At 69.2% G+C, this 56,049-nt stretch carries 56 protein-coding genes, 2 tRNA genes and 1 other RNA gene (2 of these 59 cut by a window edge); 20 read left to right on the forward strand and 39 right to left on the reverse strand.

From position 1 onward, the window contains the following. A protein-coding gene (gene bagA / locus ACFP2T_RS04805) for an ATPase BagA (protein ID WP_377417602.1) crosses the window boundary here: on the forward strand, positions 1-710 show its 3' portion. The gene continues 283 nt to the left of window position 1, outside the view; only the last 710 of its 993 coding nucleotides appear in the window; its start codon lies beyond the left edge, outside the window; its stop codon occupies positions 708-710. 128 nt (positions 711-838) lie between these two features. Beyond that, entirely contained in the window at positions 839-1,987 is a 1,149-nt protein-coding gene (gene bagB / locus ACFP2T_RS04810) for an ArsA family ATPase (protein WP_377417604.1), read from the forward strand. On the opposite strand, the gene ACFP2T_RS04815 is transcribed toward bagB, so the two are convergent. Next, positions 1,974-2,270: a WhiB family transcriptional regulator gene (locus ACFP2T_RS04815; RefSeq protein WP_192766482.1), complete on the reverse strand. Its 297-nt coding sequence runs from the start codon at positions 2,268-2,270 to the stop codon at positions 1,974-1,976. The genes bagB and ACFP2T_RS04815 overlap by 14 nt on opposite strands. Positions 2,271-2,677: 407 nt before the next feature. On the opposite strand from ACFP2T_RS04815, the gene ACFP2T_RS04820 reads away from it, so the two are divergent. Beyond that, positions 2,678-5,080, forward strand: coding sequence for a transglycosylase domain-containing protein (locus ACFP2T_RS04820; protein ID WP_377417606.1), 2,403 nt, complete (start codon positions 2,678-2,680; stop codon positions 5,078-5,080). A gap of 175 nt (positions 5,081-5,255) precedes the next feature. On the opposite strand, the gene ACFP2T_RS04825 is transcribed toward ACFP2T_RS04820, so the two are convergent. Next, on the reverse strand, positions 5,256-5,714 hold the full coding sequence (locus tag ACFP2T_RS04825) for a GatB/YqeY domain-containing protein (protein WP_377417608.1): 459 nt from the start codon (positions 5,712-5,714) through the stop codon (positions 5,256-5,258). Between the two features lie 25 nt (positions 5,715-5,739). Between ACFP2T_RS04825 and ACFP2T_RS04830 the strand changes: the two genes are divergently transcribed. Further along, positions 5,740-6,633, forward strand: a complete 894-nt coding sequence (locus ACFP2T_RS04830) for a metallophosphoesterase (RefSeq protein WP_377417610.1) — start codon at positions 5,740-5,742, stop codon at positions 6,631-6,633. A 134-nt stretch (positions 6,634-6,767) separates the two neighbouring features. Continuing rightward, a tRNA-Pro gene (locus ACFP2T_RS04835) sits at positions 6,768-6,844 on the forward strand. Between the two features lie 1,005 nt (positions 6,845-7,849). Here ACFP2T_RS04835 and ACFP2T_RS04840 read toward each other — a convergent pair. The 10 genes from ACFP2T_RS04840 to ACFP2T_RS04885 form a co-directional block, all read right to left on the reverse strand. After that, positions 7,850-9,004 (reverse strand): site-specific integrase, encoded by a 1,155-nt coding sequence (locus ACFP2T_RS04840; protein WP_377417612.1) that lies wholly within the window; start codon positions 9,002-9,004, stop codon positions 7,850-7,852. Then, entirely contained in the window at positions 9,004-9,201 is a 198-nt protein-coding gene (locus ACFP2T_RS04845; protein ID WP_377417614.1) for a helix-turn-helix domain-containing protein, read from the reverse strand. The genes ACFP2T_RS04840 and ACFP2T_RS04845 overlap by 1 nt, the downstream gene beginning before the upstream one ends. 182 nt (positions 9,202-9,383) lie before the next feature. Continuing rightward, positions 9,384-10,736, reverse strand: coding sequence for a DUF3631 domain-containing protein (locus ACFP2T_RS04850; protein WP_377417616.1), 1,353 nt, complete (start codon positions 10,734-10,736; stop codon positions 9,384-9,386). Continuing rightward, positions 10,733-11,608, reverse strand: a complete 876-nt coding sequence (locus ACFP2T_RS04855; protein WP_377417930.1) for a bifunctional DNA primase/polymerase — start codon at positions 11,606-11,608, stop codon at positions 10,733-10,735. The genes ACFP2T_RS04850 and ACFP2T_RS04855 overlap by 4 nt, the downstream gene beginning before the upstream one ends. A gap of 182 nt (positions 11,609-11,790) precedes the next feature. Then, positions 11,791-12,087, reverse strand: a complete 297-nt coding sequence (locus ACFP2T_RS04860; RefSeq protein WP_377417618.1) for a hypothetical protein — start codon at positions 12,085-12,087, stop codon at positions 11,791-11,793. Continuing rightward, complete coding sequence (locus tag ACFP2T_RS04865; RefSeq protein ID WP_377417620.1) at positions 12,084-12,332, reverse strand: hypothetical protein; 249 nt, start codon at positions 12,330-12,332, stop codon at positions 12,084-12,086. The genes ACFP2T_RS04860 and ACFP2T_RS04865 overlap by 4 nt, the downstream gene beginning before the upstream one ends. A gap of 141 nt (positions 12,333-12,473) precedes the next feature. Continuing rightward, the gene (locus tag ACFP2T_RS04870; RefSeq protein WP_377417622.1) at positions 12,474-14,684 is read right to left on the reverse strand and encodes a P-loop NTPase family protein; all 2,211 of its coding nucleotides are present in this window, start codon (positions 14,682-14,684) and stop codon (positions 12,474-12,476) included. 96 nt (positions 14,685-14,780) lie between these two features. Then, positions 14,781-15,614: an ABC transporter permease gene (locus tag ACFP2T_RS04875; protein WP_377417624.1), complete on the reverse strand. Its 834-nt coding sequence runs from the start codon at positions 15,612-15,614 to the stop codon at positions 14,781-14,783. Next, on the reverse strand, positions 15,611-15,979 hold the full coding sequence (locus tag ACFP2T_RS04880; RefSeq protein WP_377417626.1) for an RRQRL motif-containing zinc-binding protein: 369 nt from the start codon (positions 15,977-15,979) through the stop codon (positions 15,611-15,613). The genes ACFP2T_RS04875 and ACFP2T_RS04880 overlap by 4 nt, the downstream gene beginning before the upstream one ends. Before the next feature lie 9 nt (positions 15,980-15,988). Further along, positions 15,989-16,234, reverse strand: a complete 246-nt coding sequence (locus tag ACFP2T_RS04885) for a DUF6284 family protein (RefSeq protein WP_377417628.1) — start codon at positions 16,232-16,234, stop codon at positions 15,989-15,991. 194 nt (positions 16,235-16,428) lie between these two features. Here ACFP2T_RS04885 and ACFP2T_RS04890 point away from each other — a divergent pair, with 194 nt between their 5' ends. Both ACFP2T_RS04890 and cutA read left to right on the forward strand, forming a co-directional pair. Continuing rightward, complete coding sequence (locus tag ACFP2T_RS04890) at positions 16,429-17,043, forward strand: helix-turn-helix transcriptional regulator (RefSeq protein WP_377417630.1); 615 nt, start codon at positions 16,429-16,431, stop codon at positions 17,041-17,043. Beyond that, the gene (cutA, locus tag ACFP2T_RS04895) at positions 17,040-17,372 is read left to right on the forward strand and encodes a divalent-cation tolerance protein CutA (RefSeq protein ID WP_377417632.1); all 333 of its coding nucleotides are present in this window, start codon (positions 17,040-17,042) and stop codon (positions 17,370-17,372) included. The genes ACFP2T_RS04890 and cutA overlap by 4 nt, the downstream gene beginning before the upstream one ends. A 3-nt stretch (positions 17,373-17,375) precedes the next feature. On the opposite strand, the gene ACFP2T_RS04900 is transcribed toward cutA, so the two are convergent. The 6 genes from ACFP2T_RS04900 to ACFP2T_RS04925 form a co-directional block, all read right to left on the reverse strand. Continuing rightward, on the reverse strand, positions 17,376-17,552 hold the full coding sequence (locus ACFP2T_RS04900) for a hypothetical protein (protein ID WP_377417634.1): 177 nt from the start codon (positions 17,550-17,552) through the stop codon (positions 17,376-17,378). A gap of 552 nt (positions 17,553-18,104) precedes the next feature. Next, complete coding sequence (locus ACFP2T_RS04905) at positions 18,105-19,220, reverse strand: helix-turn-helix domain-containing protein (protein ID WP_377417636.1); 1,116 nt, start codon at positions 19,218-19,220, stop codon at positions 18,105-18,107. Beyond that, complete coding sequence (locus ACFP2T_RS04910; protein WP_377417638.1) at positions 19,210-19,803, reverse strand: hypothetical protein; 594 nt, start codon at positions 19,801-19,803, stop codon at positions 19,210-19,212. Before ACFP2T_RS04910 ends, ACFP2T_RS04905 begins: the two co-directional genes overlap by 11 nt. A 791-nt stretch (positions 19,804-20,594) precedes the next feature. Next, positions 20,595-20,891: a DUF6204 family protein gene (locus ACFP2T_RS04915; RefSeq protein WP_377417640.1), complete on the reverse strand. Its 297-nt coding sequence runs from the start codon at positions 20,889-20,891 to the stop codon at positions 20,595-20,597. Position 20,892: 1 nt separating this feature from the next. Continuing rightward, positions 20,893-21,531: a TetR/AcrR family transcriptional regulator gene (locus ACFP2T_RS04920; protein WP_377417642.1), complete on the reverse strand. Its 639-nt coding sequence runs from the start codon at positions 21,529-21,531 to the stop codon at positions 20,893-20,895. A 69-nt stretch (positions 21,532-21,600) separates the two neighbouring features. Next, positions 21,601-22,101 (reverse strand): GNAT family N-acetyltransferase, encoded by a 501-nt coding sequence (locus ACFP2T_RS04925; RefSeq protein WP_377417644.1) that lies wholly within the window; start codon positions 22,099-22,101, stop codon positions 21,601-21,603. Between the two features lie 129 nt (positions 22,102-22,230). On the opposite strand from ACFP2T_RS04925, the gene ACFP2T_RS04930 reads away from it, so the two are divergent. After that, the gene (locus ACFP2T_RS04930; protein ID WP_377417646.1) at positions 22,231-22,437 is read left to right on the forward strand and encodes a hypothetical protein; all 207 of its coding nucleotides are present in this window, start codon (positions 22,231-22,233) and stop codon (positions 22,435-22,437) included. Positions 22,438-22,487: 50 nt separating this feature from the next. Here the strand turns inward: ACFP2T_RS04930 and ACFP2T_RS04935 are convergent, their stop codons facing one another. Then, positions 22,488-22,937 (reverse strand): hypothetical protein, encoded by a 450-nt coding sequence (locus ACFP2T_RS04935; protein ID WP_377417648.1) that lies wholly within the window; start codon positions 22,935-22,937, stop codon positions 22,488-22,490. 256 nt (positions 22,938-23,193) lie between these two features. Between ACFP2T_RS04935 and ACFP2T_RS04940 the strand changes: the two genes are divergently transcribed. The 3 genes from ACFP2T_RS04940 to ACFP2T_RS04950 all read left to right on the forward strand — a co-directional run bounded on the left by ACFP2T_RS04940 (position 23,194) and on the right by ACFP2T_RS04950 (position 26,541). Next, a complete protein-coding gene (locus tag ACFP2T_RS04940; RefSeq protein ID WP_377417650.1) occupies positions 23,194-24,162 on the forward strand; it encodes a GlxA family transcriptional regulator in 969 nt (322 codons plus the stop codon). 165 nt (positions 24,163-24,327) lie between these two features. Beyond that, positions 24,328-24,951, forward strand: a complete 624-nt coding sequence (locus tag ACFP2T_RS04945; RefSeq protein WP_377417652.1) for a DJ-1/PfpI family protein — start codon at positions 24,328-24,330, stop codon at positions 24,949-24,951. A gap of 156 nt (positions 24,952-25,107) precedes the next feature. Then, entirely contained in the window at positions 25,108-26,541 is a 1,434-nt protein-coding gene (locus tag ACFP2T_RS04950; RefSeq protein WP_377417654.1) for a sensor domain-containing diguanylate cyclase, read from the forward strand. A gap of 66 nt (positions 26,542-26,607) precedes the next feature. On the opposite strand, the gene ACFP2T_RS04955 is transcribed toward ACFP2T_RS04950, so the two are convergent. Together ACFP2T_RS04955 and ACFP2T_RS04960 are read right to left on the reverse strand one after the other, a co-directional pair. Continuing rightward, the gene (locus tag ACFP2T_RS04955) at positions 26,608-27,672 is read right to left on the reverse strand and encodes an aspartate-semialdehyde dehydrogenase (protein ID WP_377417656.1); all 1,065 of its coding nucleotides are present in this window, start codon (positions 27,670-27,672) and stop codon (positions 26,608-26,610) included. A 6-nt stretch (positions 27,673-27,678) separates the two neighbouring features. Further along, complete coding sequence (locus ACFP2T_RS04960; RefSeq protein ID WP_377417658.1) at positions 27,679-28,944, reverse strand: aspartate kinase; 1,266 nt, start codon at positions 28,942-28,944, stop codon at positions 27,679-27,681. A 215-nt stretch (positions 28,945-29,159) separates the two neighbouring features. On the opposite strand from ACFP2T_RS04960, the gene ACFP2T_RS04965 reads away from it, so the two are divergent. From ACFP2T_RS04965 to leuA, 3 genes are all read left to right on the forward strand, one after another. Next, positions 29,160-30,047 (forward strand): hypothetical protein, encoded by an 888-nt coding sequence (locus ACFP2T_RS04965; protein ID WP_377417660.1) that lies wholly within the window; start codon positions 29,160-29,162, stop codon positions 30,045-30,047. Between the two features lie 85 nt (positions 30,048-30,132). Beyond that, positions 30,133-30,678 (forward strand): nitroreductase family protein, encoded by a 546-nt coding sequence (locus ACFP2T_RS04970; protein WP_377417662.1) that lies wholly within the window; start codon positions 30,133-30,135, stop codon positions 30,676-30,678. Positions 30,679-31,004: 326 nt separating this feature from the next. After that, positions 31,005-32,756 carry a 2-isopropylmalate synthase gene (gene leuA / locus ACFP2T_RS04975; protein WP_377417664.1) on the forward strand — a complete coding sequence of 584 codons (1,752 nt, stop codon included), beginning with the start codon at positions 31,005-31,007 and terminating at the stop codon, positions 32,754-32,756. A 108-nt stretch (positions 32,757-32,864) separates the two neighbouring features. Here the strand turns inward: leuA and ACFP2T_RS04980 are convergent, their stop codons facing one another. Then, on the reverse strand, positions 32,865-34,352 hold the full coding sequence (locus tag ACFP2T_RS04980; RefSeq protein WP_377417932.1) for an MFS transporter: 1,488 nt from the start codon (positions 34,350-34,352) through the stop codon (positions 32,865-32,867). A 167-nt stretch (positions 34,353-34,519) separates the two neighbouring features. On the opposite strand from ACFP2T_RS04980, the gene ACFP2T_RS04985 reads away from it, so the two are divergent. The 5 genes from ACFP2T_RS04985 to ACFP2T_RS05005 all read left to right on the forward strand — a co-directional run bounded on the left by ACFP2T_RS04985 (position 34,520) and on the right by ACFP2T_RS05005 (position 38,353). Further along, complete coding sequence (locus ACFP2T_RS04985; RefSeq protein WP_377417934.1) at positions 34,520-35,128, forward strand: HNH endonuclease family protein; 609 nt, start codon at positions 34,520-34,522, stop codon at positions 35,126-35,128. Beyond that, the gene (locus ACFP2T_RS04990) at positions 35,023-35,415 is read left to right on the forward strand and encodes a hypothetical protein (protein WP_377417936.1); all 393 of its coding nucleotides are present in this window, start codon (positions 35,023-35,025) and stop codon (positions 35,413-35,415) included. Before ACFP2T_RS04985 ends, ACFP2T_RS04990 begins: the two co-directional genes overlap by 106 nt. 104 nt (positions 35,416-35,519) lie before the next feature. Continuing rightward, the gene (locus ACFP2T_RS04995) at positions 35,520-36,074 is read left to right on the forward strand and encodes a helix-turn-helix domain-containing protein (RefSeq protein WP_377417666.1); all 555 of its coding nucleotides are present in this window, start codon (positions 35,520-35,522) and stop codon (positions 36,072-36,074) included. Beyond that, a complete protein-coding gene (locus tag ACFP2T_RS05000) occupies positions 36,071-36,949 on the forward strand; it encodes an SRPBCC domain-containing protein (protein WP_377417668.1) in 879 nt (292 codons plus the stop codon). The genes ACFP2T_RS04995 and ACFP2T_RS05000 overlap by 4 nt, the downstream gene beginning before the upstream one ends. Before the next feature lie 105 nt (positions 36,950-37,054). Beyond that, on the forward strand, positions 37,055-38,353 hold the full coding sequence (locus ACFP2T_RS05005; RefSeq protein WP_377417670.1) for a GDSL-type esterase/lipase family protein: 1,299 nt from the start codon (positions 37,055-37,057) through the stop codon (positions 38,351-38,353). A 62-nt stretch (positions 38,354-38,415) separates the two neighbouring features. On the opposite strand, the gene ACFP2T_RS05010 is transcribed toward ACFP2T_RS05005, so the two are convergent. The 11 genes from ACFP2T_RS05010 to ffs form a co-directional block, all read right to left on the reverse strand. Beyond that, on the reverse strand, positions 38,416-39,546 hold the full coding sequence (locus tag ACFP2T_RS05010) for an ABC transporter ATP-binding protein (RefSeq protein ID WP_377417672.1): 1,131 nt from the start codon (positions 39,544-39,546) through the stop codon (positions 38,416-38,418). After that, entirely contained in the window at positions 39,543-40,637 is a 1,095-nt protein-coding gene (locus tag ACFP2T_RS05015; RefSeq protein ID WP_377417674.1) for an ABC transporter ATP-binding protein, read from the reverse strand. Before ACFP2T_RS05015 ends, ACFP2T_RS05010 begins: the two co-directional genes overlap by 4 nt. A 6-nt stretch (positions 40,638-40,643) precedes the next feature. Next, the gene (locus ACFP2T_RS05020; protein ID WP_377417676.1) at positions 40,644-41,621 is read right to left on the reverse strand and encodes an ABC transporter permease; all 978 of its coding nucleotides are present in this window, start codon (positions 41,619-41,621) and stop codon (positions 40,644-40,646) included. Continuing rightward, complete coding sequence (locus tag ACFP2T_RS05025) at positions 41,618-42,622, reverse strand: ABC transporter permease (RefSeq protein WP_377417678.1); 1,005 nt, start codon at positions 42,620-42,622, stop codon at positions 41,618-41,620. Before ACFP2T_RS05025 ends, ACFP2T_RS05020 begins: the two co-directional genes overlap by 4 nt. A gap of 117 nt (positions 42,623-42,739) precedes the next feature. Beyond that, a complete protein-coding gene (locus ACFP2T_RS05030; RefSeq protein ID WP_377417680.1) occupies positions 42,740-44,404 on the reverse strand; it encodes an ABC transporter substrate-binding protein in 1,665 nt (554 codons plus the stop codon). A 428-nt stretch (positions 44,405-44,832) separates the two neighbouring features. Continuing rightward, the gene (recR, locus tag ACFP2T_RS05035) at positions 44,833-45,426 is read right to left on the reverse strand and encodes a recombination mediator RecR (RefSeq protein WP_377417682.1); all 594 of its coding nucleotides are present in this window, start codon (positions 45,424-45,426) and stop codon (positions 44,833-44,835) included. 8 nt (positions 45,427-45,434) lie between these two features. Then, positions 45,435-45,743 carry a YbaB/EbfC family nucleoid-associated protein gene (locus tag ACFP2T_RS05040; RefSeq protein WP_377417938.1) on the reverse strand — a complete coding sequence of 103 codons (309 nt, stop codon included), beginning with the start codon at positions 45,741-45,743 and terminating at the stop codon, positions 45,435-45,437. 116 nt (positions 45,744-45,859) lie between these two features. Further along, positions 45,860-46,282: an RDD family protein gene (locus tag ACFP2T_RS05045; protein ID WP_377417684.1), complete on the reverse strand. Its 423-nt coding sequence runs from the start codon at positions 46,280-46,282 to the stop codon at positions 45,860-45,862. Positions 46,283-46,292: 10 nt separating this feature from the next. After that, complete coding sequence (locus ACFP2T_RS05050) at positions 46,293-46,724, reverse strand: DUF2752 domain-containing protein (RefSeq protein ID WP_377417686.1); 432 nt, start codon at positions 46,722-46,724, stop codon at positions 46,293-46,295. Positions 46,725-47,057: 333 nt separating this feature from the next. Then, entirely contained in the window at positions 47,058-49,616 is a 2,559-nt protein-coding gene (locus tag ACFP2T_RS05055; protein ID WP_377417688.1) for a DNA polymerase III subunit gamma and tau, read from the reverse strand. A 236-nt stretch (positions 49,617-49,852) separates the two neighbouring features. After that, positions 49,853-49,947, reverse strand: an RNA gene (ffs, locus tag ACFP2T_RS05060) — signal recognition particle sRNA small type. A gap of 83 nt (positions 49,948-50,030) precedes the next feature. On the opposite strand from ffs, the gene ACFP2T_RS05065 reads away from it, so the two are divergent. Next, positions 50,031-50,115, forward strand: a tRNA-Ser gene (locus ACFP2T_RS05065). Between the two features lie 262 nt (positions 50,116-50,377). Here ACFP2T_RS05065 and ACFP2T_RS05070 read toward each other — a convergent pair. The 6 genes from ACFP2T_RS05070 to ACFP2T_RS05095 form a co-directional block, all read right to left on the reverse strand. After that, the gene (locus ACFP2T_RS05070) at positions 50,378-51,373 is read right to left on the reverse strand and encodes a hypothetical protein (RefSeq protein ID WP_377417690.1); all 996 of its coding nucleotides are present in this window, start codon (positions 51,371-51,373) and stop codon (positions 50,378-50,380) included. 2 nt (positions 51,374-51,375) lie between these two features. After that, positions 51,376-51,906, reverse strand: a complete 531-nt coding sequence (locus ACFP2T_RS05075) for a SigE family RNA polymerase sigma factor (RefSeq protein WP_377417692.1) — start codon at positions 51,904-51,906, stop codon at positions 51,376-51,378. A gap of 233 nt (positions 51,907-52,139) precedes the next feature. Beyond that, a complete protein-coding gene (locus tag ACFP2T_RS05080; protein ID WP_377417694.1) occupies positions 52,140-53,231 on the reverse strand; it encodes a PLP-dependent cysteine synthase family protein in 1,092 nt (363 codons plus the stop codon). A gap of 186 nt (positions 53,232-53,417) precedes the next feature. After that, positions 53,418-53,738: a MerR family transcriptional regulator gene (locus ACFP2T_RS05085; RefSeq protein WP_377417696.1), complete on the reverse strand. Its 321-nt coding sequence runs from the start codon at positions 53,736-53,738 to the stop codon at positions 53,418-53,420. A gap of 630 nt (positions 53,739-54,368) precedes the next feature. After that, positions 54,369-55,238: a hypothetical protein gene (locus ACFP2T_RS05090; RefSeq protein WP_377417698.1), complete on the reverse strand. Its 870-nt coding sequence runs from the start codon at positions 55,236-55,238 to the stop codon at positions 54,369-54,371. 277 nt (positions 55,239-55,515) lie between these two features. Beyond that, positions 55,516-56,049, reverse strand: the end of a protein-coding gene (locus tag ACFP2T_RS05095) for a S8 family peptidase (RefSeq protein ID WP_377417700.1). 762 nt of this gene lie beyond the right edge of the window; only the last 534 of its 1,296 coding nucleotides appear in the window; its start codon lies beyond the right edge, outside the window; its stop codon occupies positions 55,516-55,518.

Genomic DNA, 56,049 nt, shown 5'->3' on the forward strand with positions numbered 1-56,049 from the left:
ACTCCGAGGAGGCTCTCCTCGAATACCTGGACATGTTCTACAAGCTCGGCGCCGCCGGGCGGGCACTGCGCAAGCTCGGCGCGATCGACTTCGCCACCACCATCGCGCCCGGCCTGCGGGACGTACTGCTCACCGGCAAGGTCAAGGAGGCCACCACCCGGAGCGCCGACAAGCGCCGGGTGTACGACGCGGTGGTGCTCGACGCCCCGCCCACGGGTCGGATCGGCCGGTTCCTGAACGTCACCGCCGAGACGGCCCGGCTGGCCAAGGTCGGCCCGATCAAGACCCAGAGCGAAGGGGTCGCGGCGCTGCTGCGCTCGCCGATGACCGCCGTACACGTGGTCACGCTCCTGGAGGAGATGCCGGTCCAGGAGACGATCGACGCGATCGCCGACCTGACCACGCTGCGCATCCCGGTCGGCCGGCTGATCCTCAACGCCACCCGCCCGGCGCTGCTGGCCGGCAAGGTCACCCAGGCCGAGCTGCGTCGCGGGCTGGCCGCCGCCGGCCTGCCGACCGACCGGGCGACCGTCGCCGGGCTGCACGCCGAGGCCCGTGACCAGCTCATCCGGCGGAACCTCGAGGAGTCACTCCGCGCCGAGCTGGTCGAACTGGGGCTGCCCCTGGTCGAATTGCCCCTGCTGACCGAGGGCGTGGACCGGGTGGGGCTTGACATGATCGCCGACACCCTGCTCGATCGGGCGGGCTGAGCCGAGCGGGTCGCCGGGTGCCGCGAGGGTGCGGGTCACCGGCTCGAACGGGTGGCGGCATAGCCGACTGACTCACACCTGGGCGCCACCACGCCGTCGGCGCGGCACTGTCCCGATACGCTCGTTTGGTGCGTCCCGATCACCCAGCGCCGCCGCTGGACATCGACCAGATCCTCGCCGATCCCGGCGTCCGGATCGTGGTCTGCTGTGGCGCGGGCGGGGTGGGCAAGACCACCACCGCCGCCGCGCTGGCTCTCCGGGCCGCCGAGCGGCACGGTCGGCGTACGGTGGTGCTCACCATCGACCCGGCCCGACGGCTGGCCCAGTCACTCGGCCTGACGGAGCTGGACAACACGCCTCGGCAGGTCAAGGGGATCGACGTCGAGGCGAGCGGTGGCCAACTGCACGCCATGATGCTGGACATGAAGCGGACCTTCGACGACGTGGTGCTCGCGCACACCGATCCGGCGAAGGCGGCGGAGATCTTCGCGAACCCGTTCTACCAGGCGATGAGTTCCACGTTCGCCGGCACACAGGAATACATGGCGATGGAGAAGCTGGGTCAGCTGCACTCCCGTGGCGAGTGGGACCTGATCGTGGTCGACACCCCGCCGTCCCGGTCCGCGCTCGACTTCCTCGACGCGCCGGCCCGGCTGTCCCGATTTCTGGACGGTCGGATGCTGCGGCTGCTGCTCGCCCCGGCCCGTAGCGGCGGCCGGAGCATGTTCAGCCTGGTAACGGCCTCGTTCGGAATGTTCTCCCGAGTGGTGCAGAAGGTGCTCGGCGCCCAGTTGCTCACTGACCTGTCCGGTTTCGTGGCGGCGCTCGACTCGATGTTCGGCGGCTTCCGGCAGCGCGCCGAGCAGACGTACCGGGTGCTCCAGGCGCGGGAGACGGCCTTCCTCCTGGTCGCGGTGCCGGAGCCGGACGCGGTTCGGGAGGCCGCGTACTTCGCGGGCCGGCTGAGCGAGGAGCGGATGCCACTCGCCGGCCTGGTGCTCAACCGGGTGCATCGGCCGGCGGTCGAGACACCCACCGCGGCCGACAGTCTGGCCGCCGCCGAACGGCTCGAAGAGCTGGGTGGCCACGAGGCGACGGCCGAGACCCTGCGCGCCCATGCGGCCCTGGCCCAGCAGGCCGGGCGGGAGCGCCGGGTGGCCCGGGTCTTCACCGACGCCTTTCCCACCGTGCCGACGGTCGCGGTCACGGCTCAGCCCGCCGACGTACACGACGTCGACGGGCTGCGCACGATAGGTGCCGCGATCAGCCGGCCGTGACGAGGACCTTGTCCTTGTTCTTCATGGCCGCCTCGAACATCTTCCGCCAGCTCGCGACCTGCGGGTGCCGACGCAGCAGGGCCCGGCGTTCCCGCTCGGTCATGCCGCCCCACACCCCGAACTCGATGCGGTTGTCGAGCGCGTCGGCCAGGCACTCGTAGCGCACGGGGCAGCTGCGGCAGATCCGCTTCGCCACGTTCTGTTCGGCGCCCTGTACGAACAGCGCGTCAGGATCCCCGTTCTGACACGCCGCCAATGTGGGCCAGTCTGTGATCATGCCCATCTGTTTCTGTCCCCCCTTGCAGTCCCGCTACCGACCAGAGCCGGTCAGCCGGCGATAACCCCCCGGCCACCCGTGCCGCCCTCCCCCGGGCACCACGGACGACATGCGATTCTCTCGCCCGACCATCATGCTCTGTAGTCAACTGATTACGCAACGTTGTCAGCCAAATCCGTCAACCCGGACAGTCCCTGACCCTTCGTCCGGCAATCCGGCCCTGACTACCCGGCAGTGATCTGCGAAAACGCTGCGGAGACGTCCCGAAAGGAGGAGACTCTCCAGCAGAAGCCCGCAACCGCACGCCGGGGGTCATGCGTTTAGCACAACGAGGCCAGCGCCAGCAGGAAATGGGGAAAGTACGCAGGGCGCGTCCTCGGTGTTGATTCACGTACCCTGTCGAGGTGACCTGGATGCGGAAGCGTGACCACAATGTCTTCACCAACGCCGCGTCGCTGCTGATCTGTGGCCTGCTGGCCGGCGTGGTGGTCGCGGCGGCCGCCTTCCCCGCAGTAGCGATGTCCGGACTGGCCGCGAAGGCCGGCTCGGAGACGTTCGACAAACTGCCCACCGAACTGACCGTCAAGAAGGCGCCGCAGATCAGCTACCTGTACGCCTCGGACGGCAAGACACCGCTGGCGACCATGTACGACGAGAACCGCCGCGACGTGCCGCTGAAGGACGTCGCGCCGGCCGTCGGGCAGGCCCTGATCGCCGCCGAGGACAAGCGCTTCTACGAGCACAACGGCGTCGACATGAACGGTGTCGCCCGGGCGTTCGTGGCGAACAACCAGGCTGGCGTCACTACTCAGGGTGCCTCGACGTTGACGATGCAGTACGTCCGGCTCACCATCGCCTACTCGGCGACCCACCCGCAGGACGTCGTCGCCGCCACTGAGGACACCAGCGCCCGGAAGCTCCGCGAGATGCGGTACGCCCTGCAACTCGACGCCGACCTGAGCAAGGACGAGATCCTGGAGGGCTACCTCAACATCGCTCCGTTCGGCAACGGTGCGTACGGCATCTTCGCGGCCAGCCAGGTCTACTTCGGCAAGAAGCCGAAGGACCTGAAGCTCGAAGAGGCCGCCATGCTCGCCGGCATGGTGAAGGCGCCCTCGGACAACGACCCGACCACCAAGAGCGGCTACCCGGCGGCGCTCGAGCGGCGCAACTGGGTCCTCGACCAGATGGTGGAGACGAAGGCGATCACGCCGGAGCAGGCCGCCGTGGCCAAGGCGGCCAAGTTGGTGGTCAAGGACAAGCGCACCCCCAACGGCTGCGTCGCCACCAACAAGAACGACTGGGGCTTCTTCTGCGACTTCTTCTACCGCTGGTGGATGGATCAGGAGACGTTCGGCCCCACCCGGTACGACCGGGAGCGCCGGCTCAAGAGTGGCGGCTACAGCATCGTCACCACCCTCGACGCGAAGACGCAGAAGGTGTCCAAGGACGCCATCGAGCGCAACGTCAAGACGGGCAAGAAGGAAGCGATGATGCTGGCGGCGATCGAGCCCGGCACCGGACGCGTCCGAGCCCTGGCCGTCAACCGGAACTACAAGCTGGACGACCCGAAGAAGCCACAGAACAAGATCTCCACGAACCCGGCCAAAAAGAAGAAGGGGATCCGGGGGACGTACCCGAACACCACCAACCCGCTGCTGACCGGTGGCGGCGACATCACCGGCTACCAGGCCGGCTCGACGTTCAAGATCTTCACGATCGTGGCGGCCCTGGAGAACGGCTACCCGCTCCAGACCACGATCAACGCCAAGACGGTCGCCCAGACGAAGTACATCGTCGATTACGGCTCTCCGGCCGCCTGCAAGGGCACCAACAAGTACTGTCCGCAGAACGCGAGTCCGAGTATGGCCGGGCCGGCGAACATGTGGACCGCCTTCGGCAGGTCGGTGAACACCTACTTCGTGCCGTTGCAGGAGCGGGTCGGCGCGGCCAAGGTCGTCGACGCGGCGAAGCGGATGGGCATCAACTTCCGGGCCAGCAACGACGCCCGGTACGCCTCGAACAAGGACTACGCGAACGACTGGGGCGCGTTCACCCTGGGTGTCTCCCAGACCACGCCGCTGGATCTGGCCAACGCGTACGCCACGCTGGCCGCGGACGGCAAGTACTGCGAGCCGATCCCGGTGCAGCAGATCCGCGACCAGGAGGGCAACAAGCTCGACATCGCCAACCCGCGTTGCGAGCAGCGGATCAAGACCGAGGTGGCCCGCGCCGCCGTCGACGCCGCCCGATGCCCGGTCGGTGACGATTCCTCCACGTCCCACTGCAGCAGCGGCACCGCACAGAACGTCCGTCGCATCGTCGGAAAGCCGGTGGCCGGCAAGAGCGGTACGACCGACTCGGAGAAGACCGCCTCGCTGGTCGTGATGACCAAGCAACTCGCGATGGCGGGCATCCTCGCCGACCCCGACTGGGCCGAGACCACCCAGAACATGGGGCACGACGAGCGGGGCGGCGTCAATCCTCCGGTCTACCAGGCGATGCGGGACGCCATGAAGGGCAAGAAATCGATCCAGTTCACGCCGCCGTCCGGCAAGATCGTCGAGGGCGACCAGCGGAACATCCCGAACGTCAAGTGTCAGCCGGTCCAGACCGCGCTGTCCCGGGTCAACAACGCCGGCTTCGATGCCGAGGTGGGCGGCAAGGTCGACTCGACCTGCCCGGAGGGCACCGCGGCCGGCACCAGCCCCGACGGTCGGACGATCAAGGGCGGTCCGGTGGTCATCGAGGTCAGCAACGGCAAGGGAGCAGCCGGCGGTGCCAATCCGCCGGGCCGCCCACCCGGCCGGCGCTGACCCGGCCCACTCCGGCTACGCCCGCAGGCAGCGGACGTAGCCCGGGGCCCGGGTAAGGACGACGAAACGGGCGGTCACCCCAGTGCCGGGGTGACCGCCCGTTTCGTGTCCGCCCGTTCTGTGTCCGCGTTTTCTGTGTCCGCCCGTGCTTCGTCCGCTGGCGGGTCTGCGACCGCTATCCGGCGCCGAGCTGGCGGCGTACCTCCGCAGCGACCCGGCCGCCCTCGGCCCGGCCGGCGACCGCGGCCTGCGCCGCCTTCATCGCCGGGCCCATCTGCCCCCGGTCGGTGAACCCACCGGCGGACAGCGCCCCCGCGACCAGCTCGGCCAACTCCTCGTCGGGGAGCTGCTTGGGCAGGTACCGGTTCAGCACCTCACCCTCCGCCCGCTCCCGGTCCGCCTGCTCGGCCCGGCCGGCGTCACCGAACGCGGCCGCCGCCTCCCGGCGCTTCTTCTCCTCCTTGGTGAGCACCGCCAGCACCTCCTGGTCGGAGAGCTCCCGCTTCGCCTTGCCGGCCACCTCGGCGTTACCGATCGCCGCCAGGGCCATCCGCAGCGTCGAGGTGGTCAACTCGTCGCGAGCCTTCAGCGCGGTGCGCATGTCTGAGGTCAGGAGGTCCTTCAAGGTGCCCATGGACGGTCAAACTACCCTGAGCGGCATGCGAAAGCGCACAGTATTCCAGCTGGCCGCCGGGACCGTCGTGGCCGGCGGCGCCGCCTTGGCGTACGCCTCGCTCGTCGAGCGCAACATGTTCACCCTGCGCCGGTACGACGTACCCGTACTGGCCACCGACGCCGAACCGCTGCGCATCCTGCACCTGTCGGACCTGCACATGATGCCCGACCAGCGCCGCAAACAGGCGTGGGTGGCCTCACTGGCCGCCACCGATCCCGACCTGGTCGTGGTGACCGGTGACAACCTCGCGCATCCCGAGGCGGTACCCGGCGCGCTGCGGGCCCTGCAACCGATGCTCGACTATCCGGGCGCGTTCGTATTCGGCTCGAACGACTACCGGGGACCCGTCTGGAAGAACCCGTTCAGCTACCTCCTGCCGGAACGGGAGTACGTGCAGGGCGTCGACCTGCCGTTCGAGGACCTGCGTGAGGTGCTGGTCGGCGCCGGCTGGGCAGACCTGAACAACGCCCGTACGACGATCAAGTCCGGCGGTCGGCTGATCGAGATGGTCGGCGTGGACGACCCGCACATCGAACGCGACGACTACTCCTCCGTCGCCGGACGGGTCGGGGAGCGGAGCGACCTCGCCATCGGGCTCACCCACTCGCCTGAGCCCCGAGTGCTGGACGAGATGGCCGCCGACGGCTTCGAGTTGCTGCTCGCCGGGCACACCCACGGCGGGCAGGTGCGGGTCCCGTTCGTCGGCGCCCTGACCACCAACTGCGACCTGCCCCGGTCCATGGCACGCGGCCTGCACCGCTGGCCCGACTCGGACGCCTGGCTGCACGTCTCCGCCGGCCTCGGCACCCATCCCACCGCCCCGGTACGGTTCGCCTGCCGGCCCGAGGCATCGCTGCTGACGCTCATCCCCCGCTGAGCCCTCGGGCGCTCCGGCGGTACGCCGGGTCGGCTCCGGCGCCTCCCCCACAGGTCCGGGTGGGGCCGGACGCACCGGCCCGGATACCGAATTTGATCGGCGGGGCGGGTGGGCTACTATTGCTCGGCACGCCTCGGGGTGTGGCGCAGCTTGGTAGCGCGCTTCGTTCGGGACGAAGAGGTCGTCGGTTCGAATCCGGCCACCCCGACCAGGTCAGAGGGCATATCCGATCCATGGATATGCCCTCTAGTGCTTCCTGAGTGACTATCTGAGTGACTACACCCGCAGACGGTGGAGGGGACTGGGCGCGGCTGCCCCCAGGAGGAGTACAGCGGCGGCCGGGCCAGCTAGCCGCGAGGAACTCAGCTGAGGGCTGCGCAGAACAGGGGAACGACCCCCTGCGGTAACAGAGGGCCGTCCTGTCCGAGGTGGGTGCCGCCGGGGTCTCAGTAGCGGCCCACATCTCATCACCAGAGAACGAAGGATGCCACGGCAGGCAACGGGCGCGTGCGCGAATATGAGCATCGCGCCATACATTCAGAGCGCGATCGGTCAACTTCGGTCCGTAGTCGATTGGCGCCGATCAAAATCGTTATCTTCCTCGCGTAACGCCTGCCGAATAGCCCTCGTTAACTGCTTGGAAGTCCCTTGCCCCGCTCCAACCCGGCGGTAACCGGATTGGAGCGTTTTGCCGGGGCAAGGCTTCCCGTCCGAGGTAGTGCCACCTTGCAAGCGGTCCAGGAGGACTCGTGCCAAGAAGTAAAGGGGTCGGCAGAGGCATGCCAACCGAGAATCTGAGACAAAATCGCGTTTCAGGTGTCCCCCAGCCTCGCAACCCTGAATCGACGGTTCGCGACAGGTCTGAAGAACCCGCCGACGCTGGTGAGGGACATAGACACCTGGTATCTCAGCGGGTTCTCTTAATCCTGCTCATCTCCTTGTTCCTCGGCGTGCTGGCCGGGACCGCTGCCGGACTAGCTACCGCCACACAAGCCGTTGTCCCTCTCGGGACGACAACCGGCGTAGCCCTAGGCATCCTTGCCGGTGGCGTCACCTTCGCTCTGACGGCGCTGACGGTGGCGCATCGCCTACACAAGCTCCTCCGCTAGTACAGGACGCAACAGACGGCCCAACCTGTTACCGCAGGAAGGGCCGTCCGCCTATTCTTCCACTCCCGCCGCTCAATTCAGCGCTATCACGCGGCCGGCTGCGCCCGTCAGCCGAGAGCGAAAATGCGGTCCATCGCAACCGCGCCGTTGAGAAGCACCGGCCGGAGTTGGTGCCGGTAGACCTTCTCCGTAACTGTCGTGCCGGAGTGGCCGCACAGATCGGCGATGTCCTCCAGGCTCACACCGCTACTGGACAGCACCGACACAAAGCTGTGCCGCAGTTCCCGGGGCGTCCAGTCGCCCGGGTTGAGTCCCGCGAGTTTCGCCACCCGCCGGAACGCCCGCCGAACGTTGGCTGCGTCCAGCTCGGTACCGGCCAAGGAGGCAAAGACGTTCCCGGTGTGGTGCCAGTCCACACCGGCCCGCTTCCGGTCCCGATCCTGCATCTGCCTGTGCTTCCGAAGCGCGGTAACGCACCGGAGAGGCAGGGCCAGCGTGCGCCGAGACTTCCTCGTCTTGGTGTCGCCACCGGCCCGGACGGAATGCCATACCTCCATCGAGGGCGGCGCGGGCGGGTCATCATCCGGCCGGCCATCAAGGTCGACATGCTCCCAGGTGAGTGCCCGTAGCTCCTCAGTCCGGGCACCGGTCAGCAGGGAGAGCACTACGTAGGCGTACAGGCGGGTGTCTTCGGCTGCGGCCAGTACGGCCTTGGCCTGATCCAGCGTGAGCGACTTCGAGGGGCGCCCGTCCTGGCCCTTCGGGATCGAGCAGAGCGCAACCACGTTGCGCTTTACCTTGTCCCGAGCCATGGCCCGATTAACCGCTCGGTTCAGACAGGCGTACAACTCCCGGAGGGTCCGAGTGCTCAGCCTCTTGGCTTTGTCGGCTAGCCACCGATCGATGTCTTCCGCGCTGAGGTCGCGCAGCTTACGGGCGCCCAGGTCGGGGATGATGTGTCCCCGGCATAGGTAGCCGCATTTATCGGCGGTGCCTTTGGCGACTCCGCTAAGTCCATAGCTGAGCCAGTCGGTCACGGCCTGGGCGACGGTGAAGCCCTGCGGTGCGACGGTGAGTCCGTCTTCGTGGTCGCGTAGGACTTCCTTGAGCTTGTTCTTGGCTTCGGTCTTGGTCTTGCCGCTGCCCCGCCGGACGATGCGCTTTCCGGCGGGGGTGTAGCCGGTGGTGACGGAGGCAATCCAGCGCTGCCGGGCTTCGTCCCAGTGCAGTCCGCCGTCACCACGGCTTCGACGCTTGCTCATCAGGCGGCAACTCCTCGTGCGGTTTCGCGTTCCAGTAGCAAGACGTAGTCCGTGATGGCGCTGGCGGGGATGCGCCGGTCGGTGCCCTGCCGGACGTAGCGGAGTCGGCCCGCACGCATCTGCTCGTAGATGACGGTTCGGCTCATACTGAGTAGTGCCATGGCTTCGGAGACGCGGTAGAGAGCCTTGACGTGCATCGTGGGCGCCTTTCCGCTCAGCTTGTGGTCGGCGAAGGGTCCGGGGGGCGACGAGACACAGCCCGTTTGGGACCGGGTCCGAGAGGCGGGCAGCGGCAAGATCTGCGATCGCTGGGTATCCATGGATGCGCCGAACGCTCTGAGGGCGTCTGAGGGGGCCGGTTCGGCGGCCGGTCGGGCAGTCATGCCCGGCGGCCGGTGACGCGTGGCCGGGGGGTATCCGTACCATGCGTACCAAGCTGGTTTTGGCTGCTCAGGGCTGGTACGGATTGGTGTGCCGGTACGCTTTGATGCGTACCAGGGGCATGACCGCGTCGGGTCGCCGGTACGCTTTGATGCGTACCAGGCAGGCAATCCGTACCAGGGTTGACCTGGGAAAAGGAGCTTGGTACGCATGGTACGGATACCCCGGTGGAGGGTGTCTCGCGTTGCTCGGCGGGCGGTGCCGGGCAGTACCGGTTCCACGCGTCGGTGAAGGCGTCTCGGGTGTAGCCCTTGGCCTGTCCGACGGGGAAGCGGAGCTTGGTCGAGGTGATGCCGAAGTCGCGGAGCAGGTCGCCGAGACGCTTCCCGGTCAGTCCGGCCGGTCCGCTGTCCGACCAGGGCGCTTCGTCGTCGCCGTTCAGCACGGTCAGCAGGTCGCTTGTGGATGCGGCGCCCGGTTCGCCGAGCACCGTGAACGCGGTGCGGACGTCGGCCAGTAGCCGGATGCGGTTGGAGACGTTTCCCGCGTCGTCGGATTCCGCGGTGAGGGTGGTCACCGCGAGGCGCGCACGCTGCGGCCACCTGCTCCCAGCCAGATCGGCGACAGCTACTAGGGGTTCCCAGGTGTCGGCGGCGCGGTCTTCGACCGGCATCGACGGTTCCGCCGCTTCCAGGTCGACCAGGTGAGCGCCGAGCCATTCGGTCAACCGCTCGGCCAGTCGACGCAACGCCGGACTGTCGCGACGGTGCCGGTACGGCGCAACCGTCTCGCCCGGCGCGCGGCGCCGCATCCGGACGACAACGGCTCGGTCTTCGATGGTGTCCGGCATGGCGCCGATACCGGCGAGCGCTGCCATAGCGAACGTCGGGATTTTCTCCAGACTGTGAGTGTTGTTGTCCCACCGAATCGCGGGCCGGTTGCGCTGGTGTCCGGCGTTGAGCAGTCCGCGTAGATCTTCGTTGGCTTCGGCGCTCTTCCCGCCAAAGATGGTGTCCGCTTCGTCGACCAGCAACGTCGGCGGGTGGTCGGTGCCGATGGCGCGGTAGACGGCGGCCGGACTGGCGTTGACGGTGATCAGCGGGTTGTGACAGGTGCCTTCCACCACGTCGAGCAGTCGGGACTTGCCGCACCGCTTCTCCGGCGCCCGGATCACAAGGCGGGGCGCGTGCGCCCATGCGGTCTGTGCGTGTGTCGCAGCCACCCACAACACCACGGCGTCAACGGCTTCGGCGGACGGGAGGATGACGTACCGGGTCAGGCAGGCGTGTAGATCGTCCAGGATCGCCGCGCCGTCGATGGCGCGGCCGGTCGGCAAGGTGTTCTGATTCATGCTGCGACTCCCTCAGCCTGGAATCCGCCACGAATGGCGGCACGAATGTCCCGGTCGGTCTGCTCGGCCTGCCGGCCGGCGGCCGTGAGCGCGGTGACGGCGTCGGCTTGGTCGATGGCGTGTGCGGCGACCATCCGGGCGACGCCTCGGGCCGCGCCGTACAACGTGGTCCGGCGGGCGCCTTCCGGGGCGGTGGTCACCGCGTGCAGGTGTGCGGCGAGGAGTCGGTCGGGATGGGAGATGCCCTCCGCCGCGTGTGTGGTGATCGGTCCGACCGGTGCGGTCGGTGCGGGTGCCGGCGGGGGCGGATCACACGCCTCAACCAGCGCGGGGGGCATCTCCTCTACCGGCCGACCCGGTACCCACCGGTACGGGCGGCCGGTTCGCGGGTGCACTGACGGGGGGAGCACGACGTACCCGCCGTCGGCCTTAATGTCGATGCCGGGTCGGTCGGGCATCGGCCGGGACACCACCGGCGGTCCGGGGTGTCGGTAGTACAGGTGCCGGCCACCGGAACCGGTGACCACGTGCAGGGTCGGCGGTAGTAGTCGGGCGCCGATCAGGGCGGTCATGCTGTCGTCACCACCGTGGCGCGGGTCGACGTCGACCACCACCACCCCGGACGCCACGCCGGTCCGCAACGCGAGTTGCCCACCGGGGACAGCGGCCACGATCGCGGCAACCTGCTCCGGGTCGGTGGTAGCGGCGTAGAAGCCGTGACAGGTCAGGCATGCGCATGCGGCCGGGGCGTGGTGGTCGTCGGCGTCACGGCACGGCAGGCAGTTCGCCACCGGCCGTTTCGACCGGGCGAGCATGAACACCGGCCATCCTCGTTCGGCGTACCGCAGCGCGGGGGCGAGCAGGTCGAGCATGGTTCCCTCCGGTCGGATCAGTTCGTGCGTGGCGGGTGCTTCCGGGCGACCGGCTATGGCGGCCGGGGTGTGTTGCGGGCAGCGCGGGCCGTACAGGAACAGGCGGATCTGCTCCGTGCTGTCGCAGTGCCGGGCGGCCGGGCCGATCCAGTGCCGGCACCGGCCGGCCCGGTCGCGGTCCATCAGGCGGCCCGCCGACCGGGGCGCGGTCGGTCGGTCGTGGTGGCGCGGTTGACCAGGTCGCGAGCGCTGGTCAGGATCGTGCGCAGTTGCCGGCGGGCGGCCGGCTCGGCCGGGGCGAGCGCTACCCGCAGGCGCAGTTCGGCGTGCTCCCGTCCGTCGGCGGTCCGGACGCGGGTGAGGACGGCGCGACCGTGACCGGGCAGGTCGACCATGATCGCGTCGGACCGGTGCTCGGCGTGGTTGCAGCGGTGGTCGCGGGCGCACCATCCGGTGTGGAGGTCCGGTCGGCGGTTCATCGGTTGGCCTCGGTGCGCAGGTGGTGGAAGTAGTTGAAGACGCGTCGGCCGGTGCGTAGCCGTAGGCCGTGGTCGCAGCGGCGGCACGCGCGGTTGCGTCGGAGGATGCAGGTGGTGGTGTGGCCGGTTCCGGCGCATCGGGTGCAGGTCTTGAACGGCTTGATCCAGCACAGTCCGGAGTAACCGAGCGTGATCAGGGCGAGGATCGCGGCGACGGCGATAGCGGCGGTCAGGTAGGGGGTCACAGGTGCCTCCTGGGCCGGTTTTTGGGTGTATGAGGCCGTGAGCTGCTATCCGCTAGACCGCAGCTCATGATTCGGATTGGTTGCTAGCGGAGGTGCTAGCGCTAGCAGGTTGGGGTGCTAGCGCTAGCAGCCCGCGTGGTGTCAGCCGGCGGATCGCTTCCGGTCACGCTCCGCAATCGCCTTCAAGAGGTCGGTGTGCTTGATGCCGCGCCGGGTGGTCGCCTTGCCGTCGATCCGCCGCCCCACGTCGCCGACCTTTACCAGGGAGTGAGGCTTGAGCGCGGTGGTGAGCTGCGCGGCTTCCCACCCGCCGTACACCTCGGGCCGCAGCTCGGCCAGCAGCGCGCACAGCGTCTCGTTCCACGCCTGCTTCTCGTCCCCCGGCCACACCTGGGCCAAGTCGCCGAGCACGTCGGCGACCGGCCCGACGTCGCGGGTCTGCTCGCCGGCCTTGGGCAGCGTTCCGGCCGTGGTCCGCAGCGCGACCGCACGGGCGACGATCCGGGCGGCGGCGGTGGTGTCGACGTAGAACGACCGCACCGCCGACGCCTTCGGACCGAACCCGCGCAGGATGCCCCACCCGGCCTCGATGACCGGCTGAAACACCGTCGCCCGGTAGCCGTTCTTGTACGCCGACGTCCCGAGAATCATGTCGTTCGCGGTCTGGTCAGCCACGGAGAGGCAGAACCGGGAGTTGACGTTGCGGGTGATGCCGGTCGGCAGGCTGTCCTTGTCCGGAATCTGCGTACCGATCAGGATGATCACACCGAGCGCCCGACCGAGCTTGATGACCTTCTCCAGAAGTTCCCCGGCGTCCTTGCCGAACTTGCTGGTCATCAGCTCTTGCAACTCATCGAACCAGGCCACCAGCGGGTGCAGCCCCGACCCCTTGAGCGACGCGAGTTCCGGCGTGACCTTGTTCTCCGGTGCCTTGCCCAACCGGGCGTAGTGCTCGATCCGCTTCGACCGGCGGCGGCACTCCTCGTACAGCCACTCGATGAACGCGAAGCACCGGGCCAACGTCTCGTCATCGAAGCCGTTGCCGTACTCGGCCATAACCGGCTCAAGGACAGCGAAGTCACCGACACCCTTGAGTTCGTAACCCCGGATCTCGGTACGCGCGTCGAGTGCGGCGGCCAGGATCAGATCCCGCAGCGCGAACGTCTTACCCGACCCGGGTTGCCCGCCGAACAGGAAGTTGCGGAACATCAGGTCCACCGCCACCGTGTCCAGCCGTGGGGTGGTCGCGAACGGGAACGCCTTGAACACGTCCACCTTCGCCGACGCGGACAGCAGCGGCCAGGCGGGTTGCTTCATCTGCGACGCCGGTTCGTAGCCGACCCACAGGGCCAGGCGGCCGGTGTGTCCCGGTGCGGGTTCGGGCCACACCTGGTCCAGCGGTAGCCGCATCGCGGAGGCGAGCTTGCCGCGCCGGGCGACCACCTCGGCAGCCTCCACTCCGTACGGCAGATCCACGACCGCGAGGTGTCCGGGGCCGTCGCGGTGAATGTCGACCGGGAAACTGATCGCCTTCGGGTCCTTGGCAACCGCGCTGTTGATCGCGGGCATCTGCAACGAGGTCAGCGCCCGGCGCACCAGTTCGGCGGTGAGCTTGCGGTACCGGTTGCCCTCGGTCACCCGGTCGGTGATCGGCCGGTCCGCCGGACGGCCCAGCGTGGCCAGCAGCGGCACCACCGCCATCAGCGCGGCGTAGCGCCACCACACCGGTCCGAACGCCAGCACGACCGCGCCAACGACCATCGCGACGGCGCCGGCGGCGAGGACCCACCACCGCCATACCGACTGACGCTGCCGGCGCGCGTCGAGCTTGAGCCACACATCCGCCTCACCACGGCGCGCGGCGGCCTGCCGCAGATCCCAGTTACCTTCCTCAGCGCTGGCCCACCGCAGCGCCCGACCGAGGCCACGGAACAGGCCAACTGGCGCCCACACAGCGGTCTTCGCGGCGTACTTCGGCACCCGCACCGTGTGGTAGGCGGTCACGTAGCCGGCGTCCTTGCTCTGGTGTCGGACAGCGGCCCACAGGCCGCGCCACGAACGCGCCCACTCGGCCAGGATCGGCCGGCGCTCACGCTGCCGCGCCAGCACCTCAGCCGGAATCGCGTCAGCGGTGTCGACCGGCCCGCCGACCCGGTCCGGGCCGTCATCGATCGTTTCCGCGTCCTCGGTGTCGGCCTGGTCGCTGTCGGCGTCGGCCGGCGGTCGGGGCTGCGGCACCCGGCGGGCGCGGGCGTCGTCCAGGTCCACCACTTCGGCGTCCGGCCCGGTGGTGTCGGTCAGTTCGGCTTCTGCGGCCTGCCAGTCGAACCGGTTCTCATCAGGGGCAGTCATGATGGTGCTTCCTCCATCTGAGTTTTCTCGGGGGGGCTAGGGACCGGCGGCACGGCATCGGTTGTCGAGGCCATAGGGCCGTGCCGCCGGGCGAAATCAGGCTTCGTCGTCCGTGCTGTGCAGCAGGTGTGCCAGGGCGGCGCCCATGCCGAGCACGACCACGGGCAGGCAGGCAACCAGGGTGGTGATCCACCACGGGGCGGCGGTAATGCCGGCGGACTCCATCAGGTGGTACGCGACCTGACCGAGAGCACCGAGCACCAGCGAGCCGATCGCGGACCACTTCGCGAACCGGCGAGCGCGCGCCGGAACACTGCCGGACAGCCACGCCCGCAACGCGTACGCGGCGTACGCCTCCACACCGATCGGCAGCGTGATCGCCGTGTTCAAAGAGAAGCTGTCCCAGATCCCCGGCAGCGGGTGGACCACACCGAACCCGGTGAGTCCACCGAGTCCGACCCACCCCGACCAGATAGCGACGAACGCGGGCGCGGCCAACAGCAGCAACACCCACGGCCGCGCCGGTGCCGTCGCCCGCCGGGGCGCGGAGGTGATGTTGGACCCCGGGGCTACGGACGGGATAGGCAGCGCCGATGCCACCCGCGCCGGAGCGTCCGCGACCGGCTCAACCGCTTCAGGCGTCCGCGTCGTACTCAGGACCGTGTCCGGGGCTGCACGGGTGTCCGCGACCGGCTCAACCGGGGAGGGGGGCATCTCTCCGGTCACCTCAACCGGGTCGGCGGCCGGCAGCGCGGTGTCGGTGTTCAACGCCTCCAACAGGGCCTTGGCCTTGTCCCGGCCTACCCGGAACTCCTTCATCAGCCGGTTCCGCGACGGGATGGCGCCCGTGCGTTCGGTCAGGTCCCGCGCGGCCGGAAGCAGCTCGGCAACCTGTCGCGGGTAGACGCTGTTCATCGTGGGGGTGGTCATGAGAGATGCCCTCCGTCGCAGTCAAGGCACTCGCCGAGCGAGCGTGGGATGTAGTAGTCGCGAACCACCCGGCACGTGGGACAGGTCCGGCGGGCGGCAAGCGCCCGACCGATCGCCGCACGCTGACGCGGGGTCACGGTCCGCTTCGGCTTCGCGAGATCGATCCGGTACAGGTAGGCGGCACGAGTGCCGCCGATTCCGGACCAGAGGACTTGCGCGGCTACCGGCTGACCACCGGGCCGCAAGCCACGAGCCCGCAGCTGACGCCGCGTGGCGTAGCCAGCGGGGGCACCTCTCCACCACCACGTCGGGATGCCCCACCGGGCACCCTCCGGGTCGTAGAACGCGGCGCGAATCCGGCTCATGACCAGCACCTACGCCGCGATCCGCAGGAGCGACGCGAATGCGGCAGGGCGGTCGTACAGAGAAGCAGCGGCACGCAAAGCGCGACGCTGCGCGCTTCGCACCCGCTGCCAGTCCAACTCGCTGAGCGCTCGCTCAGCGCACAACACGATGATCTCGGCATCCAGCAGGTCAAGCTCAGCCTCGATCAGCGGCATCTCATGCTCGATCGCAGCCAGTTCCGCTGCCGACGGCTCTGTCCAGTCCTTGGCTTGCATCGGTTGCTTCCCTCCGGCAGTACAGCGACGGGCCTCGGCGTACCGCAGCCGAGGGCGTTTCAGTCCGCTTGCATGGGACCGATTCGCCCTCACAGCATGGGGACCTAGTAGTCCTCATGTCAAGGACTGATTCGCCCTCGGGCGGACGAAGGAGTCTGCTTGCGGGGACCAAGCCGTCCCCGGAGGATGTAGGCATGGAGATGGCGGAGGTACTGCGTCACCGGCGCAGTGAACTGGGGATGTCGCAGGCAGACCTTGCGGCAGCCGCAGGAGTCGACAAACGGCAAATCAGGCGATATGAGGCTGGCGAGCAGCAGCCCGTGTTGTCGGTGGCGGTCTCGATCGCCAACGCACTGAAGATCTCGGTCGGGGAACTCGCTGGGATACCGAGCCACCGGATCAACCTGTCGGGCGACTGGTGGGCGTCGTGGCAGACGTTCAAGGACGGAGAGGAGGTCATCACGGCCCAGGAAGTTCAGTTCCGCCAGCAAGGCGACGTGATCAGCGTCCAGACAGCCACACGTGGCATCGACGTTGAGGACGGCGGCTACCACTGGCGCGGAGAGCTACGCATCTGGGACAACGAGATCTTGATGGGCTGGTATGCGGCCGATGATGGGTCGGTCCGCTCGAAGGGCACGATGTACTTCGTGCTCCACCCGCACGGGTTCCGGATGGCGGGGCGCTGGGTCGGAGTCAGCTACGACGGAAAGATCATCACAGGCTGGGGCGGCATGGGTCGATCGGAGTCCGAGGCGCGCGAAACCATCAGCGGACTCAAGAAGGATCAGATCGGACCGGCTGCATGACCGAGGAAGTCTGCGAAGTCATCATCACGGGTCCGGACCCAGAGTGGCTGGCGGGATTTACACGCCAACTGGTTGACGACCGCCTTGCTGCCTGCGGTCACAACATCACTCCAGTCAGGTCAATCTATCGATGGAGCGGCGAGGTTCATGACAACCAGGAGGCTCGGGTGGCGCTCCATACCCGGCGCAGCCTGGTCGGCGTCATCATCGACCGAACCAACGCTCAACACCCCTACGTCGTACCGTGCGTCATCGCGACCCCGATAGTTGGCGGGAACCCCGAATACCTGCAATGGATACTTACCGAAACCCGCGAGGGTGAGCCTTAACGTCTACTTTCGGTTTTTGATCCACTCTTCGACGTCACGCTTCAACCACACGTGCCCCATCTTCAACTTCTGTGCCGGGGCGGGGAAGTCTCGGTGGCTGGTGATTACATGCACCCGCTGTCGGGACAGGTTGCCGCCCAACATTTCGCGGATCTCCGCGACCCCGACCAACTCTTCCACAAGATGGACGCTAAACAACGGCGGTTGCTGTTGACGTCGACAACTACGACGTCAACACTTAAGGGATGAGCTTTCCGAATGAGTCCCCGATCTTCGACCGCCCGTCCCCGTACCGACTCGGGCCCCACCGGCCCCGCCGGCCGCTCTGGCAGTGCTCGGGCTGCCCCGGGCAGCCGTGGCCCTGCGGCATGGCGCGCCTGATCCTGAAAGCTGAGTTTGCAGGTGCGCCGGTCGGGCTAGCGGTCTACATGGCGGCGCAGTTGATGACGGCACTGCAAGACCTTTACAAGCTGAATCCGCAACCCGAACCAGACCCCAGGGTGCTGTTTCAAAGATTCGTGGCTTGGACAGCACGACAACCGCTCGCTTAGCCCTCGATGGGCATTGGCCGGCGTCCCGCTATACCTCGGGACCCCGGCCACTGTGCGCAATCACAGTAATGCGGCAGCGCGCTGGGTTCCAGAGTCGCGGGATGACGTGAGGACCAGCCGCGCAACGAAGTGGCGAGGGCTGAGCGCAAGACCCAACCCCCGCCACTACCACCACTCGGGACTACCAGAGCTTGGCGTTCGCTGGCGGCATCGGCACAGAGTGCAGATGGCGCTTGGGTTCCATGACGCGAAGCTTCGGCGAAGCCTCGCCGAAATAGATTTCAGCGAGCTTGTGCTCATGCAACACCATCAGCTTTGCGACCTGTTCTCGCGAATACTGAAGATCTCTCTGATAGTGTTCAATGAGGTAGCGCATCAACCGAGGCTCCTCCATCTCGAACTCGCCAGGTTCGTTTTTCCGTCCACCCGGCAACTTCGACAACTGAATGAAGGAGGTCCGGTACTGTCTTTCGGTGATTAGCCCCAAGTCACTCGCACGCTTGACGAGAGCGGCGAGCGAAACGTGCCACCTGGCTTTCAGGGCTCCAAGCTCGCGGAATCGAAGCCCTTGCAGCTCGCGTCGAATGTCCGATGCAGGCATGAGCAAGGCCGACGCAAAAGCGTCGGCGTCGCGCTCCATGTCATCGGATGCTGATCCGTTATGCATAACCAGGTGGCCCAACTCATGCGCCAAAGCAAACCGACGCGCAGAAGCAGGTAGCATTCCATTCAGGACAATAACGTGCCGACCTGCCACGCCGGGCATCGAAATTGCCGACAACTTCTCGTGACCCAGGTTCGTAATGAATACTGGAATGCCCGTTGCCTCGATTAAGGCTATGAGATTCGGCAAGGGTCCGGGAGGCATTCGCCATGTCGCGCGAACAAATTGGGCCGCAACTTCAGGAGTCCACGACTCGTCGGGCGAACAGAACGGGAAGGGCGCAACCGAGTCAAACTCCAACGTCCGAAGCAGACGTACAGCCTCAAGTCGTCGAACGTTCGCAAGAGCGTTTGCTTTTTTCAGCGGCTTTACTGGAAGCGTAAGCCGTTTCTTGTGATAGAAATCAACGACTCCCTCACCAAGCACCTCTTCTTTCTGGTAGAAGAATTCTATAGGAACATCACACGCTTTGGCGAGTTGCTCCAAAACGTCATCATGTGGTTCCTCGAATCCATTCTCTATTTTGGAAACATGACCCTGAGAGATTCCCGCGAGGTGCGCCAGGGCACTCTGCGTTAAACCTTCCGACTCTCTCGCCAATGTGACCATGCGAGCATTAAACTCATCGGACATCACCATCCTCCTCGCGTGCTACACGGGCGATGCTGGGCAGTGCAGCAATCTCGGCTGCCCCGGAACCGGGAAGCGAAGGCAGGATCGGCGCGACGGGCGCAAGGACCCCGGCCGCCAGTTCACGAAGATCGATAGCCCATTCAACCTGACCTGCGACCTTGCGGACCAGCACGACCTTCTCGATGCTCGCTTCCACCCTGTCAAGGACGTAACCACAGGTCACGTGGGCAAGTTGCGGCATCCCGTCAAGAAAGCCTTGCCGGTCCAAACGGACCTGGATCCGCGTGGGGTAGTTCCTCGACAACAGCGCGCGGCTGTGCTTCTTGAACCGGAGGAGCATCCGCTCACGGAGCACATAACCAGCCGACCCCGTAAGTTCCGCGCGACGAACGCCCTCCATCCCCTCAACCAACGCGTCGTCGGCCCTCCTGATCATGTACTCCCAGACTACCGCCGCTCGCGCCCGGATGCCCCGTCGCTGACCTTCGTCGAGGTGATCTTGCCATGCCCCCTCCACGACCTCGATCAGCTTCTCGGCTCCGTCGACCCCCACGATCTTGCGCGCCTCGGCTTCACTGAGCACATGAACCTCCTGGTCACAGTCGGCCAGGAATATTATTCCGGGCATCCGTGCAGGTCATGATACAGGTACTCCCGAGGCTGGTGCAGGGTCCCTTACCGGCCACGGAAGGTCACGCCCGTGGCCGTATGCCCGCGCCGTCCCCGCACGCGTGCGGGTCGAGTGACGAACCGAGTGACAACCGTCCCGCACACTGGCGAACGGAGGCGCACGATGACGGACTATGTTCGCTGGTCATCCACTGTGTGCCAGCAGGCCAACGTCCCATGATCGTTCGTTCGGGACGAAGAGGTCGTCGGTTCGAATCCGGCCACCCCGACCAGAGTAAGTGCATTTCAGGGCCGGTCTCCTTGCTAGGAGGCCGGCCCTGAATCATCTCCGGGAGCGCCTGGCGTCCACTCGTCGCAGGTCCGGAGGTCGGAATCCGTTGGGCGGTCACGCCTTTGCGAACTGAGGGCTGGCAACAACCTGTGTGACGACGAGCGGAACGCACGCTGGAGCGGCGGAGTTGCCCGTTCCTCTCGGAGCAGTCGGTGGCCAGGAAACGAGGCGTCGACCATGAGGCTTGGAGCTGCGGTACGGGATGCGGCCGCTGGCCGTTCTCTCGGTCCTCGCCCTCGTGTTGCTCGGCGCGTACGCCCTGAAGAAGCACCGCACACGGCCGTGTGGCTCACCGCCACCGGCGTGATCATCTGCGGTTCCTACATGTGGCTCTCGGGGTGTCCGGCCGAGGCCGCACCCGACCCGACTGATCGGTGGCCGACCCCCCGCGAAGTGTCGAGCCGGAGAATCCGCTACTTCCGCCGGCTCTTCCGGCGAATCTTGACCTCGCGCAGGTCCGTCGCCGCGATACGGATCAGGTGGTAGGGAAGACCGTACGCATCCAGCGCCTTGATCGCCCGCTGGGTGGCCTCGTGTTCGCCATCATCCGGGTCCACCAACACCTGACAGCGAAAGGTGAATGCCGAAACACTCGCGTCATGGGTGAACCTGCCAGCCTCGGTGAAGCCGGCGCCGTTCGCCGCCAACACGGCGGCACGGCCGGCGTCATCCAAGCCAGTGAATTTTCCCGAGACCACCACTCGAAACATGTCAGCCCTTCCGTACGGCATAGCTGAGAACCTGCTCGCTGAGCAGGCTTTCGACAATGTCGAGCAGGGCCAGGACCGCCTCGGCGATGGCCTCGGGACCCTCGCCCGCCGTGGTGCGTTTGCCGATCTCGGCGAAGACCAGCGAGTGCAGGCAGCCGAGTTGCCAGGCGACGACGCGAGGCACCGGATCATCCTGGCCCGCCCCGGTTTCCTCGACGAGTAGGTCCGCGAGCCGATTGGTCATCTGGCGTCCGAGTTCCTCCAGCCGGGCGCTGAGTGTGGGGGTGGCCCGCATCATCTCCAGGACGGGGGCGAAGCCCTCGGTCAACCCGAGTTTGCGATCACGGCGACGCACCTCGTCACGAAGCTGGCTCAGCAGCGCCCCGGCGGCGGACTGGCCGGGGACGCGTTGCCGCACGATCTCGGCAATCCGCGTAGGAGATGCCTCGTCCGGCGGTAGGACGAGGTCCTCCTTGGCCTCGAAGTAGTTGTAGACGGTGTTCACCGAGACCTCCGCCGCTGCGGCGACCTCCGCGATCGTCACCTGTGCGAAGCCCCGCTCCACGAAGAGCCGAGTGGCCACCGCCGAGAGGCGCTGCCGCGTCTGCCGCTTCTTCCGCTCCCGAAGCCCGTCTGCCACGATGGGCAGGTTATCAAAAAGTGGATTGGACTCCAAAAATGCAGCAGGCCCCAAATTTGTGCTGCTGGCTCAGAGTGATGCGGGGCGTTCAGGGGCGAGCACGAGACGGCTCATGGTGAGGTCGCTGCCCTCACGGATCGGCTCCGTCTGGCCGTCGGGCCGGAAGCCGTACCGCTCGTAGAGCCGCCGGGCCCCGGGGTTGCTGTCGGCGACCCAGACATCGACCGCGAGGGCCCGGTCGTCGGCCCAGCCGACCACGTGGTCGAGGACCTGTCGCCCCACCCCACGTCCGCGCCAGTTCGGCTCGGTCCACATCGCCACCACCATGAGCCGGCCCGGCTCGTAGAGCCAGCCGGCGCCCATTCCGACCGGATCCCCATCCGCGTACGCGAGGACGCCCGGCCCGCCCGTTCCGTCGATCCGCGAACGCCACGTCGCCTCGACGAAGTCCGCCTCGTGTTCGTAGGTCGAGCCGAACGCATCCGGGTCCTGGGACAGCGAGCGCAGACGGATGTCGCGCCATGCCGACCAGTCTTCCGGCGCGACCTCCTCGGTCCGGACGTCACTCATTCCCAGAACCCTTCTTTGGTACGCGCACAGGTGGTGTTCAGAACGACAAGCGCGGCCTTTCCGAGCATCCTGCACCCATGCCTCCGGTCGGGGTATCCGATTTCGCCGGGCGGCCAGTACGGTCTGCTGATGTGGCCGTGGCAGGACGTCGACCGTCTGACGCTCATCGATGAGTTGTCCGCCGGTCCGGGCTGCGCCTGGCTGGTGTTGCGGACACCGGTGTTCCTCCGGCGCGGCGAGCGGTACCGCCCGGAACCGGCCGGTCTCGCCGTCCTGCACAGCGACGGAAGCCGCTCGTTCCACGTTGGAGCGTGGGAGACCCGGCGCTACCAGTAGCCCTTCCCGCGTTCGGCGCCAGGCGCCGCGCGACCCGGGATCGGGCCGCCTCAGGGAGTCGGCACCGGCTCGTTGTTGAGCTGGGCCGTGACGATCTCCACCAGGCGGTTCCGGGCCTCCAGCAGTTGCCGGGCCAGTTCGTCCAGCGCACGCGGATCGACGAGCTGACGTATGTGGGTCTTGTCGTCGAGCAGCTCCCACCGCTCCGCCGACCCGTCGGGTGCCTCGCTGACCCACATGGCGGAGACGACGGCGTGCCGCTTGGCGAGGAGCTTGGCGGCGATCTCGACCACCGGAAGGTACGCCTGCCGGTACTCCGAGGCCGCGAACTCGACCGCCCCCCGGGCCGCCCGCACCGGCTCGCCGGGCCGGGCAAGCACCTCGAACGCGTTACCGCCCGCCTGGTCCGCCCCGATCCAGGCCAGGATGAGTTCCAGGTCGCCGGCCGCGATCGTGATCCGTCCGACCGCGGACACCACCTCGTCGGGCAGCCTCGTCATGTTCGGCTCTCCCGTCTTTTCGGCTCGTCTTCCGGGCTCTCCATCACCATGATCACAAAGACTCTGGCCGATCCTAGTCTCGGGTCCAACCGCCGTCCTGGTTTGTCCCGGCGTGTTGGGAAGCCCGCAACAGACCAGTCCGACCGATCGGCGCGGCCGTGGAACGCGAAGCCGCCAGCGCCCGCATCGGCCTTGGCGCAATCTGCAATACCTGTGTCGTTGACGCCACGCCCCTGCTCCGACCAGCATGAATGGCATGCAACGACGTGTCGTGGTGGTGATCTTCGACGGCTTCCAGCTACTCGACCTGGCCGGCCCGTCCGACGTGTTCGCGACCGCGAGCCTGATCGTCGGAAGCGAGCGGGGCTATCGACTCGACGTGGCGGCGGTACGCGCGGGCGGCGTACCGGCCGGCAAGGGGATCACCACCCTGGCGGAGGTCGCGCTCCACGAGGTCACCGGACCGGTCGACACACTGGTCGTGGTCGGCGGGTTGTCCGTACCGAAACGCCTGGGCGATCGGCAACTGATCGGGGAGATCCGCCGACTGGCGGGTGCCGCCCGTCGGGTCTCCTCGGTGTGCAACGGCGCCTTTCTGCTGGCGGAGGCCGGGCTGCTGGACGGCAGGCGTGCCACCACGCACTGGTTGGCGGCGCCGGAACTGGGCACCCGGTACCCGGACGTCGACGTGGATGCCGATCCGATCTACGTACGGGACGGAAACGTCTGGACCTCGGCCGGAGTGACCGCCGGAATCGACCTCGCACTCGCCCTCGTGGCCGAGGACCACGGCCACGACGTTGCCCGGGAGGTCGCTCGCGGGTTGGTGGTCTACCTGCACCGACCGGGCGGGCAGAGCCAGTTCAGTACGCCGATGCGCAGCGCGCCGCCCCGCAGCGAACCGTTGCGGGAACTCCAGGCCTTCATCGACGCCAATCCGGCTGGTGACCTGAGCGTGCCCGCCCTCGCCCGACGGGCCGGGATGAGCGACCGGCACTTCTCCCGGGTCTTCACGGAGCAGATCGGCCTGCCACCGGGCCGGTACGTCGAACGCAGCCGTGCCGACGCCGCCCGACGGCTGTTGGAGGACACCGGCCACCCGCTGGACCGGGTCGCCCGGGAGTCCGGGCTCGGAGCAGCGGAAACCCTCTACCGGGTCTTCCGCCGGCACTGGCGGGTCGCACCCGGCGACTACCGCCGCCGGTTCCGGTCGAAGCAGACCTGACGGCCGCCCGCCCCGACCTCAACCACCCACGGGTACGCCACCAGCCCGCTCCACCCGCCCTCGCCCCGCTCCGCTCCGGACCGGAGTAGCTCCAACACGCCTCCATCCGGCGCGCCTCGAACCCACCCACCTCGAACCCACACGCCTCGAAGAGGAGAGTTGACTATGCATGTCGCCATCCCCCTCTACCCGCGATACACCGCGCTCGACGTCGTCGGGCCGTACACGGTGCTGGCCTTCGCGCCCGGCTTCACCGTCACCCTCGTCGCCGCCGAGCCGGGTCCGGTCGTCGACGACCGGGGCAGTCTCGCGATCACCGCGACCGCCTCCTACGCCGACCTGCCCCGTCCGGACATGATCGTCGTGCCGGGCGGGCCGGGGACGGCCGCCGCGACCTCCGACCCGGCGCTGGTCGGATGGATCGCCGCCGCACACGAGCACACCCGGTGGACGACCTCGGTCTGCGCGGGCTCGTTCCTGCTGGCCGCCGCCGGCCTGCTGACCGGCAGGCGGGCGACCAGCCACTGGGGCTGGGTCGACCGGCTCGCCGACTTCGGTGCGGAGCCGGTCCACGAGCGGGTGGTCACGGACGGGCGAATCGTCACGGCGGCCGGCGTCTCGGCCGGAATCGACATGGCCCTGACCCTGCTGGCCCAGTCGACCGACGTCGTGACGGCACAGACCGTACAGCTCGCCATCGAGTACGCCCCGGAGCCACCGTTCGACACCGGTTCGCCGCAAACCGCCCCCGCCGACCTCATCAAGCCGGCGTTGAGCCTCATCACGTAGCTCCCCGGGCAAAACTGTTAAGAAGGGCCCCTTCTTCTACAAAAAGCGATAAGAAGGGGCCCTTCCTTGCGCCGCAGGCGGCGTTCAGCGGTTTCTCAGCACCGTGAGTAATCTTGGGACCGCCCCTCGGACTCCTACTTCCCCGGATCGGATTCGGTGTCCCTCGACCACTCGCGCGTCGTCCGCGACGTGACCACCAGGCTGCCCACGGCGTCCACCGCCGTGCAGGCGTGCCAGGCAACGGTGGCCGCGTTGGGCCGGCACACCCCAGGCCGGATCGCCGTACTGCTGTGGGTGCACGACCGGCTCCGCTGTGTCGCCGCTACCGGATCCTGGCAGGTCTTCGCCTCGGTACCCGCCGGGGTCGGGGTGGTCGGCCGGGTCTACGCCTCCGGCAAGGCCGAGACGGTGTCGGAGGTCACGGACGATCCCGATTACGTACCGTTGCGCCCGGACGTGCAGGCGGCGATCTGTGCCCCGATCCTCGACCCGGCGGGGCGCCCGATCGGCGTGGTGGACCTGGAGTGGACGACGACCGGGGTCGAACTCGACGCCTGGCGGGACACCGTCGAACAGGTCGCGGCCAGGCTCGGTACCCGGATCGGGCAACTGGGTGGGCCGCCCGCCGAGACCCGGAGCGAGAAGCTGCTGCGGCACGCCTCGGCGCTGACCGTCGCCGCGACCGAGCCGGATCTGATGACCGCCGCCGTCGAGGCGGCCCGGGACGTCTCGGGGCTCCGCTCGGCGGTCTTCGTACTCGACGGGCCGGCGGGTCCCTGGGTGGCCACGCCGAGCCTCGTACCCGACGAGTTGGAGGCGCGGGTGCACGCCGCCCTGGCCGGTGCCGGTCGGCCGCTGCTGGAACGGCTGCGCAGTCGGGCCCACCGGTCGGGCGCGTCGTACACCCTCGGCGAGGGGGACCATCCGACCACCACCGACCAGGACCTGCTGATCGCGGCCGGGGTACGGACGCTGATCTCCGTACCGCTCGGACCGACCGAACTCTGCGGGGTCCTGCTGGTCGGCGACACCCGTACGCTGCGTCCGGATCCCACCACCGTCAACCTGATCGAACTCCTCGCCGCCCAGTCGTGGATCTGTCTCGAACGGCTGCGCGGGCTGGCCCGGCTGCGGGAGCAGGCGAGTTCCGATCCGTTGACCGGGCTACGTCACCAGGGTTCCTTCGGGGAGCGGATCGCCGAGTCGAACCCGGGGCGTACCGCCCTGCTCGCCGTCGACGTCGACGACTTCAAGACGATCAACGACACGTACGGCCACCAGGCCGGCGATCGGGTCCTGGTGGACCTGGCCCGGGCCCTTCAGGGCGCGCTCCGGCACGGCGACGAGCTGTACCGGATCGGTGGGGACGAGTTCGTCGCGGTGGTCGAGGTGCTCCGCCCGGAGGAAGCGGTCGGGATCGCCGAGCGGTTGACCGAGGCGGCCCGGCAGATCGGTCGGACGATCAGCGTCGGGGTGGCGGTGCAGCGGGACGGCGAGTCGCCGGACCTGACGCTACGCCGGGCCGACGAGGCGCTCTACGGGGTGAAGCGGCAGGGCCGGGACGGAGTGGGGCTGGCCACCGGCGGCTGAGCCGGCCGAGTCGTCGGCCCACCGGCTGAGCCGGCCCGGTGCGCCCACCGGCTGAGCCGCCCGCGATCAGCGGGCGGCGATGAACTCGGCGGCGAGGAGTTCGGCGATCTGGGCGGTGTTGAGGGCCGCGCCCTTGCGCAGGTTGTCGCCGGTGACGAAGAGGTCCAGCGCGCGGGGGTCGTCGATCGACCGGCGGATCCGGCCCACCCAGGACGGGTCGGTGCCGACCGCGTCGATCGGCATCGGGAACTCGCCGGCCGCCGGATCGTCGACCAGGATCACTCCCGGGGCGTTGCGCAGCGCCTCGCGGGCACCCTCGGCGTCGACCTCGGTCCCGAAGACCGCGTGTACGGCGACCGAGTGGCCGGTCACCACCGGCACCCGTACGCAGGTGGCGGAGACCTTCAGGTCGGGCAGGCCGAGGATCTTGCGCGACTCGTTGCGCAGTTTCAGCTCCTCGGACGACCATCCGCCGTCCCGGAGCGAGCCGGCCCAGGGGACCACGTTGAGCGCCATCGGGGCGGGGAACGGGCCGAGGTCGTCGCCGACCGCCTGCCGCACGTTTCCGGGGCGGGAGCCGAGCACCCGATCTCCGGCGATCTTGGAGAGCTGGTCGTGCAGGGTGTCCACGCCGACCTGCCCGGCCCCCGACACCGCCTGGTACGACGCGAGCACCAGCTCACGCAGGCCGTACTCGCGGTGCAGTGGGGCGACCGCGACGATCATCGACAGGGTGGAGCAGTTGGCGTTCGCGATGATGCCCTTGGGACGGTTGCGTACCTGCTCCGGGTTGATCTCCGGAACCACCAGCGGAACGTCGCGGTCCATCCGGAAGGCCGCCGAGTTGTCCACCGCCACCGCGCCCCGGGACACCGCGATCGGCGCCCACTGCGCGGAGATCTCGTCCGGCACGTCGAACATGACCACGTCCACGCCGTCGAACGCCTCCGCGGTCAGCGCCTGGACGGTCAACTCCTCGCCCCGGCACATCCGCTTCTGGCCGACCGACCGCGCGGAGGCGACCAGCCGGATCTCGCCCCAGACGTTCTTCCGCGAGGAGAGCAGGTCGCACATCACCGTACCGACGGCGCCGGTCGCTCCGACCACCGCCAGCGTGGGGAGTGTCGCCATCGCGGGCTACCTCCCGGTCCCGGCGTAGACCACCGCTTCCTCGCTACCGCCGAGGTCGAAGGCCTCGTGCACGGCCCGGACCGCGACGTCGAGGTCGGTGTCGCGGCAGACCACGGAGACCCGGATCTCGGACGTGGAGATCATCTCGATGTTGACCCCGGCCTCGCCCAGCGCGGCGAAGAAGCTGGCCGCCACGCCCGGGTGCGAACGCATGCCCGCGCCGATCAGCGAGACCTTGCCGACGTGGTCGTCGTAGAGCAGGCCCTTGAACTTGACCTGCTCCTGGACCTTGCTCAGCGCGGCCATCGCGGTCGGTCCGTCGGTCTTCGGAAGGGTGAAGGAGATGTCGGTCCGCCCGGTGCCCTCGGTGGACACGTTCTGGACGATCATGTCCAGGTTGATCTCGGCTCCGGCGACCGTCTCGAAGATCCGCGCGGCCGCTCCGGGCTCGTCCGGAACGCCGACGGCAGTGATCTTCGCCTCGCTCCGGTCGTGGGCGACCCCGGTGATAAGTGCTTGCTCCACGGGTAGGTCCTCCGTCGATCCGGTCACCATGGTTCCGGTGTTGGTCGAGTATGACGAACGTACGCGGATCGGCAACCCCGCCCGACGGGCATACTCCACGCTCCGCAGGTGCAGTACCTTCGCGCCGCAGGCGGCCAGCTCGAGCATCTCCTCGTAGGTGATGGTCTTGATGTGCCGGGCGTTCGGAACGATCCGCGGGTCGGCGGTGAAGACCCCGTCCACGTCCGTGTAGATCTCGCAGACGTCCGCCCCGAGCGCCGCCGCCAGCGCCACGGCGGTGGTGTCCGAACCACCCCGGCCCAGCGTGGTGATGTCCTTGGTGTCCTGGGAGACGCCCTGGAAGCCGGCGACGATCACCACCGCGCCCTCGTTGAGCGCCGCCCGCAGCCGGCCCGGCGTGACGTCGATGATCCGGGCCCGACCGTGCACCGAGGTGGTCAGCACGCCGGCCTGCGATCCGGTGTACGAGCGTGCCTCGTACCCGAGGTTGTGGATCGCCATCGCGACCAGCGCCATCGAGATGCGCTCGCCCGCGGTGAGGAGCATGTCGAGTTCGCGGCCGGGCGGCAGCGGGCTGACCTGGTTGGCCAGGTCCAGCAGCTCGTCGGTGGTGTCGCCCATCGCGCTGACCACGACCACCACGTCGTCGCCGGCCTTGCGGGCACCGACGATCCGTTCGGCCACCCGCTTGATCCGCTCCGCGTCGGCGACCGAGGATCCGCCGTACTTCTGCACCACAAGTGCCACGACGGTTGACTCCTTCCCCTGGGCCGGGCGAGGCGCACCGGCCCTGAGCGTGCCAACGCCGCCGGGTCGAGGCCGGCGGCGCCGTGTGAGACTCCCTCAGCGTACCGGCCGACATGCGTGGGCCGACCAGCCGTTCCCACCATCCGACTAGTGACGACACGCGACGGTAGCTGGGCTGACCACTCGTTTCGCCAGTCTGGGCCCAGAATGGCGGGGTGCACCCCGGTGTCGCCACCCACCCCACCGCCGACCGGGACCGGCCCCCCGTCCGCCCGCACCGGGCGGCGCCGCAGCGGGCCGCCGTCCGTCCCGTGCTCGGGGCACTCCTGCTGGTCGGATCGCTGTTGTCGACCGGTTGCAGCGGGACGCCCGCACCGGCGGCGACCCCGACCGAGCCGGCGGCGAGCCGGCCGACCGAGGCCCGGGACCAGCTCGCGGCGTTCGCCGCCGCCGCGCAGGACCGCCGTCTGGTGGCGGGGTACACGCTCTCGACCGAGGGGCAACCGGACCGGTCGATCTCGGTGACCAGGGCGACGGACGGCTCGTGGCGGGTCGACATCCCCGGCGGTGCGCTCGGTGGCACCGCCGACGTTTCGATGGCGCAGACCAGTGCCGGGACCTTCCAGTGCTCGCTGCCGTCGGCCGGGCAGCCCGAGTCCCCCGGTTGTGTCCGGGTGGCCGATCCCGGGCAGTCGCTGGACGCCGGTATCGACCCCCGGATGCAGCATCCGTTCACGGACTGGCCCGAGGTGCTCACCGACCGCCAGGCGCCGCTCTCGATCTCCACCACGGCGCTGCCCGGCGCCCAGGGAGCCTGTTTCGCGGTGGAGTCGACCTCGGCGTCGGTCAGCCCGCCGCTGGATTCCGGCATCTACTGTTACGCCCCGGACGGGACCCTGACCGCCGCCCGGCTGCCGGCCGGCACCCTCACCCTGACCGGTACGCCGACCGCCGCTCCCGCCACGGTCGCGCTGCCGGGCCCCCTGGTCGACCGGGAGCCGCTACGGATCGCCGCGCCCCCGGCCAGCGACCCGACCGAACCGGCCGGCGAGGGCGGCCCGGACGGCGGTGCTCCGGACGACCCGGCCGACCCCAACGAGTGAGTCCCTCTCACGTTACGGGTGCGCCCGGTCACTTCTGGTGACCCCGGTTAATGGACAGAGCGTCCGATACGGCACACTCAGCGACATGGCCCAGCTCTCCCCGTTGCTCGCGACCCGGTGGAGTCCGCACGCGTTCGACCCGGTCGCCGACCTCACCGACGCCGAGGTCGCGTCGCTGCTCGAAGCGGCCCGGTGGGCTCCCTCCGCCGACAACACCCAGCCCTGGCGCTTCCTCGTCGGGCGGCGTGACGACGAGGCGTACAAGCGGATCCTGACCAATCTGACCCCGGCCAACCAGCGGTGGGCCGGGCGTGCCTCGGCGTTGCTGCTCGGCGCGCACGCCACCACCGGCCCGACTGGCTGCCCGCTGACCCACGCCGCGTACGACCTGGGCCAGGCCGTGGCGCATCTCACCGTCCAGGCCACCGCGCTCCGGCTCCACGTACGGCAGATCTCCGGGTTCGACGCCGACGGGCTCCGTACCGACCTGGAACTGGCCCCGGCGGTACGGCCACACGTCGTGGTCGCCGTCGGACGGCTCGGTGACCCGTACTCCCTCCCCGACGACCTGCGGGCCCGGGAGGTCGGCCTGCGGCAGCGCCGCCCGCTGACCGAGTTGATGCTGCGCTGATCCCGGCGCCGTGCGCCGACCCCGGCGTGACCTGGGCGGATCCCAGAATTCGGACTACGCTTTCGATCCGCGCCCCGGTCACATAAGGTCACGGTTGTCATGTGGCAGGCCCTGCTCCTTCGCTGCCGCGACGAGGCCCCCCAGGCCGGCACCTCGTCGCGGAGTTGAAGCGCGCCGTCCTGCATCTCGGCCGATCCCCGTCGCGGCCCGCTCGTCTCAAAGCCCGAACACTCGGCTCGAAGCCCGAACACTCGGCTCGAAGCCCGAACACTCGGCGCCCACGACTCTTCGGCGCCCACGCCACATGACCACGGGAGTTCTCCGCCATGGCTCAACAAGCCGGCACCACTGACGCTGATCCGATAGCCCGGCAGCGGCCCAGCCGCATGCCCTTCCAGCGCTACCAGCCGTACCACCAGCAGTTCGCGATCGACCTGCCGGACCGGCGGTGGCCGACCCGGCGCATCGACGCCGCACCGCGCTGGTGCGCGGTGGACCTACGCGACGGCAACCAGGCCCTGATCGACCCGATGTCGCCGGAACGCAAGCGGCGGATGTTCCAACTGCTGGTGCAGATGGGCTACAAGGAGATCGAGGTCGGCTTCCCGTCCGCCAGCCAGACCGACTTCGACTTCGTACGGCAGCTGATCGAGCAGGATCTGATCCCGGACGACGTGACCATCCAGGTGCTGACCCAGTGCCGGGAGCACCTGATCGACCGGACCTTCGAGTCGATCCGGGGCGCGAAGCGGGCGATCGTGCACTTCTACAACTCGACCTCGACGCTGCAACGCCGGGTGGTGTTCGGCCTGGACAAGGCCGGGATCACCGACATCGCCACCCAGGGCGCCCGGCTCTGCCAGAAGTACGCCGAGATCCACGCCCCGGACACCGAGGTCTTCTACGAGTACTCCCCGGAGTCGTACACCGGGACGGAACTCGACTACGCGCTGGAGGTCTGCGCGGCGGTGATCGAGGTGATCGACCCCACGCCGGACCGGCCGCTGATCATCAACCTGCCGGCGACCGTCGAGATGGCCACCCCCAACGTGTACGCCGACTCGATCGAGTGGATGCACCGGCACCTGCCCCGCCGGGAGAGCGTGATCCTGTCGCTGCACCCGCACAACGACCGCGGCACCGGTGTCGCCGCCGCCGAGCTGGGCCTGCTGGCCGGCGCCGACCGGGTCGAGGGCTGCCTGTTCGGCAACGGCGAGCGCACCGGCAACGTCGACCTGGTCACGCTGGGGCTCAACCTGTTCTCCCAGGGCGTCGACCCGGAGATCGACTTCTCGAACATCGACGAGATCAAGCGCGCCGTCGAGTACTGCAACCAGCTTCCGGTGCACGAGCGGCACCCGTACGCGGGTGATCTGGTCTACACCGCGTTCTCCGGCTCGCACCAGGACGCCATCAACAAGGGCTTCGACGCCCTGGAGGCAGACGCCCGCTCCGCCGACGTACCGATCGACCGGTACCCGTGGGCGGTGCCGTACCTGCCGATCGACCCGAAGGACCTGGGCCGCACCTACGAGGCGGTGATCCGGGTCAACTCGCAGTCCGGCAAGGGCGGGGTCGCGTACGTCATGAAGACCGAGCACCACCTCGACCTGCCCCGACGGTTGCAGATCGAGTTCTCCGGCGTCGTGCAGCGGGTCACCGACGACGGCGGCGGCGAGGTGGAGCCGGCCCGGATGTGGCAGCTCTTCGCCGAGGAGTACCTGGTCGACCAGCAGCGGCAGCCGGCGGTGCGGGTCGACACCTACGCCATCGGCACCGTCGACGGCAAGGTGGAGATCGAGGTCGAGACGCAGTTCGGCACCGAGCCGCGGTCCCTCTCCGCGACCGGAAACGGCCCGATCGACGCGTACGTGAGCGCGCTCCAGGCGCTGGACATCCAGGTACGGGTGCTCGACTACCACGAGCACGCGATGTCCTCGGGCGGCGACGCCCAGGCGGCCGCGTACGTGGAATGCGAGGTCGACGGTCAGACGGTCTGGGGTGTCGGCCTCGACCCGAACATCGTCACCGCCTCGGTCGCAGCGGTGACCAGCGCCGTCAACCGCGCCCTGCGCTGAGCCCGGCCGCGCGGGTCGGACCGGCCACCCCGGCCGGCCCGCGCGATCGGCACGCCGCCGCCGACGTGACCGTCCCCAACCCACATGGTCACGTGCCACTTCGCGCCGCTACGAGCGGCGTTGCTCCGCCCGGGTCCGGTCCGCATCCTGGTCCGGCTCGTGCAGGTGGGTGGGCGGCGGCGGCAGGGCCGGACACGGCCGGGACTTCCGGGGTTCCCGTTCCGGGCGGTGCACCAGCACCATCGCCAGGATCGCGCCGAGCACCATCAGTCCGGCGGAGTACAGCACGGCGGCCCGGTACGCCGGGGTGAGCTGGCCGGAGCGCGCGTAGCCGCCGCCGGAGAGCCCGACCACCAGCGGCAGTGCGGAGACGGCGAGCAGACCGCCGACCCGGGACGCCGCGTTGTTGAGCCCACTGGCCGCTCCGGCGAGCCGGTCGGGGGCGGCGGCCAGCACCGAGGCGGTCAACGGCGCCACCACCAGGGTCATGCCGAGCCCGAAGAGCGCGATTCCGGGCAGGATGTCGGTCCAGTACGAGGCGCCGCGGCTGATGCCGTGCAGCAGGATCAGCCCGACGGCGGCGATCAGTGGCCCGATCGAGAGTTGTGGGCGGGGCCCGATCCGGGCGGCCAGCGCGCCGGACCGGGCCGAGCCGAGCAGCAGCAGAATCGTCATCGGCAGGGTGGCCAGGCCGGTCATCAGGGCGGAGTAGCCGACGACGTTCTGGAGGTAGACGGAGAAGAAGAAGGTGAGGCCGCTCAGCGCGGCGTAGACCAGCACGGTGTAGAGGTTCAGCACGCTGAACAGCCGGCTCGCGAAGAGTGTCGGCGGCAGCATCGCCCGCTCGCCCCGGCGCCGTTCGAGCAGTACGAACCCGACCGAGGCGGCCACGCCGAGCACCGCCGCGACCACCACCTGGACGGAGCCGGGTCCGAGCTGCTGGGCCTCGACCAGGGCGTACGTGATGCCGGCGAGGCCCAGCGCGCCGAGCAGTGAGCCGGCCAGGTCGAACCGGGACGTGCCCGCCCCCTCGGCCCGACTCTCCGGGGTCCAGCGGATCGCGGCGATCATCACGACGACCGCGAGCGGCAGGTTGAGGAAGAAGATGAACCGCCAGGACAGCGCGTCGATCAGCCAGCCGCCGAGGAACGGGCCGAGGGCGGTCGACACGCCGGCCAGCCCGGACCAGGCGCCGATCACCCGCCCCCGCTCGTCCGGGTGGAAACTCGACTGGAGCAGGGCCAGGGAGCCCGGCGTCAGCAGCGCGCCGCCGAGACCCTGGAGGAAGCGGGCGGCGATGAGCCACTCGATGCTCTGCGCGGCGCCGCAGAGTACGGAGGCGGCGGTGAACGCCAGTACGCCGGCCAGGAAGACCCGGCGCCGCCCCAGCCGGTCGCCCAGTGCCCCGCCGAGCAGCACGAAGGCGGCCAGGGTCAACAGGTAGCCGTTGAGCGTCCACTGTAGGCCGGCGGTGCTCGCGTGCAGCTCCGAGCCCAGGTGGGGCAGCGCCACGTTGACCACCGTCGCGTCGAGGAAGACCATGCCGGACGCGACGACGGCGGCGAGCAGGGTGCCCCGTCCGGCCACGGTGCCCATGCGTAGCGGTGCTGAGGAATCGCTCACGGTGTCAATCTGCCCTGCAGGTGGCGTAAGATGCCGCGAAACGCCGGAACCGGTTCTGGATCTCGGGTCCGCCGGTCGACACCCCGCAAGCTGGAAGCGTGCCGTTCATCCGTACCAGATCACGAGCGCGGCTGGGAACCATGGCCGTGCTGGTCGGCGTGCTCGCCTTCGGCGGCACGGCCGGTTGCACGTCCGTGGAGACCCCGTCGCCCGGGCCGACCGACACCGCCGACACGCATGCCCAACTTGACCAGCTCACCGTCGCCTCCGCCGCCTCGATGCGGGGCTACAGCCGGGAGCGCTTCCCGCACTGGCGCAACGCGGGCAAGAACTGCGACGTCCGGGACACGGTGCTCCAGCGCGACGGCACCGGCATCAAGCTCTCCGGCTGCAACGTCGTCGGCGGGCGCTGGTCGAGCCGGTACGACAAGCGGACCCTCGCCGATCCCTCGGACGTGGACATCGACCACATGGTGCCGCTGGCCAACGCCTGGCGCTCGGGTGCCGACGACTGGAACGACGACAAGCGCGGCGACTTCGCCAACGACCTGGACCGGCCGCAATTGGTCGCCGTCTCGGCCTCCTCGAACCGGGCCAAGGGCGACCAGGACCCGTCCCAGTGGAAGCCGTCGAACCGGGACGACTGGTGCGGGTACGCGGAGGACTGGATCGCGGTCAAGCACTACTGGCGGCTCTCCGTGACCACCGCCGAGAAGGCCGCGCTCGACGACATGCTGGGGAGCTGTTGATGGGCAACTCCGGAGACACCGCCGCCACGCCGGACGAGGGCACCACCAAGACCACCGATATCACCGCGGGGCCGGGCGGGGTTATGACCGACGAGGTCGGGGTGATCACCGGGGAGTTGACCCTGCGCACCGAACTGCGGGCGGGTCAGGTCGCCCTCCGGGTCCAGTACAAGGACGCCGACGAGTGGTACGCCGTCACCGGCGGGCTGGCGCCGCTGGCCGACCCGGCCGACCTCGCCGCCGTGCACACGATCGCGGTCGGCCTGCTCCACCGTCCCGAGGGCTGACCGCCTTCTCCCTGATCCCGCTTCGCTGATCCGCTGACGCGGGCCGGAAGATCTTCTCGTGGGCGATTGACAAAATCTAGTTTTACGTACAGGATTGTTTTGCCATGAGAGACGTGATGTACCTGGAGCAGATCGAGCAGGCAGAGACCCTGCTCAAGCCGCAGCGGATCGAGGTGCTGCGGCAACTCGCCGAGCCGCACACCTGCACCGAGGTGGCGACCCAACTCGGCCAGACCCCGCAACGGGTCTACTACCACGTCAAGCGCCTGGTCGAGGCCGGCCTCGTCGACCAGGTGTCCGAACGCAAGGTGCGCGGCATCCACGAAGGCATCTACCAGGCGAGCGCCCGGTCCTACTGGCTCTCGCCCCGGCTGGTCGGCCGGCTCGGCCTGCGCAAGACCCAGGACGCGATGAGCCTGGGTTACCTGCTGAACCTGATGGAGGAGGTCCAGGCCGACATCGCCGCGCTCGACCGGACCGCTCCAGAGCTGCCGTCGATCGGCGTCTCCGGCGAGATCCGGGTGCCGGCAGAGCTTCGCCAGCAGTTCCTGACCGACCTGCAGACCACGCTGCAGGACCTTTTCACCCGCTACGGCGGCTCCGAAGGCGACGCCTTCAAGCTCGCCGTCGCCTGTTACCCGCATGGGAGTTCGAAATGACCGCACCACTGACCCTCCGCGCCCGCGCCGCCGCACCGATCAAGAACGTCTGGCAGGCCCTGACCGACGCCGCCGAGCTGCGCGTCTGGCTGGCCGAGCACGCCGAGGTCGAGCTGCCGCACCGGTACGAGTTCTGGGGTCGCTACACCCCGGAGGGCGACGCCCCGCACCAGCGACTGGTGCACGTCGGCGAGCACACGCTCCGGTTCACCTGGCTGCTGGACGGCGAGGAGACCACCACCGAGATCCAGCTCACCGAGGAGAGCGCCGACTCCACCATCGTGTCGCTGTCCCAGACCCACTGGAGCTTCGAGGTCGCGATGAGCGGCGCCAGCATCCGGGGCGTGCTCCAGACGTACTGGTCGCTGGCGATCGCCAACCTGGTCGACCACGTCGAGGGCCGGCCGCTCAACCCCAGGACCGACTTCACCTCCGCGACCTTCCAGGAGGAGATGGTGATCGACGCCTCGGCCGACGCCGTCTACGACTCCCTGACCGACTCGGCCAAGGCCACGGAGTGGTTCGGCTTCCCGATCGGGATCGAGCCCGTCGTCGGCGGGCGGTGGGCGATGGGTGGCTTCGAGAACAACCCCAACCCGGCCAAGGTGCTCGACCTGACCCCCGGCAGGGCGATGACGGTCGACTGGGGACCCGTCGGGATCGTGACCTGGGAACTGGAGGAGAGCGCGGGTAAGACGAAGCTGTCCTTCGTACAGAGCGGCTTCGACACCAGCAACCCGCCGTACGGGGCGTGGACCGGCTGGCTCAGCGGGCTGGCCGAGCTGCGCCGCTACCACGAGCTGGCCGACTGGCGCCCGATCTGGCTCCACGACCCCACCGACAACATGTCGGCGGACGCACCCGCGAGCGTCTGAGTCCGCCCCGTCCGACGACCGTCGGGGAGGAGCCTCCCCAACCCTCCCGGCGGTCGTCGGCGCGCGAAAACGTTCACCCCCCCCAAGTTCGGAAGGACACCCCCGATGGAATCGCCCCGTCTTCGTACCCTCGTCTCCGTCGCCGCGATCGTCGCGGTGGCCGCGGCCAGCATCCCCGCCGGCCCGGCCGCCGCCGGCCGTCCCGCACGGCCCTCCGCCGGCACGCCCGGCTGGTCGGGCGGCTGGGCCACCGCCGTCCAACAGCCGTGGCCGGGCTACGAGGCACCGAACTGGTCGGTCGACGGCTTCACCAACCAGACGCTCCGGCAGGTCGTCCGGGTCAGCGCCGCCGGAACCCGGGTGCGGATCCGCCTCTCCAACCGGTACGGCGACCAGCCGCTCCGGCTGACCGGAGCGACGATCGGCCGGACCGGGAACGGCGCCGACGTCCGGCCGGGGACCCTGCGGCCGCTGACCTTCGGCGGCTCCCGGGCCACCACGGTTCCACCCGGTCGTGACCTCGCGTCCGACCCGTTGGCCCTGGCCGCCCGGCCCCTGGAGCGGCTGACCGTCACCCTGTACTTCGCCGGGTCCACCGGCCCGGCCACGTTCCACGAGGGGGCGTTGGCGACCGTCTACCGGGCCGACGGCGACCGCCGGTTCGACCGCAGTGGCGCCGCCTTCACAGGTGGGACCGGCCAGTCCTGGTACTACCTCTCCGGGGTGGACGTCAGCGGCGGTACGGGCCGGGACGGCGGCACGGTGGTGACGTTCGGCGACTCGATCATCGACGGGTACGGCTCCACCCCCGACGCCGACAACCGCTACTCCGACGAGTTGGCCGAACGGCTCAACCGGGCCGGTAGCCCGCTCGGGGTGGTCAACACCGGACTCAACGGCGGCCTGCTGCTCACCGACTACCCGTGCTTCGCCGGCGACTCCGGGCTGACCCGGTTCCGCGCCGACGTGCTCGACCAGCCCGGCGTACGGACCGCGATCGTGCACCTCGGGCTGAACGACATCGCCGTCGCAGGGATGGCACTGCCCTGCGCCGCCCCGCCGAAGCTGAGCGACGCGACGCCACTGATCGAGGGGCACCGGGCCCTGATCCGGGCCGCCCACGCCCGGGGGGTCAAGGTGCTCGGCGCGACGCTGATTCCGGTGAAGGACGTGCCGTACTACTACGACGCGGAGAAGGAAGCGATCCGCGACGCCCTCAACCACTGGATCCGGACCAGTGGCGAGTACGACGGCGTCGTCGACTTCGACCGGATCCTGGCCGACCCCGCCGACGCCGACGCGCTGGCACCGGCGTACAAGGCGGCGGATGGCATGCACATCAACGACGCCGGCACGAAGGTGATGGCCGACGCGGTCAACCTCCGGGTGCTCCGGAACGGCTGACGCACTCCCGCTGATCTCCCGGCGCCGGTTACCGGCGCCGGGAGATTACCGTTTGCGGGCCCTCAGACGAACGAGCCGGGCTCGCTCGGCGCGGAGACCATGCCGGGCGTGTCGCCCTCGTCCTCCGGCCGGACGATCTGCGCGGACACCTTGTGCGGACGCAGCTCGCCGCTGGCGATCGGCTCGGCCCAGTGGCAGGCGACCCGGCTGTCGCCGATCTGGCGCAGCACCGGCCGCTCCTCGGCGCAGCGGGTCGGCTGGGCCCAGGGGCACCGGGTGTGGAACCGGCAGCCGGTCGGCGGGTTGGCCGGGGAGGGCAGGTCACCGGCGAGCAGGATCCGTTCCCGGCGGTCCTCCACCTCGGGGTCCGGCACCGGCACCGCGGACATCAACGCCCGGGTGTACGGATGCAGCGGCTCCCGGTAGAGCCGGTCACCGGGGGCCTCCTCCACCAGGGCACCCAGGTACATCACGCCGATCGTGTCGGAGATGTGCCGCACCACCGCCAGGTCGTGCGCGATCACCAGGTAGGTCAGCCCGAGTTCGGTCTGTAGCTCGTCGAGCAGGTTTACCACCTGGGCCTGGATCGAGACGTCCAGGGCGGAGACCGGCTCGTCGGCCACGATCAGGTCCGGGCCGAGCACCAGCGCGCGGGCGATGCCGATGCGCTGCCGCTGGCCGCCGGAGAACTCGTGCGGATAGCGGGACAGCGCCCACTTGGGCAGCCCGACCGCGTCGAGGGTCTTGGTGATGATCTCCCGCCGGGCGGTCCGGTCGGCGCCGATGCCGTGCGCCTGTAGGCCCTCCACCAGGATCGACTCGACGTTCTGCCGGGGGTCCAGGCTGGACATCGGATCCTGGAAGATCATCTGCATCCGGCGGCGCATCGACCGCATCTTGTTCGGCGGCAGCGTGGTCAGTTCGACCCCGTCGAAGTTGACCTGGCCGGAGGTCGGCGGGGTCAACTGGAGAAGTGCCCGGCCGAGCGTCGACTTGCCGCAGCCGGACTCGCCCACCAGCCCGTACGTCTTGCCGCGCGGGATGCTCAGGTCGACCCCGTCCACCGCCTTGACGTGCCCGACGACCCGGTCGAAGATCACCCCTCGGCTGATCGGGAAGTGCACCTTCAGGTCCCGGACCTCGACCAGGTTCTCGCCGCGCTCGCTCGGAACGGACACGTTGCCGTCGGTCATGCCGACTCCTCCTCGCGCGGCGCGGGCACCGTCGATGGCTTCTCCTCCGTCACCGGACCGGCCTCGGCTGCCGGTTCGGCGGCGGCTGCCGGTTCGGCGGCCGCTGCCGGCGATCCGATCGGCGGGACCGGGTTGACGCACCGGTAGGTGCGGTCGGTGTGGGTCAGCACGAGCTGCGGAGGCTCACCCACGCACGCCTCCACCTGGCGATCGCAGCGGGGCGCGAACGCGCACCCGTCCGCCCAGGGCAGCACGTCGCGGACCGAGCCGGGGATCGGGGACAGCTTGTCGCCGCGCCCCGCGTCCAGGCGCGGGATCGAGCCGAGCAGACCCACCGTGTACGGGTGCCGGGGCTCGGCGAAGAGCGGGCGGCGACGCGCCGTCTCCACCACCCGGCCGGCGTAGAGCACGTTGACCGTGTCGCACATCCCGGCGACCACGCCCAGATCGTGAGTGATCATGACGAGGGCGGTGCCGGAGTCGCGTACCAGGTCCTTGAGCAGTTCCAGGATCTGTGCCTGGATGGTCACGTCGAGCGCCGTGGTGGGCTCGTCGGCGATCAGCAGCCGGGGCTGGCAGGCCACCGCGATGGCGATCAGCGCCCGCTGGCGCATCCCGCCGGAGAGCTGGTGCGGATACTCCTTCAACCGGCGGGTCGGGTCCGGGATGCCGACCCGCTCCAGCAGCGCGGCGGCCTCCTTACGGGCCGCGTCCCCACTGAGGCCACGGTGCCGGGACAGTACCTCGGTCACCTGCCGGCCGATCGGGATCACCGGGTTCAGCGAGGAGAGCGGATCCTGGAAGATCATGGCGACGTCGCGGCCCCGGATGTCCCGCATCGCCCGGCGGTCGACCCGGAGCAGGTCGGTCCCGTCGAAGTCCGCCTTACCACCCACGCTGATCCCGGGTTGCCGGGGCAGCAGGCCCATCAGGGCCAACGAGGTCACGCTCTTGCCGCAGCCGGACTCGCCGACCAGGCCGACGACCTCACCCGTGTCCACCGAGAACGAGACCCCGTCGACCGCGCGCACCGTACGCTTCCCGCGCTGGCGGAACGTTACGGAGAGATCCTCCACATCAAGCAGTGCCATGACAGATCACTTCCGCAGCTTCGGGTCGAGGGCCTCACGCATCGCCTCACCGAGCAGGGTGAAGCCCAGCGCGGTGATGATGATCGCTACCGCCGGATAGATCGCCAGCGCCGGCCGGATGCCCAGGTACGGCTGCGCGTCGGCGAGCATCACGCCCCACTCCGGCACCGCCGAGTCGGGGTTGCCCAGCCCGAGGAAGGAGAGCGCGGCCGCCTCGATGATCGCGGTGGCCAGGGTGAGCGTCGCCTGCACGATGACCGGCGCGAGGGAGTTCGGCAGCACATGGCTCAACGCGATCTTGGATCGGCGTACCCCGAGCGAGGTCGCGGCGAGCACGTAGTCGGTGTTCGACTGGGCGATCATCGAACCGCGCAGCAGCCGGGCGAAGACCGGCACCGAGACGACGCCGACCGCGATCATCACCGTGGTCAGGCTCGCACCGAGCAGGGCGGCGATGCTGACCGCGAGCAGCAGGCTGGGCAGCGCCAGCAGCATGTCGACGATCCGCATCAGGCCGGTGTCGAGCCAGCGTCCCCAGCGCCCGCCGAGTCCGGCGGCGGCACCGGCGATCCCGCCGACCAGGGCACCGATCGCGAGGCCGATCAGCGTCGACACCACACCGACCAGCAGGGTCTGCCGGGCTCCGACGATCAGGCGGCTGAACTCGTCCCGACCCTGGTGGTCGAAGCCGAGCCAGTGGTCGGCCGAGGAGCCCGGGATGATGCCCTGCCCCGACTTGACCAGACCTTCCCGGATGCCGATCGTGTCGGTCGGGCCGTACGGCACGAAGATCGGACCGACGATCGCGACCAGCACGAACAGCCCGAGTACGACGGTGCCGACGATGGCCGCCGGGTTGCGCCGCAATCGCCGGAACGCCTCCTGCCAGAGGCTGACCCCGCGCTCCTCGTCCCGGACGGCGGAGAGTTCGCCGAGCCGGTCCAGCTTCTCGGCCTTCTTCCGGGCCCGTTCGGTGATCGTCATCGGACCCTCACCCTCGGGTCGATCAGGCTGTACGAGAGGTCGACTATCAGGTTCACCAGCACGAAGAGCACCGCAATGATCATGATGAAGCCCATCAGCACCGGATAGTCCCGCTGACTGATCGAGTCCGCGATGAACGCCCCGATGCCGCTGAACGCGAAGACGGTCTCGGTCAGCACCGCGCCGGAGAGCAGGCCGCCGGTGAGCAGACCGATCGTGGTGGCCACCGGCAGCATCGCGTTACGCAGCACGTGGCGCTGCCGTACTACCCGCTCGGTGAGCCCCTTCGCCTCGGCGGTCCGGACGAAGTCCTCGCCGAGCACTTCGAGCACGCTGGCCCGGGTGATCCGGACGATGATCGCCAGCGGGATGCTGGCCAGCGCGAGGCCGGGCAGCACCAGATGCCAGATCGCATCGGCCGCGGCGTCCCACTCGCGGGTCATCAGCCCGTCCAGGACGAAGAAGTTGGTGATCCGGGTGGCTTCGATGGTCGGGTCCTGCCGGCCGCTCGACGGGAACAGGTGAAGGTTCTCCGCGAAGATGGCCTTGAGGACGTACGCCAGGAAGAAGACCGGGATGCAGACACCGATCAGCGATCCGGCGACCGAGACGTGGTCGAGGAGCTTGCCCCGGCGGCGGGCAGCGAGGTAGCCGAGCGGGATGCCCACCGCGATCGCGATGATCAACGCGGTGACCGCCAGTTCCACGGTGCCCGGGAAGCGTTGCAGGAATTCGGTGGTCACCTCGCGCTTGGTGGCGATCGAGGAGCCCAGGTCGAGCCGGATCATCCGCCGCATGAACCGGCCGTACTGGACCAGGATCGGCTCGTCCAACCCGAGGTTGTGCCGGATCGCGGCGCGCATCTCCGGGGTGCCACGCTCACCCAGGATCGCGGTCTCCGGGCCACCGGGAAGCCGGTGCAGCCAGATGAACAACAGGATGGAGAGCCCGAACAGCGCGGGTATCAGCTGTAACAGGCGTCTGACGATGAACCGGATCACGGTGGCCTCTGGCGGGGGGTGCGGAGGGTCGCGCGGGCGGACGCTGGCTGACCTCCGGCCGGTGGTCTACCGGCCAGGGTCAGCGCGCGCCCGCCCGCGTTTCCCTTTTCCGTTATGTCAGGACTTGAACTCGGCGGTGGCGAACCGCTCGTCGGTGAGCGGGCTCGCCTTCACCCCGGTCACGTCCTTACCGAACACGATCGCCGGCGGCGAGTGCGAGATCGGCACACCCGGCAGGAACTTCATGACCTCGGCGTTGAGCTGCTTGTACAGCTCGAACCGGGCCGCGGAGTCCGCGGTGCTGTCGGCCTGCTTGAACAGGGCGAACAGGGCGGGGTTGTTGAAGCCCCACTCGGGCTTCTGCCGGTCGAACATGGTGCCGATGAAGTTGTAGGCGTCGCCGTAGTCACCGGTCCAGCCCAGGAAGTGCAGGTCGTGATCACTACCGCTGCTGGTGGCGTTGAGGTAGTCCGGGGTCCACTTCAGCGGAATCCCCTGCACCTTGATGCCGACGGCCTGGAGGTCGGTCGAGAGCAGCTCGAAGATGTCCTTCGGGTTCGGCATGTACGGCCGGGTGACCTCGGTCGGGTAGTGGAACCGCAGGGTCAGGTTCGTCGCACCGGCCTCGGCCAGCAACTGCTTGGCCTTGTCCACGTTGTAGTCGTACGTGGTGACCGTCGGGTTCCAGCCCTCCACGGTGTCCGGCATGAACTGGGTGGCCACCTTGGCGCCCGGGGGCAGCTTGGAGTCGACCAGCGCCTGCCGGTTCAGCGCGTACGCGATCGCCTGCCGGACCTTGATGTCGGCGAGCTTCGGGTTCCCCTTCTGGTTGATCGCCAGGTAGAGGATGTTGAACGCCGGGCGGGTGAGCATGTTGAAGCCCTCGTTCTTCAACGGCTCGACGTCGGCCGGGCCAACCAGGTCGTACCCCTGGATGTCGCCGGACCGCAGCGCCTGCTTGCGCGCGTTCTCGTCCGAGATCGTCTTGAAGATGAGGGTCTTCAGCTTGGCCTTCTGAGTACCGCTGTAGTCCTCGTTGCGCTCCAGGGTCAGCGTCTTGTTCGCGACGTCCCAGGACTTGAACTTGAACGGCCCGGTGCCGGTCGGGTGCTCCATCGCGTACGACGGGTACTGGACGTTGTCCGCGCTGCCGCCGATGGCGCTGGCCTTGTACTCCTCCAGCGCCTTCGGGCTGTGGATGGAGAACGACGGGAGCATCAGCGCGGCCGGGACCTTGCTGGAAACCCGGGTGAAGGCGAGGTCGACCGTGGTCGCATCCTTGGCGGTGCAGGACTTGAAGAGGCTCTCCGGCAGGTCGTCCCGCTCGTTCTTGGCGAAGCCACCCATCACGTCCTGCCAGTACGGCGTGACGTCCGGGCTCTGCATCAGGCCGGTGGCGTTGTACCAGCGGTTGAAGTTGACGCAGACCGCCTCGGCGTTGAAGTCGGTACCGTCGTGGAACTTCACGCCCGAGCGCAGCTTGAAGGTCCAGACCGTGCCGGTCGAGTCGGGGGTCCAACTCTCGGCCAGGCCCGGCGTGATCTTGGTGCCGCCCTCCTCGGGGCGGACCAGGGTCTCGAAGACCTGCCGGGCGACCCGCAGCGACTCACCGTCACTGGCCAGGCTCGGATCGAGCACCTTTGGGTCACCGGCGACGCCGAATACCAGGGTGTCCTTCTGGCTTGCGCCCGATTCACCGCGGTCGCTCTCGGCACAGCCGGCTACCGCGAGGGCCGCGACCGCGACGGCCGCGATGGCGACCTTCGGTCTTGGTGCACGCATGGTGCTTCACCTCGTCCTGTGGATACGACAAACGCGGTGACGGGAGGGCCACCGATGGCGAGACCTTAGCCGCCGGGCGGACCGGGCGGAAACGGGCCGCGAATGGGTTGGTACCGGATCGTGTCTTTACCGTCATGACGCCCACGACAGAGCGTCGCGCATGGTCAACAATCGGATCATTTGTCCAGATCAGCCTATGCGAAGTTGTTACATGCCCCGTCGGTTTGATCAGCACCGATGTCAGACCCGCATCGACGCCCGCGACGGGTTCGTCCGCCGTCCACGATGGCGGGCTCGTCCGCCCTGCCGACGGCGGGTCTCTCGGCCGCTGGTCCGGATGCCGCGGCCGTGGCTGCCGCTGTGCCGCAGTCCCGGCTGCGCCCCGGTGCGGCTGCGGCTGCGATGCGGTTTTGCCGTTGCGGCTGCGGTCAGACGGCTCGGCGGCCCTCGAAGGCGCGGCCCAGGGTGATCTCGTCGGCGTACTCCAGATCGCCGCCGACCGGCAGGCCGCTGGCCAGCCGGGTCACCGCGATGCCCATCGGCTTGACCATCAGGGCCAGGTAGGTGGCGGTCGCCTCACCCTCGGTGTTCGGATCCGTGGCGAGGATCAGCTCGCGGACCGTACCGGTGCCGAGCCGAGCCAGCAGTTCCCGGATCCGCAGGTTGTCCGGGCCGATGCCCTCGAGCGGATTGATGGCACCGCCGAGCACGTGGTAGCGGCCCCGGAACTCCCCGGTCCGCTCGATCGCCACGACGTCTTTGGGCTCCTCGACAACACAGAGCACCTCGTCGGTACGACGCTGGTCGCGACAGACCCGGCACTGCTCGGACTCCGCGACGTTGTAACAGGTGGTGCAGAACCGCACCAGTTCCTTCACCCGGCGCAGCGCGGTCGCGAGCCGGGTGACGTCGGTCGGGTCGGCGGAGAGAACATGGAAGGCGATCCGCTGGGCGCTCTTCGGGCCAACCCCCGGCAGCCGCCCCAACTCGTCGATCAGATCCTGGATGGCACCCTCGTACACGGGGTGGCTCAGAAACCGGGCAGGCCGAGGCCGCCCATGCCGCCGGTGACCGGGCCCATCTTCTCCTCGGTCAGCTTCCGCACCTCGTCGTGAGCGTTGTGTACGGCCGCCAGCACAAGATCTTCGAGAGTCTCGACGTCCTCCGGGTCGACCGCCTTCGGGTCGATCTTCACCGCCTTGACCTCACCGGCGCCGGAGATGGTCACCGTGACCAGCCCGCCACCGGCGGTGCCGGTCAGCTCCGCCTCGGCCAGCTCCGCCTGCGCGGTGGCGATCTGCTGCTGCATCTTCTGCGCCTGCTTCATCATCTGCTGCAGGTTGGGCTGTCCACCCGGGCGCACGGCGACTCCTCGGTTGCGGAAACTGGTCAGTGCCAGCCTAGTCCGGCCGGCCCCGGGCGGCTCGACTGCCCGTGACCGGCCGGCGGGTCGAATCAGGCCGAGACGACGACGGTCTTCATGATCTTGTCGGCGATGGTCTGCTTCTTGGCGTCCCAGAGCGGGAAGAGGTAGCCGATGTAGCAGATGATGCTGTCGACGAAGTGCGCGATCTCCCGCACGAACGCCTTCCCCATGCCGATCGGCTGGCCGCTGGCCTCGTCGATCAGCGAGATGCCGAGGGCCTTCTTGCCCCAGCTCTGGCCGGTCTTCCCGGCCAGGTACCACCGGTTGTAGGCGCTGACCAGCAACCCGAGCAGCAGGAAGACGTAGTAGAGCGGGCCGGGGCCGTCGACCTGCCCCGTTTCCGCGTCCACGCCCGAGCCGTTGAAGATGAAGGCGAGGATGCTGAACGGAAGGACGACCAGCCCGTCGATGAGTGCGGCGCCGACGCGGCTGCCCCAGTGGGCGTAGTTCAAGGGGTACTCCTTAGAAGGATGGTGCTGACTGAAGGGGATTCGGCTCGGTCACACCGAGCCGGTGTAACTGGAACAACCAGCTCGCCAGGGCGAGCAGGCCAGCGCCCCATCCCGTACGACGCCGGGCCCGGACCGACCAGGCGATCGGTGGCGGTATCGCACCGATCACCCGCAGCCCGAACAACGGCATCGCGACGACCGCGACCGCCGCCAGACCCAGGATCAGCGGATTCGCCGTCACCGCACCGACGAGATCGCCCCGGACCAGGGCGATCGCCGCCGTGGTCAGGCCGCAACCGGGGCACGGCACCCCGGTCAACTCCCGCAACGGGCACGGCACGGTCAGACCCGTCGTGTCGGTCATCGACGGCCAGATCGCCGCCGCCAGGGCTACGCCCAGACCGAACATCCCGAGCCGCTCGGGCACCGAGAGTTCGCGCATGCCGCACTCTCACAGATCAGAAGGATGGGCGACCGATGTTAGATGATGATCGATTGATCAACTGTCCCATTTGCGGTCAGATGCTGAAAGCAGACAGATAGGTTCCTGTGAACGTTTGACCATCGGGTCGAGGCCGGGCCGGCCGGCCGGCGTCGGCCGTACGCCTCGGTCGCCTGACCGTTGAGGGACCGGCCGGCACCGTTGAGGGACCGGCCGACACCATTGAGCGACTGGTCAAACACCGTTGAGCGACCGGTCAACAGCTCACCGGCCCCAACCCCCTGCGGGCAACTCCACCCGGAATCCTCCAGATCGGACGGACCGGGCGGGGCGTTACTTGACGTCCACCTCGCCGATGCGCTCGGCGCCCAGGGCCTGCTGGAGCAACTGCACCGCCTGCTGCTCGCTGCTCTGCCGGGCGGTGCGCTCGTCGATCACCTCATCGAGCGGTTCGTCACCCGGATCGAAGCCCTCGTAGCTGACGGAGGTTGGCGGCGGGCCGTCGTACTCGGGGTCGTAGGGCGGCTCGCCGGCCCACTCACGGTCCGCCGTCCGGTCCGGGGTGACGGCGGGACGGGGCCCACGTCCGGCCGCCGCCGCCCGCGCCGCCGCGAGGCCGGACCCGACCGCCGCTCCACCGCCGGCACGGCCACCACCGGTCGCCTCGGCACCGTTGCCGGACACCCCGTCGGCGCCGCCGCCCGCACCGCCGTTGCCTCCGCCCGCACCACCGTTACTTCCGCCCACACCGCCGGTGCTTCCGGCCGAGTGTCCGCCACCGGCGGCCGGGCCACCGTTGCCGGCGACGCGCGCCGAGGCTGGGGCGCCGCCCGGCGTACCCGTCGGGTTGGCGCCCGAAGTTCCGCCGGCACCGCCCGGTGGGGTCGGCTCCGGCCAGTCCTCGTCGGCCGACGCCGTCGGTGCGACACCACCCGGTCGGGCCGGTTCAGGCCAGTCCTCGTCGTCTCCCCCGGATGGCGTACCACCCGCGTTCGCGGCGTCGGCCGTGCTCTCCCGGCCTCCCGCCATTCCCTGGGAGGCGGCGCCGGACGCTGCCGAACCGGCAGCACCGCTGACACGGGCCGGTGAGCTGTTCGCCGCCGGTCGGGACGACGCGGACGGGGCCGGGGCGGGGCCACGGTTCTCGCCGGCCACCTCGCAGCGGATCTGCCAGCGCCCGCCGAACTCCTCGTAGAGGGCGTCGGTGAGCACACTGGAGGCATTGGCCAACATCTGTGCGAGCACCGGTGACTTCACGGTCAGCACCAGGGTGTCGCCGTCGAGGTCCCGCACCACCGCGTCCCGCATCAGGGCGGCGATCCGCTTGTTGGTCCGGTTGACCATGCCGACCACGTCGCCCCAGACCCGCCGTACCGCGACGGCGTCCAACGCGCCCGCCGGCTCCGTACCGGCCGGCACCGGATCCGGTGTGGCCGGATCGGGCATCACCGCCTCCGGGGAGACCGGCCGCCGAGCCGGCTGAGGCGGCTGAGGCGGGGCCGGTGGGTCCACGGCCGCCACGGCCGCCGCCGGGCCCGACGCTGGTCCGGCAGCCGCGCGTACGTCCGCTCCGGCCGGCGAAACCGGCCCGGCGCCCGACGGGCCACCTGCCGTACCCGATGAGTCGCTCGCGGCGGCGGATGGTGCCGGCGGTGCCGGTGCCCGGCCGGAACTGGCCGCCGGGGCCGGGGGCAGGGGCGGAATCGGGGCAGCAGCCATCGGCTCGCCGGAGAGCGTCAGCCGGCGTTCCATGCGTTCGAGCCGCTGCAACAGGCTGCCGGTGGAGTCCTCCGCGCCGGGTAGCAGCATCCGGGCACAGATCAGCTCCAGCAGCAGCCGCGGGGCGGTCGTACCCCGCATCTCGACCAGCCCGTTGTGCACGATGTCGGCACAGCGGGACAGCGTCGCCGGGCCGAGCCGTTCGGCCTGGATCGCCATCCGTTCGATCTGGTCGGCCGGGCCGTCGATCAGCCCCTTGGCGGCCGCATCGGGCACCTGTTGAATGACGATCAGATCCCGCAGCCGTTCCAGCAGGTCGGAGGCGAACCGGCGCGGATCGTGCCCGGCCTCGGCGACCCGGTCGACGGTGGCGTACGCGGCGGCACCGTCACCGGCCGCCAGCGCGTCGCACATCTCGTCGATCAGGGCCGCGTCGGTGACGCCGAGCAGGGCGACCGCGCGGGCGTAGCTGACCCCCTCGGGGCCGGCTCCGGCGATGAGCTGGTCGAGCACCGACAGCGAATCCCGGGCGCTGCCGCCACCGGCCCGGACGACCAGCGGGAAGACCGCCGGCTCGATCTTGACCCCCTCCGCCGAGGCGAGCTGCTCCAGGTACGGCCGCAGCACGCCCGGCGGAATCAGCCGGAACGGGTAGTGGTGGGTCCGGGACTTGATCGTGCCGAGGACCTTCTCCGGCTCGGTGGTGGCGAAGATGAACTTGACGTACTCCGGCGGTTCCTCGACCAGCTTGAGCAGGGCGTTGAAGCCCTGCGTCGAGACCATGTGCGCCTCGTCGATGACGTAGATCTTGAACCGGCTGCTGGCCGGGGCGAAGAACGCGCGTTCGCGCAGCTCACGGGCGTCGTCCACGCCACCGTGGCTGGCCGCGTCGATCTCGATGACGTCGATCGAGCCGGCCCCGTCGGTGGCCAGACTCTTGCAGGAGCCACAGACGCCGCAGGGCTCCGGCGTCGGCCCCTGCTCGCAGTTGAGCGAGCGGGCCAGGATCCGGGCGCTGGAGGTCTTGCCACAACCCCGGGGACCGGAGAAGAGGTACGCGTGGTTCAACCGCCCGCTGCGCAGCGCCTGCGACAACGGCTCGGTGACGTGCTCCTGGCCGATCACCTCGGCGAACGTGCGGGGCCGGTACTTGCGGTAGAGCGCCAGTGCCACCCGTCCCGCCTCCTCTCGACCGGGCCATTCTCCACCCGTCGCCACGCTGCCGAGTGCCAGGTTGTCACGCGCGCCTGACGATTTCCACGTCGATCATGCGAGGTTCGGGCGAGCCCGACCACAGTCCGGACGAATCAGGTCGATCATGGGAAGGGCGACTGACGACCGACGGGTACGCTCGCCCGGCGCAGCCGACTCCGGCCGGCCAGGGAAGGTTCCGGTGCTGGTCAGGGAAGAACAAGGCCCCCCGTGCACCCGCCAGAGCTCGCTTATCCTTGCTGCCTTCCGGCCCTGGGGAGGTTCACGAGATGGGCGCCGCACGGGGGGTGCCGCCAAGTCTACCCGGTGCCCCGACCGATCTTCAGGGGGACCGGCGGGGTGGGCCATCGGCAGCGAGCCTGTATCCTGTCCGACGGAGGATTCGCCTAGAGGCCTAGGGCGCACGCTTGGAAAGCGTGTTGGGTTTACACCCTCACGAGTTCGAATCTCGTATCCTCCGCTCGTCTGAGCAGCGTAAACGCCCGGCAGGTCCGCAAGGAACCCGCCGGGCGTTCGTCTTGTGGTCTTCCTCGGCCGCTACGAGCGCTCCCGTCGCGTCGTCAGGGTCCGGTCCGTGTCCTGCTCGGCAGGCTGCTTCCCAGATCTGCCGGCTCGTCCTTTTCGAAGGTGGCGCCTTCGGTCGGTAGAGGCCGGCACCGGAGGGACGACGCGAGGACGCCAGGGCCGGCGGACGGGCCGGCCCTGGCGTCAGTCGGTGGAGGTCAGAACTTGCCGTTGGCCACGTCCGCCAGGGTCACCCGGGTCACCGTGTAGTTGACGGTCACGCCCACGCCGTCGGAGACGTACCTGATCGGCAGGCCGGTGTCGGCGTTGATGGTCAGGGTGTCCGCACCGCCGCCGGTGATCAGCGCGCCGGCGGCAAGGGTGAGCACCGGCTGGCCGTCGATGGTGGCCTGCTTCACCTCGACCTCGGGCATCTGCCCCAGCAGCCGCACCACCCCGGCGCGAACCGTCGGGCTGCCGGCGCCCGCCTTCAGCGCGTCGATCGAGTTTCCCCAGACCCAGTTGTCGGTCCGGTTGCCCACGCTGGACGCGTCCTGGCCGGTGGCCTTGAGCTTCTCGGCGATCTTACCGTCGATCGCGGGCTTGGCACCGGGCGCGTCGAGGGGGAACGGCTTCGAGCCCTCCGCAAGGTACGCGTGCGCCATCCTCTTGCGGGCCTCGTTCAGGTCGCCCTTGGCCGCGTACTCCGCCGCCGCGACCGCCTTCTTCCTCCCGGCCTCGTCCTCGCCGCCCGTCGCGTGCTTCCCCTTCACCTGTGCCGGGAGGGCACCGCGGGTCTTGCCGAAGTAGAGGTCGCCGTTGTCGGCGAACAGGTCCCAGACAACGACCTTGAGGCCGTTCGTGTAAACCTGGTCGCGCAGCACGAGCGTCGCGTCGCCCTCCGGCTGCGGGGCGGCGGTCAGATTGCCGACCAACTTCACCAGCGGGGCCTCCTCGGCGGTCGCACCGCTGGTCGCCGTCGACTTCGGGTCGGCGAGGTTGGGCGCCGGAGTACCGGTACCGGTGCCGGCGGTGACCACGGCGATCGCGGCGATCGCGGCGAAGCTGGTGCCGGCGGTCGCGCGCCACGCCAGGCGGCGGTGCCGCAGCTTCCGTCCGCGGCTCTCGATCTGCTCGAGGTCGGGCGCGTACGGCCGGTCCCCGACGATGCCCTGCAGTGTCGCGCTCAGACGTGCCTCGGTGTCGTAGGACATGGTCAGATGTCTCCTCGGTTCAGTACGGACTTGAGCTTGATCAACGCCCGGCTCGTCTGGCTCTTGACGGTGCCCTCGCTGCACCCGAGGACCGCCGCGGTTTCCCGCTCGCTGAGCCCCTCGAGGAACCGCAGGACGACGGTCGCCCGCTGCCGCCTGGGCAGCGACTGCAACGCCTGGAGCAGTTCGGCACGGTTCACCACCTCGTCGGACATGTCCGCGACGGTGATGTCGGTCATGTCGGCCTCGGGATGCACGGTGATGTTCCGGTTCCGGCGCCAACTGCGTCGCGACTCGTTGATCAGGATGCGTCGCACGTACGCGGACGGGCTGTCGGCCCGCTGGACCTTGCGCCAGTGGCTGTACGCCTTCGCCAGGGTTTCCTGGACAAGGTCGTCGGCCAGGTACCAGTCCCCGCACAGCAGGTACGCCGTGCGGTGCAACGATGCGGCGATCCCCTGGACGAAAACCCGAAAATCGTGCTCCGCGCCACTCGCCGTCCCGGCCGGTCGGTGCTTCATTACGGTCGTCACATGGGGGAAGACACCCGTATGGGCGGGGACGTTGTCAACGGATTCCGACCTTTCTCGGGCTCGGCACGCCTGGCGCTCTCAGCGCACCACGCCCGGCGCTCCGAGAGCCCGGGTTCGCCGGTTCTCAACCGACCCGATCGGGCCTCGCCAGCCCCGACACGCTGGGTGACGGGTGCGGTACCGTACGGCGGCCAGCCGGGTCCGTGAACAGACAACCCGGCAACTGACCTCCGCTAGGCGCCGCGCCGAGGTGGCAGCCAGCGGCCACCGGCGAGAAAGTTCTCGATCACCGTGGCGTACGGGGCCGGGTCGAGGTTCTTGCCGGCGGCCCACCCGTCGTCGTGGTACGTACGCAGGTGCCGGTCGGCGGCGTCGCCCACCAGCGACACCACCGAGCCCTCGACCCCCCGGTCCCGCAGTTCGGCGACCAGGTGCAGGGCTCCCCACAGGTTCGTCCCGGTGGCCCCGCCGACCGCCAGCCCGGTACGCGCCCGTACCACTCGGGCGGCGGCGACGCTGGCGGCATCGGGGACCGGGATCACGAGGTCGACCAGGGAGGGCACGAAGCCCGGCTCCATCCGGGGCCGACCGATGCCCTCGATCCGCGACGGCATCCCGGTGGCGTAGTCGGCGGCACCGGTTGCCCAGCCTGGAAAGTAGGCGGAGTTCTCCGGGTCGACGACCGCCAGCCTGCTCGGCAGACCGTGGTACCGGATGTGCCGGCCCAGCGACGCCGAGGTGGCACCCGTACCCGCTCCGACCACGACCCACTGCGGATCGTCTCCGGCAGCCTCCCGATGCTGGTCGAAGAGTTCACCGGCCAGGCTGTCCCCGCGCCAGTCGATGGCACGCTCGGCCCAGGTGAACTGGTCGAGGTAGTGACCGCCGGCCTCGGCCGCCAGGCGCTGGGCCGCCTCATAGATCGCCAGTGGCGGCATGACGAACTCGCACCGCCCGCCCAGCGCCTCGACGGCGGCGGCCCGAGCCGGCTCGGCCCTGCCCGGCATCACCGCGAGGTACGGCAGGCCGAGCAGTCGGGCGAAGTACGCCTGTGCCACGGCGGCGTTGCCTCCGGTGGCCTCCACGACCGTCATGCCTTCGGTGATCCGGCCGGACGCGACGGCGTACCGGAACATCGCCCGCGCCACGCGGTGCTTGACGCTCCCGGTGGGTTGCGCGGACTCGTCCTTCAGGTACAGCGCGACACCCCACTCGGGTGACAGCCGAAACGGCACCAGCCGGGTCGGTCCCACCTGCTCGGACTCGGCGGTCAGCCGGCCGATGGCCCATGCCGCCCATCGCGTGGAGTGTTCGCTGTCTGCCACGCCGACCATGGAACCAGGTCCGGCGTGACCCGGCACGCCCGGCCGGCGGTCGTCTCCCACGGAGTTGCCCGGCGGGTCCTCGGAGCCGTCGGGCGTCGACCCTGTGGGTGTCGGTCAAGGTGTCCACGCCGGAGATCCACCTCGGCAGGAGCCCGACCGGATTTCGCTACGGGCGACGGCCCCCAGCTATCCGTCGGCCGGATCCCGCTGCCGCAGCTGCTCGTTGAGCCGCAGGGCTTCCTGTAGCTGGTCTTCTAGGATGATGATGCGGCAGGCGGCCTCCAGGGCCGTGCCCTGGTCGACCAGCTCGCGGGCCCGGGCGGCCAGCCGAAGCTGGTAACGGGAATAGCGGCGGTGGCCGCCCGCCGAGCGCTGCGGCTCGATCAGCTTCGCCTCGCCGAGGCTGCGTAGGAACCCCGGCGTGGTTCCGAGAATTTCCGCTGCCCGCCCCATGGTGTAGGCGGGGTAGTCCTCGTCATCAAGAAACGCGTTCGCGTCTTGGCCCATCTAGCCTCCACATACGAGGGCCCCGGTGCGGGTGCACCGGGGCCCAGGGTTTTGGGTCTTAACACCATCTACCGACGTTGTCGTCGGCTTGTCGTATCCGCACCGACCGCGAGAAGCGGCTGATGGTGCGAGGATCGCATAATCGTGACCGGAGACCACCTTTCGTTCCGATGGGACTACGGTGTCCGCTCCGCACGCAACCGTGGGTAGCGGGCGATCCAACGGTGTGAGGCCCTCCCTTTCCTCTGCTTCCACTGTCACTTTCACTTCGCGTCCGTCACTGCCGGAGCCCCTTGCAACCTCGTGGCCCCGTGCACTTGCGACGGACCGTCCTGCCGGCCGGAGGCCGGATGATGCACGGCTCCGGCGCGTCCACCCGTCGTGTCCTCACGGCCGGGCGGTGTACGTCTGCGTCTTTGGTGACCCTGCTTCTCCCTACGAGAGAGAACGTTAGCCCCTCGGGTACCGAATGTCTACCGCAACCACGATAGATTTTGTGCTTCGGTGACCCAAGCAGGGCTAGCAGCCCGGTGGCACCCGGATCGCCGCAACGGCCAGGCAGACGGGTGAGCGTACGAACGGATCCCCGCCCGCCACGAACGGCGAACGGGGATCCTGCATCGGTGACGGTCAGGCGCAGACGGCGTAGGCGCGTACGCCCCAGTTGCCGGCGAAGCCGTTCTCGTCCTCCATCCCGGTCACGGTGACCGAGGTCGTCGAGGCGGCGAGGACTCCTGTCATCCGGACCTGGCCCGCGCCACCCTCGATCTCCCCGCCGACGCCGTGCACCCGCTTGCCTGCCGGGCAGATGGCGGTGTTGGTCTTGACGTCGGTCGAGTCGAGCAGGCCGAACGGCCCCGCCACCCGTTCCAGGCTGGCCGGCGGCGTCACGCAGATCGCCTTGGCGGTGATGCTCCAGTTCGCGGCGTGGCCGTTCGCGTCCTCGGCGCCGGTCACCGTGACGCTGCCCAGGTCGGCGTCCGGACGCAACTCCTCCAGGATCACCTGGCCGAGGCCGCCGGACAGCTCGCCACCGACGCCGATCGCCTTCTTCCCGGCCGTGCAGGGCAGGGTGACCGACTTGTTGGTCGAGTTGTCCGGAGAGAACATCGTCTTGGTCTCCAGGCCGGCGGGAGCCGGGGCGCAGAGCGATGTGGTGGTGATCGACCAGTTTCCGGCGAACCCGTTGTCGTCCTCCCGACCGGTCACCGAGTAGGCGCTCCCGTCGGACAACGGCAGCATGGTGTCCATCACGACCTGGCCCGAGGCCGTGTTGATCCGGCCGCCGCCGCCGAGCACGGTGGTCCCGGGCGGGCACTGCGCGTTCGTCGTCTTCCAGTCGCTGTCGATGGGTCCGGTGCTCTGGACCCGGACCAGGCCGGGCACCGCCTGCGCCGGCGCGACCACCATCAGTTGGCCCGCCAGGACCGCCGCGGCGGCCAGGTTCACACCGGCCAGGATCCGCCGGGTACGCGCGGCACCATTCTGTCGTACGTTCATCGGGCAGCCTCTCCTCTTTCGCCTCTTCGGTAATCGGGTCGCCCGTACTGTCAATTCGGTGACAGTTCTGTCGCGCTCGACGTTACAGCGGTTGACCCTGCTCCGACCTGGGGTTCTCCCGGCCAGGAAAGACGTTACGAGAAACGCTCTACAGTCGACTCACCAATTCGTGCCAGGGTGACGGAGAGCAAAAATGCCCGGAATCGGCACCGCCGGAAATGGTACGGGAGCCGCCCCGAAGACGAGGCGACTCCCGTATTGACCGGCCGGAATAGGGTCAGCCGACGTACAGCAGCAGGTTGGCGGTGTTCTCGTAAATCCAGTCCAGCCGGTCCGGGGTGGCCGTCTCGACGAGTTCGTCGCGTACCTGGGCCGGCGTCCAGCCCGGATGCACGGCGAGCAGCAGCGCCGCCGCCCCGGCCACGTGCGGGCTCGCCATCGACGTACCGCTGCGGTAGAACTGCTGCGTGTCGCTGGCGTGTCCGGCGGAGACGATGTTCAGCCCCGGCGCGAACAGGTCGACGCAGGGTCCCTGGTTGGTGCTGGGCCAGGTTCCGTCGTCCTCCTCCGAGGCGCCGACCGTGATCGCCTGCGGCAACCGGGCCGGCGTCTTCGCACAGGCGTCACTGCTGTTGTTGCCGGCCGACACCGCGTACGTGATGCCCTCGTCGATGGAGTTGGCGATGGCGTTCTCCAGCGTTCCGCCGGGATCCGACGTGGCCGTGTAGCCGAGGCTCAGGTTGGCCACGGCCGGTGCGACGGCGTTGGCGGTGATCCAGTCGACCGCCGCGACCACCGTGGCGAGGTCCCC

It is taken from the genome of Plantactinospora solaniradicis (genome assembly GCF_042658085.1).
GTDB classification, from domain to species: Bacteria; Actinomycetota; Actinomycetes; order Mycobacteriales; family Micromonosporaceae; genus Plantactinospora; species Plantactinospora solaniradicis.

Bases quoted from the DNA above. Each gene is read 5' to 3' on its own strand.
- ACFP2T_RS04935 (WP_377417648.1), bottom strand. From the start codon at position 22,937: ATGACGAGGCTGCCCGACGAGGTGGTGTCCGCGGTCGGACGGATCACG.
- ACFP2T_RS04825 (WP_377417608.1), bottom strand. From the start codon at position 5,714: ATGGGCACCTTGAAGGACCTCCTGACCTCAGACATGCGCACCGCGCTG.
- ACFP2T_RS04820 (WP_377417606.1), top strand. From the start codon at position 2,678: ATGCGGAAGCGTGACCACAATGTCTTCACCAACGCCGCGTCGCTGCTG.
- ACFP2T_RS04855 (WP_377417930.1), bottom strand. From the start codon at position 11,608: ATGCTCGACCTGCTCGCCCCCGCGCTGCGGTACGCCGAACGAGGATGG.
- ACFP2T_RS04955 (WP_377417656.1), bottom strand. From the start codon at position 27,672: ATGGCGACACTCCCCACGCTGGCGGTGGTCGGAGCGACCGGCGCCGTC.
- ACFP2T_RS04905 (WP_377417636.1), bottom strand. From the start codon at position 19,220: ATGTCCGATGAGTTTAATGCTCGCATGGTCACATTGGCGAGAGAGTCG.
- ACFP2T_RS04925 (WP_377417644.1), bottom strand. From the start codon at position 22,101: ATGAGTGACGTCCGGACCGAGGAGGTCGCGCCGGAAGACTGGTCGGCA.
- leuA (WP_377417664.1), top strand. From the start codon at position 31,005: ATGGCTCAACAAGCCGGCACCACTGACGCTGATCCGATAGCCCGGCAG.
- ACFP2T_RS04860 (WP_377417618.1), bottom strand. From the start codon at position 12,087: ATGAACCGCCGACCGGACCTCCACACCGGATGGTGCGCCCGCGACCAC.
- ACFP2T_RS04995 (WP_377417666.1), top strand. From the start codon at position 35,520: ATGAGAGACGTGATGTACCTGGAGCAGATCGAGCAGGCAGAGACCCTG.
- ACFP2T_RS04815 (WP_192766482.1), bottom strand. From the start codon at position 2,270: ATGGGCATGATCACAGACTGGCCCACATTGGCGGCGTGTCAGAACGGG.
- ACFP2T_RS05015 (WP_377417674.1), bottom strand. From the start codon at position 40,637: ATGGCACTGCTTGATGTGGAGGATCTCTCCGTAACGTTCCGCCAGCGC.
- ACFP2T_RS04930 (WP_377417646.1), top strand. From the start codon at position 22,231: ATGTGGCCGTGGCAGGACGTCGACCGTCTGACGCTCATCGATGAGTTG.
- ACFP2T_RS04940 (WP_377417650.1), top strand. From the start codon at position 23,194: ATGCAACGACGTGTCGTGGTGGTGATCTTCGACGGCTTCCAGCTACTC.
- ACFP2T_RS05020 (WP_377417676.1), bottom strand. From the start codon at position 41,621: ATGACGATCACCGAACGGGCCCGGAAGAAGGCCGAGAAGCTGGACCGG.
- ACFP2T_RS04880 (WP_377417626.1), bottom strand. From the start codon at position 15,979: ATGAGCCGGATTCGCGCCGCGTTCTACGACCCGGAGGGTGCCCGGTGG.
- ACFP2T_RS04840 (WP_377417612.1), bottom strand. From the start codon at position 9,004: ATGAGCAAGCGTCGAAGCCGTGGTGACGGCGGACTGCACTGGGACGAA.
- ACFP2T_RS05010 (WP_377417672.1), bottom strand. From the start codon at position 39,546: ATGACCGACGGCAACGTGTCCGTTCCGAGCGAGCGCGGCGAGAACCTG.
- ACFP2T_RS04915 (WP_377417640.1), bottom strand. From the start codon at position 20,891: ATGTTTCGAGTGGTGGTCTCGGGAAAATTCACTGGCTTGGATGACGCC.
- ACFP2T_RS04830 (WP_377417610.1), top strand. From the start codon at position 5,740: ATGCGAAAGCGCACAGTATTCCAGCTGGCCGCCGGGACCGTCGTGGCC.
- ACFP2T_RS05090 (WP_377417698.1), bottom strand. From the start codon at position 55,238: ATGAACGTACGACAGAATGGTGCCGCGCGTACCCGGCGGATCCTGGCC.
- ACFP2T_RS05000 (WP_377417668.1), top strand. From the start codon at position 36,071: ATGACCGCACCACTGACCCTCCGCGCCCGCGCCGCCGCACCGATCAAG.
- ACFP2T_RS04945 (WP_377417652.1), top strand. From the start codon at position 24,328: ATGCATGTCGCCATCCCCCTCTACCCGCGATACACCGCGCTCGACGTC.
- ACFP2T_RS04985 (WP_377417934.1), top strand. From the start codon at position 34,520: ATGGCCGTGCTGGTCGGCGTGCTCGCCTTCGGCGGCACGGCCGGTTGC.
- ACFP2T_RS04850 (WP_377417616.1), bottom strand. From the start codon at position 10,736: ATGAATCAGAACACCTTGCCGACCGGCCGCGCCATCGACGGCGCGGCG.
- ACFP2T_RS05085 (WP_377417696.1), bottom strand. From the start codon at position 53,738: ATGGGCCAAGACGCGAACGCGTTTCTTGATGACGAGGACTACCCCGCC.
- ACFP2T_RS04980 (WP_377417932.1), bottom strand. From the start codon at position 34,352: ATGGGCACCGTGGCCGGACGGGGCACCCTGCTCGCCGCCGTCGTCGCG.
- ACFP2T_RS05030 (WP_377417680.1), bottom strand. From the start codon at position 44,404: ATGCGTGCACCAAGACCGAAGGTCGCCATCGCGGCCGTCGCGGTCGCG.
- ACFP2T_RS04870 (WP_377417622.1), bottom strand. From the start codon at position 14,684: ATGACTGCCCCTGATGAGAACCGGTTCGACTGGCAGGCCGCAGAAGCC.
- ACFP2T_RS05005 (WP_377417670.1), top strand. From the start codon at position 37,055: ATGGAATCGCCCCGTCTTCGTACCCTCGTCTCCGTCGCCGCGATCGTC.
- ACFP2T_RS04845 (WP_377417614.1), bottom strand. From the start codon at position 9,201: ATGCACGTCAAGGCTCTCTACCGCGTCTCCGAAGCCATGGCACTACTC.
- ACFP2T_RS04885 (WP_377417628.1), bottom strand. From the start codon at position 16,234: ATGCAAGCCAAGGACTGGACAGAGCCGTCGGCAGCGGAACTGGCTGCG.
- ACFP2T_RS04875 (WP_377417624.1), bottom strand. From the start codon at position 15,614: ATGACCACCCCCACGATGAACAGCGTCTACCCGCGACAGGTTGCCGAG.
- ACFP2T_RS04890 (WP_377417630.1), top strand. From the start codon at position 16,429: ATGGAGATGGCGGAGGTACTGCGTCACCGGCGCAGTGAACTGGGGATG.
- ACFP2T_RS04970 (WP_377417662.1), top strand. From the start codon at position 30,133: ATGGCCCAGCTCTCCCCGTTGCTCGCGACCCGGTGGAGTCCGCACGCG.
- cutA (WP_377417632.1), top strand. From the start codon at position 17,040: ATGACCGAGGAAGTCTGCGAAGTCATCATCACGGGTCCGGACCCAGAG.
- ACFP2T_RS05070 (WP_377417690.1), bottom strand. From the start codon at position 51,373: ATGTCCTACGACACCGAGGCACGTCTGAGCGCGACACTGCAGGGCATC.
- ACFP2T_RS05050 (WP_377417686.1), bottom strand. From the start codon at position 46,724: ATGCGCGAACTCTCGGTGCCCGAGCGGCTCGGGATGTTCGGTCTGGGC.